The organism is Streptomyces sp. NPDC005492 (assembly GCF_040605995.1).
Lineage (GTDB): Bacteria > Actinomycetota > Actinomycetes > Streptomycetales > Streptomycetaceae > Streptomyces.
Map to the genome: position 1 here is coordinate 226,200 of NZ_JBEXDX010000006.1, position 54,885 is coordinate 281,084.

The 54,885-nt window shown below is 71.1% G+C and carries 53 protein-coding genes (2 of these 53 running past the window's edge); 28 read left to right on the plus strand and 25 right to left on the minus strand.

Features of this window, described 5'->3' with window-relative positions; genetic code table 11:
* On the minus strand, nucleotides 1-329 hold the 5' portion of the coding sequence (locus ABZT04_RS11550; RefSeq protein ID WP_356055549.1) for an NUDIX domain-containing protein. The gene continues 151 nt to the left of window position 1, outside the view; only the first 329 of its 480 coding nucleotides appear in the window; its start codon is at nucleotides 327-329; its stop codon lies off the left edge, out of view.
* Between the two features lie 77 nt (nucleotides 330-406).
* A complete protein-coding gene (lnt, locus tag ABZT04_RS11555) occupies nucleotides 407-2,017 on the minus strand; it encodes an apolipoprotein N-acyltransferase (RefSeq protein WP_356055551.1) in 1,611 nt (536 codons plus the stop codon).
* Nucleotides 2,018-2,251: 234 nt separating this feature from the next.
* Here lnt and ABZT04_RS11560 point away from each other — a divergent pair, with 234 nt between their 5' ends.
* Nucleotides 2,252-3,301: an O-antigen ligase family protein gene (locus ABZT04_RS11560; protein ID WP_356055713.1), complete on the plus strand. Its 1,050-nt coding sequence runs from the start codon at nucleotides 2,252-2,254 to the stop codon at nucleotides 3,299-3,301.
* Between the two features lie 16 nt (nucleotides 3,302-3,317).
* On the opposite strand, the gene ABZT04_RS11565 is transcribed toward ABZT04_RS11560, so the two are convergent.
* Together ABZT04_RS11565 and ABZT04_RS11570 are read right to left on the minus strand one after the other, a co-directional pair.
* Entirely contained in the window at nucleotides 3,318-3,863 is a 546-nt protein-coding gene (locus tag ABZT04_RS11565; RefSeq protein ID WP_356055553.1) for a hypothetical protein, read from the minus strand.
* Nucleotides 3,864-3,969: 106 nt separating this feature from the next.
* On the minus strand, nucleotides 3,970-4,755 hold the full coding sequence (locus ABZT04_RS11570; protein WP_356055562.1) for an aspartate/glutamate racemase family protein: 786 nt from the start codon (nucleotides 4,753-4,755) through the stop codon (nucleotides 3,970-3,972).
* A gap of 57 nt (nucleotides 4,756-4,812) precedes the next feature.
* Between ABZT04_RS11570 and ABZT04_RS11575 the strand changes: the two genes are divergently transcribed.
* Nucleotides 4,813-5,991, plus strand: a complete 1,179-nt coding sequence (locus ABZT04_RS11575; protein ID WP_356055567.1) for a glycosyltransferase — start codon at nucleotides 4,813-4,815, stop codon at nucleotides 5,989-5,991.
* A gap of 3 nt (nucleotides 5,992-5,994) precedes the next feature.
* Here the strand turns inward: ABZT04_RS11575 and ABZT04_RS11580 are convergent, their stop codons facing one another.
* Complete coding sequence (locus tag ABZT04_RS11580) at nucleotides 5,995-7,290, minus strand: TerD family protein (protein ID WP_356055715.1); 1,296 nt, start codon at nucleotides 7,288-7,290, stop codon at nucleotides 5,995-5,997.
* Nucleotides 7,291-7,587: 297 nt separating this feature from the next.
* Here ABZT04_RS11580 and ABZT04_RS11585 point away from each other — a divergent pair, with 297 nt between their 5' ends.
* From ABZT04_RS11585 to ABZT04_RS11595, 3 genes are all read left to right on the plus strand, one after another.
* Complete coding sequence (locus ABZT04_RS11585; RefSeq protein WP_356055569.1) at nucleotides 7,588-8,022, plus strand: DUF6643 family protein; 435 nt, start codon at nucleotides 7,588-7,590, stop codon at nucleotides 8,020-8,022.
* A 586-nt stretch (nucleotides 8,023-8,608) separates the two neighbouring features.
* Entirely contained in the window at nucleotides 8,609-9,214 is a 606-nt protein-coding gene (locus tag ABZT04_RS11590) for a hypothetical protein (protein WP_356055571.1), read from the plus strand.
* Between the two features lie 106 nt (nucleotides 9,215-9,320).
* Nucleotides 9,321-11,759, plus strand: coding sequence for a right-handed parallel beta-helix repeat-containing protein (locus ABZT04_RS11595; protein WP_356055573.1), 2,439 nt, complete (start codon nucleotides 9,321-9,323; stop codon nucleotides 11,757-11,759).
* Here the strand turns inward: ABZT04_RS11595 and ABZT04_RS11600 are convergent.
* Nucleotides 11,729-14,068 (minus strand): hypothetical protein, encoded by a 2,340-nt coding sequence (locus ABZT04_RS11600; protein ID WP_356055575.1) that lies wholly within the window; start codon nucleotides 14,066-14,068, stop codon nucleotides 11,729-11,731. The two genes, ABZT04_RS11595 and ABZT04_RS11600, sit on opposite strands and share 31 nt — an antisense overlap.
* Nucleotides 14,069-14,357: 289 nt before the next feature.
* Here ABZT04_RS11600 and ABZT04_RS11605 point away from each other — a divergent pair, with 289 nt between their 5' ends.
* Together ABZT04_RS11605 and ABZT04_RS11610 are read left to right on the plus strand one after the other, a co-directional pair.
* On the plus strand, nucleotides 14,358-15,185 hold the full coding sequence (locus ABZT04_RS11605) for a DeoR/GlpR family DNA-binding transcription regulator (RefSeq protein ID WP_355924423.1): 828 nt from the start codon (nucleotides 14,358-14,360) through the stop codon (nucleotides 15,183-15,185).
* 70 nt (nucleotides 15,186-15,255) lie between these two features.
* Nucleotides 15,256-15,726: an SRPBCC family protein gene (locus tag ABZT04_RS11610; RefSeq protein ID WP_356055577.1), complete on the plus strand. Its 471-nt coding sequence runs from the start codon at nucleotides 15,256-15,258 to the stop codon at nucleotides 15,724-15,726.
* Between the two features lie 71 nt (nucleotides 15,727-15,797).
* Here the strand turns inward: ABZT04_RS11610 and ABZT04_RS11615 are convergent, their stop codons facing one another.
* The gene (locus ABZT04_RS11615; RefSeq protein WP_356055579.1) at nucleotides 15,798-16,922 is read right to left on the minus strand and encodes a PLP-dependent cysteine synthase family protein; all 1,125 of its coding nucleotides are present in this window, start codon (nucleotides 16,920-16,922) and stop codon (nucleotides 15,798-15,800) included.
* 323 nt (nucleotides 16,923-17,245) lie between these two features.
* On the opposite strand from ABZT04_RS11615, the gene ABZT04_RS11620 reads away from it, so the two are divergent.
* Together ABZT04_RS11620 and ABZT04_RS11625 are read left to right on the plus strand one after the other, a co-directional pair.
* A complete protein-coding gene (locus ABZT04_RS11620) occupies nucleotides 17,246-17,569 on the plus strand; it encodes a hypothetical protein (protein WP_019058105.1) in 324 nt (107 codons plus the stop codon).
* A gap of 205 nt (nucleotides 17,570-17,774) precedes the next feature.
* On the plus strand, nucleotides 17,775-18,383 hold the full coding sequence (locus ABZT04_RS11625) for an ATP-binding protein (RefSeq protein ID WP_356055581.1): 609 nt from the start codon (nucleotides 17,775-17,777) through the stop codon (nucleotides 18,381-18,383).
* A gap of 214 nt (nucleotides 18,384-18,597) precedes the next feature.
* Here ABZT04_RS11625 and ABZT04_RS11630 read toward each other — a convergent pair whose 3' ends face one another.
* The 3 genes from ABZT04_RS11630 to ABZT04_RS11640 are packed head-to-tail and all read right to left on the minus strand — an operon-like array spanning nucleotide 18,598 to nucleotide 22,198.
* Complete coding sequence (locus ABZT04_RS11630) at nucleotides 18,598-21,159, minus strand: FtsX-like permease family protein (protein ID WP_356055584.1); 2,562 nt, start codon at nucleotides 21,157-21,159, stop codon at nucleotides 18,598-18,600.
* On the minus strand, nucleotides 21,156-21,905 hold the full coding sequence (locus tag ABZT04_RS11635) for an ABC transporter ATP-binding protein (RefSeq protein ID WP_356055586.1): 750 nt from the start codon (nucleotides 21,903-21,905) through the stop codon (nucleotides 21,156-21,158). Before ABZT04_RS11635 ends, ABZT04_RS11630 begins: the two co-directional genes overlap by 4 nt.
* Nucleotides 21,902-22,198, minus strand: a complete 297-nt coding sequence (locus ABZT04_RS11640; RefSeq protein WP_356055587.1) for an SHOCT domain-containing protein — start codon at nucleotides 22,196-22,198, stop codon at nucleotides 21,902-21,904. Before ABZT04_RS11640 ends, ABZT04_RS11635 begins: the two co-directional genes overlap by 4 nt.
* Before the next feature lie 217 nt (nucleotides 22,199-22,415).
* Between ABZT04_RS11640 and ABZT04_RS11645 the strand changes: the two genes are divergently transcribed.
* Genes ABZT04_RS11645 through ABZT04_RS11675 form a run of 7 tightly spaced genes read left to right on the plus strand, consistent with a single transcriptional unit; the run spans nucleotide 22,416 to nucleotide 27,136 of the window.
* Nucleotides 22,416-23,006 (plus strand): TetR/AcrR family transcriptional regulator, encoded by a 591-nt coding sequence (locus tag ABZT04_RS11645; RefSeq protein WP_356055589.1) that lies wholly within the window; start codon nucleotides 22,416-22,418, stop codon nucleotides 23,004-23,006.
* 12 nt (nucleotides 23,007-23,018) lie between these two features.
* On the plus strand, nucleotides 23,019-23,414 hold the full coding sequence (locus tag ABZT04_RS11650; protein ID WP_356055591.1) for a cupin domain-containing protein: 396 nt from the start codon (nucleotides 23,019-23,021) through the stop codon (nucleotides 23,412-23,414).
* Nucleotides 23,415-23,425: 11 nt separating this feature from the next.
* Nucleotides 23,426-24,010, plus strand: coding sequence for a DUF4865 family protein (locus tag ABZT04_RS11655; protein ID WP_356055593.1), 585 nt, complete (start codon nucleotides 23,426-23,428; stop codon nucleotides 24,008-24,010).
* Nucleotides 24,004-24,924 carry a phosphotriesterase gene (locus ABZT04_RS11660; RefSeq protein ID WP_356055595.1) on the plus strand — a complete coding sequence of 307 codons (921 nt, stop codon included), beginning with the start codon at nucleotides 24,004-24,006 and terminating at the stop codon, nucleotides 24,922-24,924. The genes ABZT04_RS11655 and ABZT04_RS11660 overlap by 7 nt, the downstream gene beginning before the upstream one ends.
* 21 nt (nucleotides 24,925-24,945) lie before the next feature.
* Nucleotides 24,946-25,353 carry a tautomerase family protein gene (locus ABZT04_RS11665; protein ID WP_356055597.1) on the plus strand — a complete coding sequence of 136 codons (408 nt, stop codon included), beginning with the start codon at nucleotides 24,946-24,948 and terminating at the stop codon, nucleotides 25,351-25,353.
* Nucleotides 25,354-25,400: 47 nt separating this feature from the next.
* Nucleotides 25,401-26,411: a permease gene (locus ABZT04_RS11670; RefSeq protein WP_356055599.1), complete on the plus strand. Its 1,011-nt coding sequence runs from the start codon at nucleotides 25,401-25,403 to the stop codon at nucleotides 26,409-26,411.
* The gene (locus ABZT04_RS11675; protein WP_356055601.1) at nucleotides 26,408-27,136 is read left to right on the plus strand and encodes a TIGR03943 family protein; all 729 of its coding nucleotides are present in this window, start codon (nucleotides 26,408-26,410) and stop codon (nucleotides 27,134-27,136) included. Before ABZT04_RS11670 ends, ABZT04_RS11675 begins: the two co-directional genes overlap by 4 nt.
* Nucleotides 27,137-27,151: 15 nt before the next feature.
* Here ABZT04_RS11675 and ABZT04_RS11680 read toward each other — a convergent pair whose 3' ends face one another.
* Complete coding sequence (locus ABZT04_RS11680; RefSeq protein WP_356055603.1) at nucleotides 27,152-28,621, minus strand: ketol-acid reductoisomerase; 1,470 nt, start codon at nucleotides 28,619-28,621, stop codon at nucleotides 27,152-27,154.
* An 88-nt stretch (nucleotides 28,622-28,709) separates the two neighbouring features.
* Here ABZT04_RS11680 and ilvY point away from each other — a divergent pair, with 88 nt between their 5' ends.
* Nucleotides 28,710-29,561, plus strand: a complete 852-nt coding sequence (gene ilvY / locus ABZT04_RS11685) for an HTH-type transcriptional activator IlvY (protein WP_356055605.1) — start codon at nucleotides 28,710-28,712, stop codon at nucleotides 29,559-29,561.
* Between the two features lie 741 nt (nucleotides 29,562-30,302).
* Here ilvY and ABZT04_RS11690 read toward each other — a convergent pair.
* The 4 genes from ABZT04_RS11690 to ABZT04_RS11705 all read right to left on the minus strand — a co-directional run bounded on the left by ABZT04_RS11690 (nucleotide 30,303) and on the right by ABZT04_RS11705 (nucleotide 33,783).
* On the minus strand, nucleotides 30,303-31,484 hold the full coding sequence (locus tag ABZT04_RS11690) for an SPFH domain-containing protein (RefSeq protein WP_356055607.1): 1,182 nt from the start codon (nucleotides 31,482-31,484) through the stop codon (nucleotides 30,303-30,305).
* Between the two features lie 11 nt (nucleotides 31,485-31,495).
* Entirely contained in the window at nucleotides 31,496-31,747 is a 252-nt protein-coding gene (locus ABZT04_RS11695) for a hypothetical protein (RefSeq protein WP_356055609.1), read from the minus strand.
* A gap of 107 nt (nucleotides 31,748-31,854) precedes the next feature.
* A complete protein-coding gene (locus ABZT04_RS11700; RefSeq protein WP_356055611.1) occupies nucleotides 31,855-33,093 on the minus strand; it encodes an ROK family protein in 1,239 nt (412 codons plus the stop codon).
* A gap of 48 nt (nucleotides 33,094-33,141) precedes the next feature.
* Complete coding sequence (locus tag ABZT04_RS11705; RefSeq protein WP_356055613.1) at nucleotides 33,142-33,783, minus strand: alpha-ketoglutarate-dependent dioxygenase AlkB; 642 nt, start codon at nucleotides 33,781-33,783, stop codon at nucleotides 33,142-33,144.
* Nucleotides 33,784-33,860: 77 nt separating this feature from the next.
* Between ABZT04_RS11705 and ABZT04_RS11710 the strand changes: the two genes are divergently transcribed.
* On the plus strand, nucleotides 33,861-34,994 hold the full coding sequence (locus ABZT04_RS11710; protein ID WP_356055717.1) for a methyltransferase: 1,134 nt from the start codon (nucleotides 33,861-33,863) through the stop codon (nucleotides 34,992-34,994).
* Here the strand turns inward: ABZT04_RS11710 and ABZT04_RS11715 are convergent.
* Nucleotides 34,984-35,853 carry a class II fructose-bisphosphate aldolase gene (locus tag ABZT04_RS11715; protein WP_356055615.1) on the minus strand — a complete coding sequence of 290 codons (870 nt, stop codon included), beginning with the start codon at nucleotides 35,851-35,853 and terminating at the stop codon, nucleotides 34,984-34,986. The two genes, ABZT04_RS11710 and ABZT04_RS11715, sit on opposite strands and share 11 nt — an antisense overlap.
* 35 nt (nucleotides 35,854-35,888) lie before the next feature.
* Entirely contained in the window at nucleotides 35,889-36,770 is an 882-nt protein-coding gene (locus ABZT04_RS11720; RefSeq protein WP_356055617.1) for an SIS domain-containing protein, read from the minus strand.
* A gap of 124 nt (nucleotides 36,771-36,894) precedes the next feature.
* On the opposite strand from ABZT04_RS11720, the gene ABZT04_RS11725 reads away from it, so the two are divergent.
* Nucleotides 36,895-37,674 (plus strand): DeoR/GlpR family DNA-binding transcription regulator, encoded by a 780-nt coding sequence (locus tag ABZT04_RS11725; protein ID WP_356055619.1) that lies wholly within the window; start codon nucleotides 36,895-36,897, stop codon nucleotides 37,672-37,674.
* Between the two features lie 75 nt (nucleotides 37,675-37,749).
* On the opposite strand, the gene ABZT04_RS11730 is transcribed toward ABZT04_RS11725, so the two are convergent.
* The 3 genes from ABZT04_RS11730 to ABZT04_RS11740 all read right to left on the minus strand — a co-directional run bounded on the left by ABZT04_RS11730 (nucleotide 37,750) and on the right by ABZT04_RS11740 (nucleotide 40,203).
* Nucleotides 37,750-38,202 carry a phospholipase gene (locus ABZT04_RS11730; protein ID WP_356055621.1) on the minus strand — a complete coding sequence of 151 codons (453 nt, stop codon included), beginning with the start codon at nucleotides 38,200-38,202 and terminating at the stop codon, nucleotides 37,750-37,752.
* Nucleotides 38,203-38,416: 214 nt separating this feature from the next.
* Nucleotides 38,417-39,157, minus strand: a complete 741-nt coding sequence (locus tag ABZT04_RS11735; RefSeq protein ID WP_356055623.1) for a TIGR03943 family protein — start codon at nucleotides 39,155-39,157, stop codon at nucleotides 38,417-38,419.
* Nucleotides 39,154-40,203: a permease gene (locus tag ABZT04_RS11740; protein ID WP_356055625.1), complete on the minus strand. Its 1,050-nt coding sequence runs from the start codon at nucleotides 40,201-40,203 to the stop codon at nucleotides 39,154-39,156. The genes ABZT04_RS11735 and ABZT04_RS11740 overlap by 4 nt, the downstream gene beginning before the upstream one ends.
* Nucleotides 40,204-40,252: 49 nt before the next feature.
* Between ABZT04_RS11740 and ABZT04_RS11745 the strand changes: the two genes are divergently transcribed.
* The 3 genes from ABZT04_RS11745 to ABZT04_RS11755 all read left to right on the plus strand — a co-directional run bounded on the left by ABZT04_RS11745 (nucleotide 40,253) and on the right by ABZT04_RS11755 (nucleotide 42,687).
* Nucleotides 40,253-41,104, plus strand: a complete 852-nt coding sequence (locus ABZT04_RS11745) for a PhzF family phenazine biosynthesis protein (RefSeq protein ID WP_356055627.1) — start codon at nucleotides 40,253-40,255, stop codon at nucleotides 41,102-41,104.
* 176 nt (nucleotides 41,105-41,280) lie between these two features.
* Nucleotides 41,281-42,177 (plus strand): proline iminopeptidase-family hydrolase, encoded by an 897-nt coding sequence (locus ABZT04_RS11750; protein WP_356055629.1) that lies wholly within the window; start codon nucleotides 41,281-41,283, stop codon nucleotides 42,175-42,177.
* A gap of 30 nt (nucleotides 42,178-42,207) precedes the next feature.
* Nucleotides 42,208-42,687, plus strand: a complete 480-nt coding sequence (locus tag ABZT04_RS11755) for a DUF5990 family protein (protein WP_356055631.1) — start codon at nucleotides 42,208-42,210, stop codon at nucleotides 42,685-42,687.
* A 7-nt stretch (nucleotides 42,688-42,694) separates the two neighbouring features.
* Here ABZT04_RS11755 and ABZT04_RS11760 read toward each other — a convergent pair whose 3' ends face one another.
* Both ABZT04_RS11760 and ABZT04_RS11765 read right to left on the minus strand, forming a co-directional pair.
* Nucleotides 42,695-44,428, minus strand: coding sequence for an LCP family protein (locus ABZT04_RS11760; RefSeq protein ID WP_356055633.1), 1,734 nt, complete (start codon nucleotides 44,426-44,428; stop codon nucleotides 42,695-42,697).
* Nucleotides 44,429-44,615: 187 nt separating this feature from the next.
* Nucleotides 44,616-46,370: a hypothetical protein gene (locus ABZT04_RS11765; protein WP_356055635.1), complete on the minus strand. Its 1,755-nt coding sequence runs from the start codon at nucleotides 46,368-46,370 to the stop codon at nucleotides 44,616-44,618.
* Between the two features lie 710 nt (nucleotides 46,371-47,080).
* Between ABZT04_RS11765 and ABZT04_RS11770 the strand changes: the two genes are divergently transcribed.
* From ABZT04_RS11770 to ABZT04_RS11790, 5 genes are read left to right on the plus strand one after another with little or no spacing between them, the layout of a single operon-like run.
* On the plus strand, nucleotides 47,081-48,607 hold the full coding sequence (locus ABZT04_RS11770) for an ATP-binding protein (RefSeq protein WP_356055637.1): 1,527 nt from the start codon (nucleotides 47,081-47,083) through the stop codon (nucleotides 48,605-48,607).
* A 39-nt stretch (nucleotides 48,608-48,646) separates the two neighbouring features.
* On the plus strand, nucleotides 48,647-49,084 hold the full coding sequence (locus ABZT04_RS11775; protein WP_043677397.1) for a roadblock/LC7 domain-containing protein: 438 nt from the start codon (nucleotides 48,647-48,649) through the stop codon (nucleotides 49,082-49,084).
* 2 nt (nucleotides 49,085-49,086) lie between these two features.
* Entirely contained in the window at nucleotides 49,087-49,464 is a 378-nt protein-coding gene (locus tag ABZT04_RS11780; protein ID WP_356055639.1) for a DUF742 domain-containing protein, read from the plus strand.
* Nucleotides 49,442-50,044, plus strand: coding sequence for an ATP/GTP-binding protein (locus ABZT04_RS11785; RefSeq protein WP_356055641.1), 603 nt, complete (start codon nucleotides 49,442-49,444; stop codon nucleotides 50,042-50,044). The genes ABZT04_RS11780 and ABZT04_RS11785 overlap by 23 nt, the downstream gene beginning before the upstream one ends.
* Before the next feature lie 31 nt (nucleotides 50,045-50,075).
* The gene (locus ABZT04_RS11790) at nucleotides 50,076-50,672 is read left to right on the plus strand and encodes a GAF domain-containing protein (protein ID WP_356055643.1); all 597 of its coding nucleotides are present in this window, start codon (nucleotides 50,076-50,078) and stop codon (nucleotides 50,670-50,672) included.
* Nucleotides 50,673-50,757: 85 nt separating this feature from the next.
* Here the strand turns inward: ABZT04_RS11790 and ABZT04_RS11795 are convergent, their stop codons facing one another.
* Both ABZT04_RS11795 and ABZT04_RS11800 read right to left on the minus strand, forming a co-directional pair.
* The gene (locus ABZT04_RS11795; protein WP_356055645.1) at nucleotides 50,758-51,993 is read right to left on the minus strand and encodes an acyl-CoA dehydrogenase family protein; all 1,236 of its coding nucleotides are present in this window, start codon (nucleotides 51,991-51,993) and stop codon (nucleotides 50,758-50,760) included.
* A 427-nt stretch (nucleotides 51,994-52,420) separates the two neighbouring features.
* Complete coding sequence (locus ABZT04_RS11800) at nucleotides 52,421-53,290, minus strand: helix-turn-helix transcriptional regulator (protein ID WP_356055647.1); 870 nt, start codon at nucleotides 53,288-53,290, stop codon at nucleotides 52,421-52,423.
* A gap of 165 nt (nucleotides 53,291-53,455) precedes the next feature.
* On the opposite strand from ABZT04_RS11800, the gene ABZT04_RS11805 reads away from it, so the two are divergent.
* The gene (locus tag ABZT04_RS11805) at nucleotides 53,456-54,325 is read left to right on the plus strand and encodes an SDR family NAD(P)-dependent oxidoreductase (RefSeq protein WP_356055649.1); all 870 of its coding nucleotides are present in this window, start codon (nucleotides 53,456-53,458) and stop codon (nucleotides 54,323-54,325) included.
* 31 nt (nucleotides 54,326-54,356) lie between these two features.
* Here the strand turns inward: ABZT04_RS11805 and ABZT04_RS11810 are convergent, their stop codons facing one another.
* On the minus strand, nucleotides 54,357-54,885 hold the 3' portion of the coding sequence (locus ABZT04_RS11810; RefSeq protein ID WP_356055651.1) for a DUF1963 domain-containing protein. Its footprint extends 83 nt past the window's final position; the window shows 529 of its 612 coding nt (coding positions 84-612); its start codon lies off the right edge, out of view — the gene reads right to left on this strand; it ends in the stop codon at nucleotides 54,357-54,359.

Genomic DNA, 54,885 nt, shown 5'->3' on the forward strand with positions numbered 1-54,885 from the left:
CCGACGGCCCGGCATTGCAGGGTGATGTCCATGAACTGGCAGGCGTCACCGTTGGGATAGCTGATCGGCCCCCCGGCCTTGACCAGGACGACCCGCTCCGCCACGCACTCGACGGCCGTCTCCTCGAACACCTCGCGCACCGCGCAGGCCGCGGGCTGCTCCCCCGGCTCGGGAATGCCGGAGGGCAACGCCCACTCGTGGTTGTCCGACCGCTTGCCCAGCAGGACCCGACCCGCGTCGTCGAAGACCACGGCGCTCACCCCGGGAAGCCACAGCAGTTGGTGACCCGCGGAAGCCCGGATCGTACGGATGAAATCAGGAGTAGCCATGGTCCGACCCTAACGGGACGATCCATGGCCACTCCATGAACTGCAGTGCGCACATCGGGCGTACAGCAGGCGTACGGTTACGCGTCACCCGCGCGCCGTCGGCGCACACCCGCGCCGATCGCCCAGCCGAGGCCGCCCGCGGCGAGAAGCACCAGGGCCATCTCGGGCAGGGTGCCGAGCTTCGTCGCCGGTGTCTCCGAGGACCGCAGCGGCACCCTCTGGACCAGGGAGTCGGCCACGAACATGCCGGTCTTCTGCGTGATCTTCCCGTCCGGCATGATGATCGCGCTGACTCCGCTGGTCACCGGGACCGTGACGGTCCGGCTGTGCTCGACGGCGCGCACCCGGGACATGGCGAGCTGCTGGTAGGTCATCTCGCTGCGGTCGAAGGTCGCGTTGTTGCTCGGCACGGAGATCAGTTGGGCGCCGTCGGTGACCTCGGACCGCACGGCCCAGTCGAAGGCGGCCTCGTAGCAGGTGACCAGGCCGATCTTGGCACCGTTCATGGTGAACACGCCCGGCTTGGTGCCCCGGCTGAAGTCCTGACGGACCATGCTGGTCCAGTTCTTGTTGATGGCTCCGAGGAGCGAGCGCATCGGGAGGTACTCGCCGAACGGCTGGATCTGCCGCTTGTCGTAGGTGGAGGTCGGGCCCTTCACCGGGTCCCAGAGGATTTGCTCGTTGTAGAGCTTGCCGTCCCGTTCGACGACACCGCCGACCGAGATGGGCGCGCCGATCGCCTTGGCCGCGTCGTCGATGTCGCTGTATGCCTGGGCGTCGGCGAAGGGATCGACGTCGGAGGAGTTCTCCGGCCACAGCACCACGTCGGGCTTGGCGACCTTGCCCGCCTTGACCTCGGCGGCCAGCCGCAGGGTCTCCTTGACGTGGTAGTCGAGGACCGCGCGCCGCTGGGCGTTGAATTCCAGTCCCGCGCGCGGGACGTTGCCCTGGATGACGGCGACGGTCGTGGTGCCGTCCTCCGCCTTGTCGCTCACCAGGGACCGCGCCGCCACCGCGCCCACCACGGGCACGGCCACGCTCAGCAGGGCCACGGTCGCGGCGGACCGCCGTACGACACGTGTGCGCCGGCCCTCCAGGACGAGGCGCACGATCTCGTAGAGGGCGAAGCCGCACAGGACGACCGCGAAGCCGAGGACCGGGGTGCCGCCGACTGCGGCGAGCGGCAGGAAGACGCCGTCGGCCTGACCGAACGCGATCTTGCCCCAGGGGAAGCCGTGGAAGGGGGCACGCGCGCGTACCGCCTCGCCGGCGATCCACAGCGCCGCCGCCCACAGGGGCCAGGCGGGCAGTTTCGACACCGCGGTGATGCCCGCGCCGACCAGGGCGACGAAGATCGCCTCGACCGCGACCAGGGCGAGCCAGGGCCCGGGGCCGACCTCCACGCCGGTCCACACCAGCAGCGGCAGCAGGAATCCGAGGCCGAAGAGGTAGCCGAGTCCGAGTCCCGCCTTCCAGCTACGGCCGCGCAGCACCCACCCGAAACAGGCGAAGGCGGGCAGCGCCAGCCACCACAGGGTGCGGGGCGGGAAACTGACGTAGAGCAGCACTCCGGAGAGCGCGGCTACGGCGGCCGGGACCAGGCGGACGAGGCGGGCCGGGCGCGATGCGGGCGCGGCCGGTGGCTCCAGTTGGTCCGACTCGTCCACGGAAGTTGCGGTGACGGTCACTCCGGGAGTGTACGGCGGTCGACCTTGGCGCCGACAGCGCGGTCCGGACGGCGGACCGGGCACTGAACTGGGCCGCAGCCGTATCGTTCCTGCGCAACTCGTGCGCAAATCGGTCATCAGCCGTTACGGTGTGCCGGAGCCTCTGTCGTCCGGTCTGTCCAGGCCAGGACGGCCGGGGCCGTCACTGGTCGGGGGCGGCCGGGTTCAGGGGGCGGCGGGGTGGGATCCACGGGGATGGCGTCGGCGACCGGTCCGGACGCCGACAGTGAGAGACGAAACGTTTCGGACGCGGCGGGCATCGTCGTGCTCGGCGCGTGTGCCGCGTGGTCGCTGATCACCGCCGCCATGCACGACGGCCGGCCCGAGGGCGTCCTGCTCGCGGTCCTCGCGGTGGCCGCCGGTTACTCGTCGGGGCGGATCTCCGGGGCGCTCGTGCCGGTCGCGGCGCCCTGTGCCGGAGCGTTGGCCGGACTCGGCCTGGCGCTGGCCGAACCGCGTCTCGCCCCGGGCCCCCAGTTCGCCGTCCCGCTCGGCCACGCCGGAGCCACCGCGGCCCTGCTGACCCTGGCCGTCGGTTCCGCGTGCTGCGCCGCCTGGGCCGCCTCGGCTCCGGCACCGCGGCTCGCACTGGGACTGCTGGCCGCCGGGATCACGGTGACCGCGGCCCTCCTGGGGTCGATCACCGGATTCGTCATGTGTACGGCGGTGCTGCTCTGCTCGCTCGCCGCCGGCCGGATGGAACACCGGGGTCTCGGTGTCGCGGGTCTGGGCCTGGCCACCGCGCTGGTGACGGGAGCGGCTTGGGCCGTCGCCGGAAACCTACTGCCGGACGGGCTCACCGAGTCCCTGGAGGGCCAGCTGACCCCGCACCGGGTGCAGCTCTGGCAGGACGCCCTGCACATGGCGCATCAGGATTCCGCCCTGGGGGTGGGTCCGGGGCGCTTCGGAGAGCTGAGCGGCGCGGCGGCCGAGGCCCTGCTGCCGGACGGCAAGCCGCATTCCGCGCCGCTTCAGATGGCGGCCGAGCAGGGAGTCGTCGGCGTGCTGCTGCTGGCGGCGGCCTTCTGCTGGGTGCTCCACGCGCTGTGGCGCACTCCGCGCTCCACCCCGATCGCGCTCACCGCGGGGGCCGCGCTGACGGGGCTCGCGCTCGTCGCCTCGGTCGGCAACGCGCTGAGCTTCACCTCGGTGTCGGTCGGCGCAGGTTTCCTGGCAGGGCTGGCCACGGCCCACCCGATCGCCGACGAGGGCCCGCGCACGCGTGGCGACCGATCGGCGCCCTGAAGGACGCGGGAAGAGGTCAGTGCACCGCGCCGGGCATCGGCGGCACCAGTCGGTCCGTGATGATCCGTACGGCCGTCTCCGCGTTGTCCACGGTGATCGTGAACGTGTGTCCGTCCCACAGCCGCAGCACGATGCCCTCGCCACGCCGTACGACGACGGCGGTGCCCTTCTCGGGCCGCCAGCGGTAGCCCCAGCCGCCCCACTGGCGCGGGGTGACGTGCGGGGCGAACTCGGCGCCCGCGACGCTCGCGAGGGGGATACGGCGGCGCGGTACGCCGATGTGGCCGCAGCGCACTTCGAGGGAGTCGGTGTCGACCTTCAGGGCGACGTGCACGAAGGCGAGTGTGCCGAACAGCATGAGCAGTCCGGCCGCGATGCACCCGACGACGGACATCACGAGCGGGGCGATGCCGGACGTCCAGGTGGAGTCCACGGCCAGTTCGATGCCGAGCGCCATGCAGGCGGCACCGGCGAGCGCCAGCAGCCACTGGAACCGGTTGGTCGCGCGCCCGGTCCAGACCTCGGTCCGCGGGGCGGTTTCGTCGCGGGGGTGGTCCCTCATGCCTACGAGACTACTCAGGTTTCGCTGCGCGGGTACCGCGTCGCGGAGGGTGACCGTTTTGTGTGACACCTCGGTGGACGCACGGCCTCCGCTTCGTCGCCGGTGGTCAGTGGGCCGGTGCGGTGGCCCGCAGCAGCCGCCCCTCGGCGTAGGTCGACGCGGCAGCGGGCAGGGCGCCCTCCCGTCCGTTCAGGAGGACCGTCAGGGTGCCCTCGGCCGGTGCCTGGGGAGCGGGCTGTGCACCGATCCGGCGCAGCGCCTGGGCGGCCACCGCGTCCGCCGAACCATGCAGGACGAGCGGCGGGCGGTCGGGGCGCTGCACGGCGGCCCGGATGCGTTCGGCGACCAGTTCGTAATGGGTGCAGCCCAGGACGACGGTCGTTACATCGTCGGGCGTGAGCTCGGCGGCCGCGGCGACGGCCACGTCGATGGCCGCCTCGTCCCCGTGCTCCACCGCTTCGGCCAGTCCCCAGCAGGGGACCTCGGCCACCGGAACGCCGTCGGCGAAGTCCGCGATGAGGCCGCGCTGGTAAGGGCTGCCGGTGGTGGCGGGCGTCGCCCAGATCGCGAACGGCGTGCCGCCGGCCGCGGCCGGCTTGATCGCCGGGACGGTGCCGATGACCGGGATGCCGGGCTCCAGGCGCTCGCGCAGGGCCGTCAGGGCGTGCACGGTCGCGGTGTTGCACCCGATGATCAGGGCGTCGGGTGCGTACGCGGCGGCGGCCTCGGCGACGGCCAGCGCGCGCCCGGTGACGTCCTCCGGTGTCCGCGGTCCCCAGGGCATCCCTTCGGGGTCCAGCGAGAGCACGAGATCCGCGTCGGGGCGCACCCGCCGTACCGCCGCGGTGGCCGCGAGAAGGCCGATTCCGGAGTCCATCAGCGCGATCTTCACCCGGTCACGATAGACGATGGCCCCTGTAGGCCGGCCCCCGTGGGGCAGACTGCGGCCGTGAGCACCGTCGTGTGGATCGCCGCCGTATCACTCGCCGCCTGGCTGTGGCTGCTGCTCTGCCAGGGCTTCTTCTGGCGCACGGACATCAGACTGCCGGCCCGCAGCGACCCGGACGACTGGCCGTCGGTCGGTGTGGTCGTCCCGGCCCGCGACGAGGCCGCCGTACTGCCCGAGAGCCTGCCGTCGCTCCTCGCCCAGGACTATCCCGGGCGGGCGGAGATCTTCCTTGTCGACGACGGCAGTTCGGACGGCACCGGGGAGCTGGCCCGCGAACTGGCGGCCCGGTACGGCGGGCTGCCGCTGACCGTGGACTCCCCCGGTGAACCGCCCGCGGGCTGGACGGGGAAGCTGTGGGCCGTGCGGCACGGCATCGGTCTGGCACGCGCGCGTGGCCCCGAGTACCTGCTGCTGACGGACGCGGACATCGCGCACGCCCCGGACAGCCTGCGGGAGTTGGTGGCGGCGGCCCGCGCCGGCGGTTTCGACGCCGTGTCGCTGATGGCCCGGCTGCGCGTGGAGAGCCTGTGGGAGCGCCTGGTGGTGCCGGCGTTCGTCTACTTCTTCGCGCAGCTCTATCCGTTCCGCCGGATCGGCCGGAAGGGGACCCGGACGGCGGCCGCGGCGGGCGGCTGCGTGCTGCTGCGCGCCGAGACGGCCGAGCGGGCGCGGATCCCGGACGCCATCCGGCACGCGGTGATCGACGACGTGGCGCTCGCGCGTGCGGTCAAGGGCGGCGGGGGCCACATCTGGCTGGGGCTCGCCGAACGGGTGGACAGCGTGCGCCCCTATCCGCGGCTGCACGACCTGTGGCGGATGGTCTCGCGCAGCGCGTACGCGCAACTGCGGCACAACCCGCTGCTGCTCCTGGGCACCGTCCTCGGCCTGGCGCTGGTGTATCTCGTGCCGCCGGTGACCCTGTTCACCGGCCTGGCCGTGGGGAGCCCGGCGGCAGCGGTCCTCGGCGGGCTCGCGTGGCTGGTGATGACGGGGACGTACGTCCCGATGCTCCGCTACTACGGGCAGCCGCTGTGGCTCGCTCCCCTGTTGCCGTTCACCGCGTTCCTGTACCTCCTGATGACCGTCGATTCCGCGGTGCAGCACTACAGGGGACGCGGTGCGGCCTGGAAGGGCCGCACCTACGCGCGTCCTGACGCCGTCGTCGGTGACGAGGGCTGAGGCTCACTTGCGGCCCGGGGTCCAGTTCATGCCCCACCCGTAGACGCGGTCCACGGTCCGCTGCGGGCTCACCCCTCGGTCCGGGACGAGGTAGCGGGCCTCGCGCTGGACGACGAGGTCGCCGCCGGTGTTGGTGATCAGGGCGAGCGCGCACACCGTGGAGGGGACCGTGCACTCGTCGAGCGAGAAGTCGATCGCGGCGCCGTGCTGCGGCTGGAGGGTGACGGTGGCGTGCAGGTCGGCGAAGGAGCGCGCGCCTTCGTAGATGGTCACGAAGACGAGGATGCGCCGGAAGTCCCCGATGTGGTCCAGGTTGACGGTGAGGTTCTCGCCGCTCGCCGACGCGCCGGTGCGGTCGTCGCCGTCGAGGTGGATGTACGGCGGCCGTTGAAGGGATCCGTACGCGTTGCCGAGGGCTTGGACGACTCCCTTGCGGCCGTCGGCGAGTTCGTACAGGGCGCACAGGTCGAGGTCGAGGTCCGCGTGCATCGCGACCGCGCGGCCGCGTTTGCTGCCCCAGCCCGAGAACTGCTTGCGCACCTCCCAGTTGAGGTTCACGCGCAGGGCGCCCGATGTGCCGCCCTGCTTGGTCAGGGAGACCGAGGGGGCCGCCTTGGTGAGCGTCACCTTGGTCAGCCGGACGGGGGCCGAGGGAGGGGGCGGGCTCACCGGGGGCGCGGGCGGAGGTGACGCGGTCACGGGAGGCATGACGGGCGGCGGGGGCAGGTTCACGGGTGGTCCGGACGGCGGTGGCATGGTGGCGGCCGGTGCCGTCTGCTGCGGTTCGTCGACGGTGATCCCGAAGTCGGTCGCGAGACCCGCGAGTCCGCTGTCGTAGCCCTGACCGACGGCCCGGAATTTCCAGGCGCCCTGGCGGCGGTAGAACTCGCCGAGCACGAAGGCGGTTTCGGCCGTCGCGCCCGCGCTGTCGAAGCGGGCGATCGCGGTGTTCTGCCCGGCGTCCCGGACCTCGATGTACAGATCGGGGACCTGGCCGAACGTTCCGCCGTCCGCCGATGCGGCGAGGACGACGCGGTCGACGGCGGGCTCCACGCGCGCGAGGTCGACGAGCAGGGTGTCGGTCACCCGGCCACCGGCGTTCCCCTTGCCTTCGTGGCGGACCGCGCCGGAGGAGTGGGCCGGCTGGTTGTAGAAGACGAAGTCGCCGTCGGAGCGGACCTTTCCGTCCACCAGCAGCAGCGCCGAGGCGTCCGCGTCGGGGACGCCGGGCCCTGGCCGCCAGCCCAACTCGACGCGCAGTGCCGTCGTCGGCACCGGCACATTCGACCCTTTCGGCATTGACATGTCTGCCCCCATCACGTGTCACCGTGCCAGGACACGCCCCGGCAGCCCATCGGGTGTCTACCCGCACAACCTATTCTGCGGGGCGTCGAACGCCCATGTGGGGCGCGGCTACTCCGGCGACCAACCGCTGGTAACCCGCCGGGAACTCGGCCTTTACACGATCAGAACACCGATCGATGCCCTTTTTTGCCAAGTTCGCTCGCATTGGGGATCCCGTGCCACCCCCGACACGGAAAACAACCCTCTAATCGGTCTCCCCAACCACCACATCGTGGGCTTAACTTATGTGCCATGACCTCCCCCCGCTCCACTTATGGCGGCGGCTACTACTCCGCCTCCTTCCCGGACACTCCGATCTACGACTCCCTCGTGGCCGAGCGGGGTACCCCGCAGATCGCTCCGATCCGGGTCCCCGCCGCTTACGACATGCCGGGGAGCAACCTGCCCGCGCTGCCGTCGGCACTGCCCGCCCTCCCGGCGGGTCCCTCGCAGGCTTCCTACGGCTACCCGCAGGCGCAGCAGCCCTCTCCGCTGCAGCAGGCGCCCGCCGCCTACATCCCGCAGCAGACCCCGCCGCGCGGCTACCCCATGCAGCAGCAACAGCAGCCGCGTCCGATGGCGGCTCCGGCCGGCTACGAGGCGATGCGTCCGGCGGCCCCCCGGCCCGCTCCGGCTCCGTACCAGCAGGACCCGTACAACAACCAGCAGCAGTACCGCGGTTACTGATCCGCACCCCACTCCAGGGCTTCTCGTCCCGGGAGGCTCTCGTGGAGCCTTGGGGGTCGGGCGCTGATCGACGACGGGGGAAAGGTCGTCACACACCGCGAGCAGCCGCGTCCCGCACCGGCCGCCGCCAGGCTTCTGCCCGGCGGCGGCGTTCGTCTGTCCGCGCACATCCGGTGCGGCGGGCTCACCCGGAAGCGCGTAGTCCGAGTCGACGGGCTGCGGGCCGATTCCCGTGAACCGCCCCCGGCCCGATGCGGTCTGTGGCAGGCACCGCCGTGCGCGGCAAGTAACTGCCGCACGCCGGCCGGGCGCAGGCGCACCGGCGGCAAGCCGATCTTCGGGCAAAACCTGGTGCCCCATCCCCCGGCACGATCCGTGTCGGCGCCCCGGTCCGGCTTCTCGCGTGGGCGGAGTTGTGCCGATGTGGGCCCCGGACGGGAACCCTCTTCGTGGGCCCGGTCGTTGAGATCCCGTGAGGAGTTCATGAGAGGGCCGACGAGAGGTGATTTCGCTCTCTCTTTGCCGGGGCTCTCGGATGAACGGCTGCGCCTGGGGTTATCACGGAGCGGGAAGGGGGTGCGGGACGGTGGGAGCAATCAGGGGTCTGTGGCGCTGGCGGCGCAATCCGCTGCGTCGCGCGACCGATCTGGTCGAGGCCTGGATGGCCCTCGTGGTCCTGCTGGTGGTCGTGGTCGCCGCACCCGTGATCGGCTCGCTCGTCGGCACCGTCGCACAGGACGCCCTGCAGCGGTCGGTGCGGGAGCAGCGCGCGGACCGGCATGTCGTGACGGCCACGGTGGTCAGGAAGCTGAAGGGGGCCGCGCTGGACCCCGACCCCGACTCGGCCACCGCGCGGGACATCCGCAGCCAGGTCCTCGCCCAGTGGACCGCCCCGGACGGCACCGCTCGGCACGGCGCGGTGATGGCGAGCCTCAACACCCCGCGCACGGGCGACCACTTCGCGCTCTGGACGGACCGGCACGGCCGCATAGTGGCCCGCCCGCTGGACTCGGCCACGGCGACGACGCACGCCGTGCTCGCCGGATTCGGTGCGGCGCTGCTGACCGCAGGGCTCGTCGACAGCGGCCGGCGGTTCGTCCTGTGGCGCATGATCCGTCGCAGGTACGCCCGTTGGGACCAGGCGTGGGAGCGGGCGGGCCCGGACTGGGGCCGGACCGGCACCGGTAGCTGACAGCCTTCCGGCTCTGGTCAACCCACCGTCCGCCCGCACGCTACGGTGGACCGGCGAAGGCTTCGGCATCAACCCGCGTACCACGAGGTGGGGGCACAGCAACGCCATGGCACAGGGCACGGTCCAGGTGACGCACACCGGCACATCGCGGTGGCGGCGCCGCACAGGTGAGTACGCGTCGCTCGCCGCCGCCCTGGAGGCCGCGGCCGAGGGAGACGTCCTCACCGTCGCTCCCGGCACCTACCGGGAGAACCTCGTCGTGCAGCGGTCGGTGACCCTGCGCGGCCCCGAGGGTTCGCCCGGTTCGGTGCGCATCGCGCCCCTGGACGGCGTGCCGTTGACCGTCCGTGCCTCGGCGGTGGTCCAGGACCTGCACGTCGAGGGCCAGGACTCCGCCGCGCCCGCTCTGCTGGTCGAGGAGGGCGCACCGGAGTTGACGGATCTGCGGATCGTCACGCGCTCCGCGTCCGGCATCGAGGTGCGCGGCGGCGCCCGCCCCACGGTGCGGCGCTGCACGGTCGACAACCCGGCCGGCATCGGGATCGCCGTACTCGACGGCGGGGGCGGGGTGTTCGAGGAGTGCGAGGTCGTCTCGGCCGGCCAGGCGGGCGTCGCGGTGCGCGGCGGCGGCCACCCGCGCCTGGAGCGCTGCCGGATCCACCACGCCTCGGGGGTGGGCCTGTCCGCGACGGGTGAGAACTCCTCGCTGGAGGCGGTGGGTTGTGAGGTCTACGAGACGCGGGGCAGCGGCGTCCAGATCACCGGCCGGGCCACCGCGCACCTCACCGACTGCGATGTGCACCGTACGACCGCCGACGGCGTCACCCTCGACACCGACGCGGTGCTGACGCTCGCCGACTGCCGCATCCACGACATCCCGGAGAACGCGGTCGACCTGCGCTCCCGCTCGGTGCTGACGCTGACCCGGACGACGGTGCGGCAGTTCGGGCGCAACGGCCTGTCGGTGTGGGACCCGGGCACGCGCGTGGACGCCAACCAGTGCGAGATCTTCGACAGCACGGGCGACTATCCGGCGGTGTGGGTCAGCGACGGCGCCACCGCGGTCCTCGACTCCTGCCGGGTGCACGACGTACCGGACGCGCTGTTCGTGCTGGACCGCGGCTCCCGCGCGGACGTCGTCGACAGCGACATCTCCCAAGTGCGCAACACGGCCGTGTCGGTGAGCGACGGCGCTACCGCGCAGCTCGACGACTGCCGGATCCGGGACGCGGCCACGGGAGCGTGGTTCCGCGACCACGGCAGCGGCGGCACCCTCAGCAACTGCACGGTGGACGCCACCCAGACCGGAGTGATCGTCACCAAGGGCGCCGACCCCACCATCGAGCGCTGCACCGTCGACTCCCCCGCCGAGGCCGGTTTCTACGTCTCCGCGGGCGGCCGTGGCACCTTCCTCGGCTGCCGCGTGACGGGCAGCGGGGGGTACGGCTTCCACGTCATAGACGGTTGTCGTACGACATTGAAGAAGTGCCGTACGGAGCGGTGCGCGCGCGGCGGTTACGAGTTCGCGGACGCAGGACCGGACGCGGGGCCCGGCACCGGACCCGTCGTCGAGGACTGCACCAGCGACGAGAGCGGCAGTCTCAGGCCGCCCACCGTCCATGAGACGGCCGTGGAGACCGCGAGCCAGTCGGCGGGTCTGCTGGGCGCGGTCCCCGGTCAGCGCATCGCCGAGCAGGTACCCCTGGTCACCGCTCCGGAGCCGGACAGGGAGTCCCGCACCTCGAAGGCCGTCCTCGGTGAACTCGACGCTCTGGTCGGCCTGGACAGCGTCAAGCGCGAGGTGCGGGCCCTCACCGACATGATCGAGGTGGGCCGCCGCCGCCAGCAGGCCGGCCTCAAGGCGGCCTCCGTCAAACGGCACCTGGTCTTCACCGGCTCCCCCGGCACCGGCAAGACCACGGTCGCCCGGCTCTACGGCGAGATCCTCGCCTCCCTCGGTGTCCTGGAGAAGGGGCATCTCGTAGAGGTGTCCCGGGTCGACCTGGTCGGCGAGCACATCGGCTCCACCGCGATCCGCACCCAGGAGGCCTTCGACCGCGCGCGCGGCGGAGTGCTGTTCATCGACGAGGCGTACGCGCTCTCCCCCGAGGACTCCGGTCGTGACTTCGGCAAGGAGGCCATCGACACGCTGGTGAAGCTCATGGAGGACCACCGGGACGCGGTGGTCGTGATCGTCGCGGGCTACACGGCCGAGATGGAGCGGTTCCTTTCCGTCAACCCCGGTGTGGCGTCCCGTTTCTCACGGACCATCACCTTCAGCGACTACAACCCCGAGGAACTGCTGAGGATCGTCGAGCAGCAGGCCGAGGAGCACGAGTACCGGCTCGCGGAGGGCGCCTCCGAGGGACTGACGAAGTACTTCACGGCGATCCCGAAGGGCGCCGCGTTCGGCAACGGCCGTACGGCGCGCCAGACCTTCGAGGCGATGGTGGAGCGGCATGCGAGCCGGGTCGCCCAGGTCGAGGAGCCGAGCACGGACGACCTGACCCTGCTCTACGCGGAGGACCTGCCCGAGTTGCCCTGAGGCGGCACCTCGGGCCGCAGCCGGGCCAGCAGCCGCTCGCGTTCCTCGGCGAACGCCGGGTCGGCCTGGTAGTCGGAGTGGCCGAGGATCGGCGCGGGCAGCGGATGCCGGGCCGTACGGCCGTACTCCAGTGGGTCCTTGAGGGGTTCGTGGTCCACCTCGGGGCCGCAGTCGCCGGACACGCGCACCGGGCCGCCGATGGGGTCGGTGAGCCGGTACAGATTGCGCCAGCAGTCGACCTCGCAGTGCAGCCGGTCGAGCGCGGCCGGTCCGAAGTGGGCGGGGAACCAGCGGCCGTAGAGGCGCTCCAGGGGTGAGCCGTAGGTCAGCAGGGCGACTCGTTTGCGCTGGGCCGGCTTGAGTTGCCAGGCCGCGGCGGCGGCGAGGACGCTGCCCTGGGAGTGGCCCGAGATGACGAGACGGCCGCCGGTGGCGTGCGTCCAGGTGGCCATCCGCCAGGTCAGGTCGGGCACCGCGCGCTCGGCGTAGCAGGGCGGGGCGAAGGGGTGCGCGGCGCGCGGCCAGAAGGTGCCGACGTCCCAGAGGATGCCGATGGTGCGCCGCGCGGAGGCGTCCTTGTAGGCGCGCCTGCCCCAGGTCACGAAGAGGATGAAGCCGAGCCCGATCATCCAGGAGCCGAGCCCCTGCGAGGTCTGCGCGGTGCCGTGCACGAAGGCGTATGTCTCCTCCCCCGCCTGCTCGGGTGTCCTGTCGGTGGTGAAGGCGCCGACGAGTGCTCCGGCGCCCAGGAGGAGGGTCGCTGTGGAGATCACGGCGACGAGGAGGGGGCCGCGGTCGGTGAGCGTGGCCATCGCGCGTGTGCTCGCGATCCGGGCGGTGCGCACGTGGTCCTTCCGGCCTCCCGGATAGTCGCGTGCCACGGCGGCCAGTTCGGTACGGCGCAGCCGCCAGGTGCGGCGGCCGAGTCCGGCGCACAGGACGAGGACGACGACGAGCAGCGGCGGGATCACCGAGGCCTGCCAGGTGAGCAGCACGGGCGGGCCCGCGATGGAGGTTCCGGTGCCGTCCAGCCAGTCGGAGACCCGCTGGGACACTCCGCCGGACATCACCCCGCCCAGAGCGCAGGCCAGCATCGTGACGGCCGGTCCGCCGAGGCCGCGCATCGCGGCGCGCGGGTCCGGGCCGGTGCGGTACAGCAGGTGGGCGACCACGGCGAGGGCGATCACCAACAGCCCCTGAGCCAGGGCGATTCCACCGAAGGCGGCGTCACCCGGCAGCCGCCCGGACGACTCCCACCCCGGACGCGACCAGCCGGCGTACAGCAGGGCGAGGAGCAGGAGCAGGAGCGCGCCGAGCGGCAGGCGCCGTACGAGACGGCGGTCGAGCGCCTGGTCGAGGCGGTTCTCACTGCGGCCCCGGCGGCACACCACATAGACCACGCCGAAGGCGACTCCGGCGAGCGCGGTCTCCAGGAGCGCGCCGAGGGTGGCCAGGGTCCGTGTCCCCTCGGGCCCGCGGTCGAAGCGGGACGCCGTGACGGTGACGGCCGCGGCGACCGTCAGGAGGCCGGCCGCGGTGTGGGCGGCGCGCAGCCGGGCCACCAGGCGGCGGCCGTACCAGAAGCCGGGACGGCCCAGCGAGGTGCGGCCGGTCTGGTCGTCGGGTTCGGGTCTGCGGGACATCGGCTGCTGGGACTCGTACGCGCTCCAGGTGCGGCGGGAGAGATACCAGAGCAGGACGGTGAGCGCGGTCGGCACCAGGGCGGCGAGCGCGAGACGTCGGCCGGGCCGGCTCCACCAACTGTCGTGGGACACGGTGGGCGACAGGAAGCCCAGCCAGGTGTGCCGATCGGCGCACGCGCGCGTGCCGGCGCACTGCCAGGCGGCGAGGTCGAGGGCGACCTCGCAGGCCGCCGCGACCAGCAGCACGGTCAGGGTCAGTCCCGCGAGGCGCACCAGCAGCCCGTAGAAGCGCACCGTCCGTTTCCGGCCGCGCGCGGTGGGGCGCATCCAGTGCGCGAGGTTGACGACCATGAACGGCAGCAGCAACAGCCACAGGGCGCGCGTGCCGTTGCCGGAGGTCAGATTGCACCAGACGTAGGCCTCGCGGATCGGTCCGGTGGGCCGGTCGGCCGGGCGGGACTCGGCGTCGACGTCGGTGGCCCGCCGGAAGACGGCTGCCGTGTCGTCGCCGGTGATCCGCACCGTGCGCGGATCACCGAGCATCTCCTCGGGTGTGGCTCCGCCGACTCCGTGGACCAGGAGTTCCAGGGCGGGTTCGGTCTTGTCGGGCCGTACGGCGAGGTCGTCGGCCTCGCTCGCGACGGCGTGTTCCTGCACACGCTCCACTGTTCGCACATCCCCCGTGACGCACCGTCTGCCTGTGTTCGTGTGCTCACCAGGATCGCCCCATCCGGCGCGTCGTACCCGCCCGGTCACCGAATCTCCCCGATCCGTGTGACACGCGAGGGACCGAAGATGTCCGAATGACATGTGCGCGTCGGTACAGGCGGTGGCGCAGGGGTTGCGGTGGCGTGCGAGGATGGGACGTCCGCGCACCGCAGCCGGGGCGAACGTCCTGGTCGGAGCAGGTGCGCCGGACAGTCGGACGGGTCGCGGCGAAAGGACCGGAGCGTACGTGAGTGAGAATCAGAACCTCCTCGCGGAGCAGCGGCGCGCCCTGATCCTCGACGAGGTCCGGCGCCGGGGCGGTGTCCGCGTCAACGAACTGACCCGGAAGCTCGGCGTGTCGGACATGACCGTGCGCCGCGATCTTGACGCGCTGGCCCGCCAGGGCGTCCTGGAGAAGGTGCACGGCGGAGCGGTCCCGGTCGTCGAGGCGAGCACGCACGAGCCGGGCTTCGAGGCGAAGTCGGGCCTGGAGCTGACCGCCAAGGAGGACATCGCGCGGGCCGCGGCCGAACTGGTCGCACCGGGCACGGCGATCGCACTCTCCGGCGGTACGACGACCTACGCGCTCGCGCACCATCTGCTGGAGGTCCCCGACCTCACCGTGGTCACCAACTCGGTGCGGGTGGCCGACGTCTTCCACGCGGCGCAGCGCAGCTCGGGGCAGCGGCAGGGAGCGGCCACGGTCGTCCTGACCGGCGGAGTGCGCACCCCCTCCGACTCGCTGGTGGGTCCGGTGGCCGACCAGGCAATCGCGGCGCTCCACTTCGACATGCTGTTCCTCGGCGTCCACGGCATATCGATCGAGGCCGGACTGTCGACACCCAACCTCGCGGAGGCCGAGACCAACCGCAGGCTCGTGCAGTCCGCGCGCCGCGTCGTGGTCGTCGCCGACCACACCAAGTGGGGGACGGTGGGCCTGAGTTCGTTCGCGGCGCTGGAACAGGTCGACACGCTGGTGACGGACGCGGGGCTGCCGGCCGAGGCGCGTACCGACATCTCGGAGCACCTGCGGCTCGTGGTCGCGGGCGAACCCGGTGACGGGGCAGACATCTGACGGTTCGCCAGCTATCGTGACGTCGCCCGTCCCGGTCAACTTCCCTTATCGGTCAAGGGGGTTCGCGTCCATGGTCAACCGTCTCCGCCCCGTCGGGCTCGACTTCATCGACTCCGCTCCGGTCCGCCTGGTCTTCGTGGCGGAGATGTCGGCCGCGCCGGACGCCGTCTTCCACGCCCTCAACGACGATGTACCCGGGTGGGCAGAGTGGTTCGCTTCCGTGACCCAGGCACGGTCACTCGACGACGGCGCCGGACGCGACATCCGACTCAAGGGCGGCGGGCACTTCAGGGAGACGGTGATCGCGGCCAAGGAGCCGGAGGTGTACGCCTACCGGGTCGACGAGACCAACGCGCCCGGCGCACGCGCGCTCGCCGAGGAGTGGCGACTGGTCCCGGTCGGGGGCGGGACGCGGATCCAGTGGACGTTCGCCACGGACGGGACGGCGGTGTTTCGCGGGGTGGTGCGGATGGCCGGTCCTGGGTTGGGGCGGGCGTTCAAGGGGGCGGTGGCGGCGTTGGATCAGCGGTTGGCTCGTTAGGGGTCGTTCGTCGCCCGCGGATACGTCGTGGCTGGTCGCGCGGTTCCCCGCGCCTGAAGGGGCACTACGGCTCAGCTCGGCCACACGCCCGTCGCCAGCAGTGATTCGATCGCCTCGCTGTACGGTCCGATGTCCAGGCCCTGTTCCGCGAGCCACGCGTCCGAGTAGTACTTGTCGAGGTAGCGGTCGCCCGGGTCGCACAGCAGGGTGACGACGCTGCCGTGCCGCCCCGCCGCCACCATCTCGGCGACGATCTTCAGGGCGCTCCAGAGTCCGGTGCCCGTGGAGCCGCCCGCCCTGCGGCCGATGGCTTGTTCCAGTGCCCGCACTGCGGCGACGCTGGCCGCGTCCGGGACCTTCATCATCCGGTCGATGGCACCGGGCACGAAGCTCGGTTCCATACGGGGGCGGCCGATGCCCTCGATACGGGAGCCGCAGTCGCAGGTGACGTCCGGATCGCCGGTGGTCCAGCCCTCGAAGAAGCAGGAGTTCTCCGGGTCGGCGACACAGACGCGGGTGTCGTGCTGCATGTAGTGGACATAGCGCGCGAGGGTGGCCGAGGTGCCACCGGTGCCGGCCGTGGCGACGATCCACGCGGGCTCCGGGAAACGCTCCAACTCCAGTTGCCGGAAGATGGATTCGGCGATGTTGTTGTTCCCGCGCCAGTCCGTGGCCCGCTCCGCGTAGGTGAACTGGTCCATGTAGTGGCCGCCGGTCTCCACCGCGAGGGCGGCCGACTCCTCGTACATCTTGCGCGAGTCGTCCACGAAGTGGCACTGGCCGCCGTGGAATTCGATCAGGCGGATCTTCTCGGCGCTGGTCGTGCGCGGCATGACCGCGATGAAGGGGACCCCGATCAGCTTGGCGAAGTACGCCTCGGAGACGGCCGTCGAACCGCTGGACGCCTCGATCACCGGGCGGGCGGGCCGGATCCAGCCGTTGCAGAGGCCGTAGAGGAAGAGGGAGCGGGCCAACCGGTGTTTGAGGCTGCCCGTGGGGTGGGTGGACTCGTCCTTCAGGTACAGGTCGATGCCCCAGTGCTCGGGGAGCGGGAACCGCAGCAGGTGCGTGTCGGCCGAGCGGTTGGCGTCCGCCTGGACCTTGCGGACGGCTTCTTTCAGCCAGCTCCGGTAGGCGGCGTCACTGCGGTCGACATCGAGGGTGGCACCGGTCAGGGCCTGTGGGATGGTGCTCACGGCGGGGCTCCTTACGCTTCACGCCGACGGCGCCTCACGCGGCCGACACCTCGATCATAAGCACCTTCCGCACGCTTCTCACCTGCATAAACACTTCTTTGAGAGGGTCAAAGGCACCCTGCGGGGCGATCTCGCCGGATCCGAGGGGGCGCATTTATGCGAGTGCTTCGGGTACTCACCGTGACCGCTCGGTACGTACTGGTGCTCGACGCCCGCGGCGGGCAGACTGCACCGGAGCGGGACGGACGTCCTGAACGGGGGCGCACACTGGATCACGATCACGATGACGATCGACATGTCCTGGAGCAAGGGGGCGGGGAAGCATGGCGGAGCCGGAGTTCACGGCCACGGGCGTGCGGATCGGGAAGCGGCTGCGCTCGCTCACCCGGGCCGGACAGGTCCGGATCAATGACGGCAGGCTGGAGTTGCTCACCAGTTACGGCAGCGAGATCGACAGCGCGCCAGTGCAGGCGGTACGGGCGTCGAAGCCCTGGTTCGCCCCGGAGGATCGGGCACTGGCCGACCTCAACGGCAACCGCTACCTGCTGACCCTCGGCGAACACGACCCCGCACCGGGTCAGCCGGGTCCTCCGGCGGCACGCCGGTTCATCGAGGCCGTACGCAAGGCCGCGGGGCGCGGGGGCTGATTGGCGCCTTGTGGGTTCAGCGGTCGGCCGCGAGTTGCGGGACCGCGCACCCTGCGCCACTCTGGTCTCACGTCACTCTGGGTTTACCGGCGATAACGCTGCGAACCAGCCCGCCGGGCACAACAGCAGGCGGCCGTATCCATTGACCATCCTGCTGGATCCGAAACTCCGTGTTCTTCCGGACCTCAGTCGGGGAGTCGCAGCCGTGACCAGTCACCCAAGCAGACACTGCACGGTGGAGCTCCAAGCCCTGCCGTCGCGGATCGGCCAGGTCCGCAGAATCGTATCTGCGCAGTTGCGCTACTGGCATCTGGACTCTCTGATAGACCGGGCCGCGCTCGGTGTGACAGAGCTCCTCAGCAACGTCCACCGACACGCCCAGCCCGACAAGACGTGCACCGTCGAGATCGAGCTGCTGCTCGACCAGCTCATGGTCTCGGTGCACGACCACGACCCCCGGCTTCCGGTGGTCGGCGACATCGACGAGGTCTCGCCCACGGCGACCTGCGGGCGCGGGCTCGCGATGGTTGCCGCGGTGAGCGAGAGCTGGGGTGTGCGGCCGGACGGGGAGTCCGGCAAGGTCGTGTGGTTCACGCTCAGCGCGGTTGAGCCTGCGGTGGATACGTCGGCTACGGCGGGGCGGCCGCCTCGGCGTGGGGTGGGAGCTGGGGTTGCGGCTGCGGCGGTTGCCGCGGGCGTGGGGGCGGGCGTAAGCGTGGAGAAGTCGGCGCGCCGGTTCGTCACCGAGGTTGAGCAACCTGTCGACGGTCGTCGGCCTCAACACGCTCCCGCCCGGTCGGCCGTTGCCGGTTGATCGGGCGGTGACTGGCTCTTTTGGGGAGTGTGGGCGTCAGGGGCTTGAGGCCTCGTTGCCTTGAGCTTCCTGGGCCCGCGTTCACAACTCCCGTCGCGCGCACCTCCTTTGGTTCGAAGTCGCCTTCGGGGCGCTGGAAGCCGGCGCGCGCCCCTACGGCTCCCTCACGGCCGGCGCGTGGGGACAGTCGGACTTGGTGGGCCCGCAACCCTCGTTACTCCGTGGCGATGGCCCCGAGGATGTCCAGGTGTGCTGCCCTTCGTGCTGGGCGGAGTGCGGCCAGGGCTCCTGCGGACAGGCCGACTATGGCCACTATCAGGAGTTGCAGGGGTGGGATCGCGAAGGCGAAGGTGCTGTCGCTCGCGTTGTCCGAGGCCTTTACCAGGACCCAGCCGAGGAAGGCGCCCAGGGTGAGTCCGCCGAGGGTGCCGAAGGCGGCTACCAGGACCGACTCCCAGCGGACCATGGCCCTCAATTGGGAACGGGTCTGGCCCACTGCCCTCAACAGGCCCAGTTCCCGGGTGCGTTCGTGGATCGCCAGGGTGAGGGCGTTGGCGATGCCCAGCAGGGCGATGAGGACCGCCAAGGCGAGTAGGGCGTAGACGAGGGTCAGCATCATGTCGATGCCGCCGGCCGAGGACTGGGCGTATTCGTGGCGGGTCTGGACTTGGGGGTTGCCGTACTGGGCTGCGATCTCTTGGACCGCGGCCTTGCCCTTGGCCGTGTTCACGCCGTCCCTGAAGGAGACGGCTATGAGGGTGTCTGCATCCTGGGTGCGGTGCGGGGCCCAGGCCGCGCGGGTGATGACGTAGTCGCCGGCGAGTTCGGAGCGGCCGTAGACCGCGCGGACCGTGAAGGTCTTCTTCCTGCCGTCGGTGAAGGTGAGTTGGGCCTTGCTGCCGGTGGTGAGGTGTTGTCGGTCGGCTTCTGCCCTGGTGATGGCTATGCCGGTGGTTCCGAGGGTGGCGAGGGAGCCGTCGACCCTGCCCAGGTCGAAGGTGCGGGCCAGGGCGGTGGGGTCGGTGACTGTCAACGCCCTTCCCTTGCCGTCCACTTCAGCTACGCCTCGGCCAAGTCCTACGGCGGTTCCCACTTCGGGCAACCGGCCGATGGCCCCGGCGAGTCGAGGACTGAGGCCGCTGCCGCCCGCGCCGAAGGAGGGGGTGCTGACTGCCACGTCACCGGCGAAGGAGCGGGCGACGGTCTGATCCATCGTGGCTTTCAACGAGGCGCCGAAGACTGTGAACAGCGACACCACGGCCACGCCGATCATCAGCGCGCTAGCGGTGGCGGCCGTGCGTCGGGGGCTGCGTAGGGCGTTGCGGCGGGCTAGTCCGCCGGTGACGCCGCGGAGTCTGTCGAGGGGGCCGCCCAGGACACGTACCGCCGTCGAGGAGGCGACCGGGCCCAGGACGACGAAGGCCGACAGTGCCAGTACGGCGCCAAGTCCCGCCAGGGGCAAGGACGGTGAGACCAGTACGCCGGTGAGGGTGACACTGATCGCGAGGGCTGCCAGGGCCAGGCCGGTCACCGCGCGGGCGCGGGACGCGCCGGACTGGTCGACGGCCGTCTCGCGCAGTGCGGCCAGGGGTGCGGTGCGGCCGGCGCGTACGGCGGGCATGAGGGCGGAGCCCAGGCAGACGACCGTGCCGACGGCGAGCGGCAGGGTCATCGACAGTGTCTTGATGACCAAGTCGCCGTCAGGGAAGGGGAATCCGATGGCCGGGAAGAGTGCCTGGAGGCCTGCGGCGATACCGATGCCGCCCGCGAGTCCGGCGGCGGACGCGGTCACCGCGACGACGCTCGCCTCGGTGATCGTGGCCGCGGTGACCTGGCGGCGGGAGGCGCCGAGGGCTCGCAACAGGGCGTTCTCGCGGGTGCGTTGGGCGATGACGATCGCGAAGGTGTTGTGGATGGAGAACGTTGCCACGAGGAGGGCTATGCCGGAGAACACCAGGAGGAAGGTGGTGAAGATGCTCAGGAACTGAGAGGAGATCATGTCTGTGTTCTCCTGCGCCGACTCCTGACCGGTGATCGCCTCAACTCCCTTGGGGAGGTGGGGAGTCAGGCGGTCCACCAGTTGTCGCTGGGTGATGCCCGGGCCCGCGCGGACGCTGATGCTCGATGCCTCGCCGGGCCTGGCGGTGAGGTACTTCTCGGCGTCGGCCTGGGTCATACCGGTGAACGTCACCTGTGCCATGCCGTCCTCGCCGCCGAAGGTCGCGAGGCCCACGATCGTCACCTTGACGGGGTCGGGTGTGCGCAGGGTCGTCGTGTCACCGATGTGCAGGTGCGCCTTGTCGGCGGCGCCTCGGTTGATGACGACCTCCCCGGGGCGGGTTGGAGTGCGGCCTTCGGCCAGCCGGTACGGGTTGAGTTTCGGGTCGGTGATCCAGTTGCCGGCGAGGGTAGGTGGGCCCTGGCCGCCGACTGGTGTGCCGTCGGCGCCGACCAGTTGGCCCGCACCCTGGATGCTGGGGGCGGCTGCCGCGACGCCGGGGACCCGGTCGAGGGTCCTGGCCAGGGACGTGCTCACCGGTTGCCGTACGCCCTGGCTCTCGCCGGGTGTCGTGATGGCGTCGGCGCTGCGGACCACGGCGTCCGTGCCGCTGGTCGCGTCGCCGAACATGGTGTCGAAGTTGGCGCGGAGGGTGTCGCCCATGACGAGGGTCCCGGCGAGGAAGGCGACCCCGAGGAACACGGCGAGGAACGTACCGGCGAAGCGCCTTTTGTGGGCCCTCAGGGAGGACATGCTCAGGTGTACGGACGCGTTCATGACCTCACCTCGAAGGCCTTGAGGCGGTCCAGCACCTTGTCGGCCGTCGGGGACTCCATCCGGTCCACCAGACGTCCGTCGGCGAGGAAGACGACCTCGTCCGCGTGGGCGGCGGCCACCGGGTCGTGGGTCACCATGACGACCGTGCGGTCCGTCTGCCGTACGGCTCGGCGGAGGAGTCCGAGAACCTCGCCGCCGGAGCGGGAGTCGAGGTTGCCGGTCGGCTCGTCGGCGAAGACGACCTCGGGCCGGCCGGCGAACGCCCTGGCCACGGCGACGCGTTGCTGCTGCCCGCCGGAGAGTTCGGAGGGGCGGTGGTGGAGGCGGTCGCGCAGGCCGACGACGTCGACGAGCGCGTCGATCCACTCCCGGTCGCCCCTGGCTCCGGAGAGGTCCAGGGGCAGGGTGATGTTCTCCGCGACGGTCAGCGTCGGGATCAGGTTGAACGCCTGGAAGACGAAGCCGACGCGGTCGCGGCGCAGGAGGGTGAGGCGCCGGTCGTCGAGGGAACCGAGTTCGGTGTCGCCGATGTAGGCGGCGCCGGAGCTGAGCGTGTCGAGGCCGGCCGCGCAGTGCATCAGGGTGGACTTGCCGGAGCCCGAAGGGCCCATGATCGCGGTGAAGCGGCCGGCCGGGAAGTCGACGCTCACCCCGTCCAGGGCGCGGACGGTGGTGTCGCCGACGCCGTACACCTTGACGGCGTCGACGACCCGCGCGGCCGTGCGGGTGGTGGTCGCGGTGGTCATGCCGGCCCGCCTCCCTTGCCGATGCGGCCGAACTGCTCGTCCAGGACGGACAGTCGGCGCCAGTACTCGTGCTCGTCGATCTCGCCGGAGGCGAAGCGGCGGCCGAGCACGGCGAGCGGGGAGTCGCCTGTGGGGCGGGGGTCGGTCGGCGCGCGCCACGGGCCGCCGCGACCGTGCCGGCCGGCGCGGCGCAGGACGGTCACCACGCCGACCACCACGGCCGCCCAGATCAGCGGGAAGAGCAGGATCCACGGGCCGGGGCCGCCACCGTTCCAGTTCGCCAGGGTCTGCATGTCGATTCATCTCCTAGGAGCCTGAAGCCCTGCAGGGCCTTCGTGTGAGGTTGTTCGTGATGTATCGAGACTGGCTCCGGGGAGGGGGTCGGGGCGTCGTACGGGCAGCGGCAGTGCGGGTACCTCCTGGGGAGTACGCGGGTTCGTTCCGGCTGCTCCTCAAGGTCTCGACGTCAGGGTCTCGACTTCTGTACCTACTGGTATGTACAGTCGGCGCATGAGCACCCCGGAGCGACTGATCGAGTCCACCCGCGAGCTGCTGTGGGAGCGCGGTTATGTGGGCACCAGCCCCAAGGCGATCCTGGAGCGCGCGGGCGCCGGGCAGGGCAGTATGTACCACCACTTCAAGGGCAAACCGGATCTGGCGCTGGCGGCGATCCGAAGGACGGCCGAGGAGTTGCGGGCCACCGCCGAGGGAGTACTCGACGGACCCGGCTCGCCGTACGAGCGGATCGAGGCGTATCTGCGGCGCGAGCGGGATGTGTTGCGCGGGTGTCCGGTCGGGCGGCTGACGATGGATCCGGATGTCGTCGCCAGCGCCGAGCTGCGTGAGCCGGTGGACGAGGCTCTCGACGCGATCCGTGAGCGGCTCGCCGGAATCGTCGAAGAGGGCAAGGAACAGGGGCAGTTCGGGCCCGAACTGGACGGTGAGGAGATCGCGGCGACGATCCTCGCGACCGTGCAGGGTGGTTATGTGCTGGCCCGCGCGTCCGGCTCGGCGGCCGCGTTCGACGCGGGTATCCGGGGGCTGCTCGCCCTTCTCTCCCCCATGTCTTCGCCATCCACCTCCTCCATGTCATCCCGATAGGAGTCCACGGACGTGCAGATCACCAGGAAGCACCGCGACACACGGCAGGGCCCGGCGGAGAACTTCACCGGCACGGTGTGGCTCGACGAGGTCGCGGCGCCCGGGCCGCCGTCCCGGATCCGGATGTTCAGCGTGCACTTCGCGCCCGGCGCGCACACCGCGTGGCACACCCACCCGCACGGCCAGGTTCTGCACGTCCTTGAGGGCGAGGGGCTGGTGCAGCGCAAGGGCGGTGCCGTCGAGCCGATCCGCGCGGGCGACACCGTGTGGATCGAACCGGGCGAGTGGCACTGGCACGGCGCCGCACCGCGCACGTTCATGACGCATCTCGCGGTCGTCGAGGCGGCCGAGGACGGCACGACCGCCGAATGGCACGAGCACGTCGACCCTGCGGACTACCCCGCCTGAGGAGGCACTTGATGTTTGCCATGCAGTACGAACTCACCCTGCCCGCCGACTACGACACGGGAATCATCCGGGGCCGGGTCGCGCGGATCGGTCATCTGCTCGACGACTGGGACGGCCTCGGCTTCAAGTCGTTTCTGCTGCGCGAGCGCGGAGTGCATGGCTCGCCGGTCAACCAGTACGCCCCCTTCTACCTGTGGAACACGGTGGAGGGCATGAACCGCTTCCTCTGGGGAAGCGCCTTCCAGGGGCTCGCCGACGACTTCGGGCGCCCCCAGGTGCTGCGGTGGACGGGCCTGGCCTACGAGGAGGGCGGCGCCGCGGGCTCCCCCGCCGCCGTCGCGGTGCGCAACCGGCGGCGGATACCGGAGGGGGTGGAGCTGGCCGCGGTGATGGCGGACGCGGTGAACGAGACCCGGCGGCTGGCCGGGGAGGACGGCGCGGTGCTCACAGCGGCGGCCGTCGACCCGCACGGCTGGGAGCTGGTCCATTTCTCGCTCTGGGAGCACGAGGCGCCGAAGGCGGAGGGGGACGTGTTCCAGGTGCTGCACCTCTCGCAGCCGGGTCGGGGCGCGTTGCCGCGCGGTCAGCAGTGGTGAGTGAAGTCGCCGCCGTCCGTACGGTGTTGGGGGATGTGGACCCGGGGACGCTGGGTGTGTGCGACGCGCACGATCATCTCTTCCTCCGCAGTCCTCGGCTTCCCGGCCAGGAGTTGGGCGACGCCTCCGCCGCGCGGGCCGAGTTGGCCGCGTTCCGTTCCGTCGGCGGGGACAGTGTCGTGCAGTGGACGCCGTACGGGATGGGGCGCCGGGTGGCCGATCTGCCCGTGCTGTCGCGGGCGACGGGGGTGCGGGTGGTCTGCGCGACCGGGTTGCACCAAGCGGCCCACTACAGCCCCGAGTTGCTCGAAGGTCTGCGCGGCAGGCTGGCCGAGGTGTTCGTCGCCGAGCTGACGGAGGGCATCGGGCCGTCGGGTGTCCGCGCCGGGTTCATCAAGGTCGCGGGCGGCTTCCACGGCCTTGACGCGCACGCCCGTTGGACGATGACCGCGGCGGCCGCGGCCCACCGTGCGACGGGCGCTCCCATCGCCGTCCATCTGGAGCTGGGCACGGGCGCGCTCGACGTACTCGACCTGCTGTGCGGGGAGTTGGGGGTCGAGCCGCGGCGGATCATTCTCGGTCACCTCAACCGCTCCCCCGACCTCGTGGTGCAGCGCCAGGCCGCCGAGACGGGCGCCTACCTGGCCTTCGACGGTCCGTCCCGTGCCCACCACGCCACGGACTGGCGGATGCCGGACGGCGTCCGGGCCCTCGCCGAGTCCGGCTCCGCCGACCGCCTCCTGCTGGGCGGCGACACGGTGGTCGCCGACGCCCGCTCGGTGGACGGCGGCCCGGGCATGCCGTATCTGCTGCGCCGGGTCGGGCCAAGGCTCGCGCTGGAGCTGGGTGAGGAACTGGTGAGGCGCATCTTCACGGAGAACCCCGCGCGGGCGTTCGCCGTCAACTGGCCCTGAGAACACGGGAGAAGAACCGGCATGCCCTTCGTACGCATAGACGCGCTGCGCGCCGACCCCGCACGGCTCGACGCGCTCGGCCGTGCCGTGCACGACGCCCTGGTGGAGACGATCGGGATTCCGGACGACGACCGGTTCCAGGTCCTGGTCGGTCACGACGGCACCCACAGCACCCTCCGGTACGGCGACTACCTCGGTGTGCGCCGTGACGAGGGCATCGTGTTCGTCGCGATCACCATGCGCGCCGGGCGCGGCCCCGACCGTAAGCGGGCGCTGTACCGGCGGATCGCGGAACTCGCGCACGCGTACGCGGGGACCGAGCCGCGGAACGTGTTCGTCACCGTGACCGAGAACGCGTCGGTCGACTGGTCGCTCGGCGACGGTGTCGCGCAGTACGCCCCCACGGCGGAGCCGGTCGTCGACGGCTGACGGGCGCCCGCTATGTTCGACGCGAACATCGAACATGTGGAGCTGGTGTGCAGACGACGGTGGAGCCGCCCAGAGAGGCGGAGGCGGAGGTCGCGGCGGCGGGGTGGCCCCGGTCCTGGCCGCTTCTGTTGTTGGCGGCCGCTGTCGTTCCCGGTCTGGTGCTCTTCTCGGTCGGGCGGTGGCTGGACGCGCCGGCCGTGCAGGCGTGGCGGACCGTGTGTCTGGCCATCACCACGCAGGCGCTGCCCTTCTTGTTGTTGGGTACGGCGCTGTCGGGGGCGATCAACGCGTTCGTTCCGGCGCGGGTGTTCACGAAGATGCTGCCCAGGCGGGCCGCGTTCGCCGTCCCGGTCGCCGGGGTCGCGGGAGTGGTGCTGCCGGGCTGTGAGTGCGCGTCGGTGCCGGTGGCGAACAGTCTGATCGGGCGCGGGGTCACGCCGGCCGCCGCGTTCGCGTTCCTGCTCTCGGCGCCCGCGATCAACCCGGTCGTCCTCACGGCCACCGCGATCGCGTTCCCCGCCAGCCCGGTCATGGTGCTGGCCCGGCTGCTCGCCTCGCTGGCCACGGCCGTGGTGATGGGCTGGCTGTGGCTCTGGCTGGGGCGTGAGGAGTGGCTGCGGCCGGCCGTACGGCATGCCGGGCATCGGCCGGGGCACAGTCGCTGGACGGAGTTCCGGACCGGCTTCCAGCACGACTTCCTGCACGCGGGCGGGTTCCTGGTCATCGGTGCGATGGCGGCGGCGACCTTCAATGTCGCGGTGCCGCGCTCCGTGCTCGACACGTTCGCCGGTTCGCCCTGGCTGTCCGTGCTCTTCCTGGCCGCGCTCGCGATCATCCTCGCGGTCTGCTCGGAGGCCGACGCGTTCGTGGCGTCCTCACTCACAGGCTTCTCCCCCACTGCCAGGCTGGCTTTCATGGTGGTGGGCCCCATGGTGGACCTGAAGCTGATCGCCCTCCAGGCGGGCACGTTCGGCCGGGCCTTCGCGGCCCGCTTCTCCGCCGCCACGACGGTCGTCGCGGTCCTGTCCAGCGCGCTGATCGGAGCCGTACTGCTGTGAGACGCCCCCTCCAGGTGACCCTGCTCGTCCTCAGCGGCCTGGGCCTGCTGCACGCCTCGCTCTTCACCGACCTGTGCCTGCGCTACGTGAAGCCGAGCATGCGCCCGATGCTCGTCGCCTCGGGGTTCCTGCTGATCCTGCTCGGCATCGCCGAGGCGTGGTCACGGCGGAAGCCGGTCGCAAACGAGGAGCACGCCGGCCACAACCACTCCAGGGTGCCCCGCGTCGCCTGGCTGCTCTTCTTCCCCGCGCTCAGCCTCCTCTTCTACGCCCCACCCGCCCTCGGCGCCTACACCGCTTCCCGCGCCGCGCCCAAGGCCGTCGCCCAGCAGGACTCCTTCGATCCGCTGCCCGCGACCTCGCCGCTGCCGATGACCCTCACCGACTTCACCACCCGGGTGCAGCAGGACCGCAAGGGGTCCATCAAGGGCCGCACCCTCCAGATGACCGGCTTTGTCACGCCCGACAAGGCGAGCACCTACTGGGACCTGACGCGGATCATGATCTCGTGCTGCGCGGCGGACGCCCAGTCCATCAAGGTGCGGGTCTACGGCATCCCGGCCCTGGCCGCCAACACCTGGGTGACGATCACCGGGACCTGGCACGCGGGCGGAACCCTGGGCACCAAGTCCGCCCCGGCCGCGCTCGACGGCGTCACCGTCGAGAAGGTCGCCAAGCCGGTGAACGCCTACCAGGACGCGCTGCCGTTCCCGGCCTCGCGCTGACCTGACCGGCCGGGGCTAGGCCACCGAGATGTCCACGGACGGCCGTAGTTTCGCCGCGGCGGCCAGTGCCTCGTGCATGGGGTGGCTGTCGAAGGCCGTCAACAGGGCTTCGTCGGCGGGCAGTTCGGCGGCCGGGTAGGCGATCTGCTCGTAGGCCGCCTGGAAGCGGGGTCCCCACCGGCGGGCGCCAAGGCGGGCCGTGCGGGAGCAGTTGTCGACCATGTACGCCACATCGCGGGCGTGCATGTAGGGCAGCAGGGAGTCGACCGCCTCGATGACGGACTCGTTGACGATCTCCGACCAGGGGTGGCCCCGTTCGGCGAACTCGTCGACCTGCGCGGTCATCGTCGCCACGAACACGCCCGCCGTGAACGGCTCGACGGGCAGGGCCCGTTCGGCCCGGCGCACTCGCACCTCCGCTCCCGCGGCCCACATCGGTGAACCCCCGATCCGGCTCATCTCCCGTGCCCCGAGCCGCTGTTCGGCCAGGACGACGCTGCGCAGTTCGGTGCCGTCGGCGACCTCGTCGTAGATCTCGGCGACGATCTCGCGGGCGGGATCGTAGGTCGCCGAGTACGCGCGGTCGAAGATCTCCCGGCCCGCCGGGTCCAAGTCCTCGCGGACGGCGCGGAGTCCGACGCGGGAGATGGTGCGGGCGACGGGTCCGGTGACGTTCTCGCAGGAGCGCTCGTACGCGGTCACCGGGTCGTCGCCGCTCAGGCGGTAGCGCGTGTAGAGGCTCTCGACGATGCCGTGCACGGCACCGAGCAGGATGGCGCGTTCGCCCACGATGTCGGAGCGGTACTCGCTCTCCAGGGTGGTGCGGAAGGTGTACGGCGAGCCGAGCGCCACCGACCAGCCGAGCGCACGGTCCGTGGCCCGGCCGTCGGGGTCGGCGTGGACGGCGTAACTGCTGTTGATACCGGCGCCGTTGATCTCCGCGCCCTGTTCGTAGAGGCGGCGCACCGAGTCGCCCATGCCCTTGGGACAGACGGCGATGACGGCGTGTCCGGGCGGGAACTCGCCCCCGTTCTCCCGGAGATGACCGAGGAGGAAGCCGTGGGAGAGGCCGATGGTGGCGCCGGGCTTGAGTGCGGCGAAGATCTGCTCGTGGTGGGCGGCGAGGGCGGCGTCCGCGATGAGCAGGATCACGAGGTCGCTGTCGGCGGTGACGGCGAGCCAGTCGCCGAGGGTGCCGTCCGCCTCGGTGAAGCCGTGGGCGCGGGCGTCGGCGGCGGAGGACGAGCCGGGGCGCAGGCCGACGCTCACCCGGATGTCCGTACCGGCGAGGGAGTCACGCAGGTTGCGGGCCTGGGCGCGGCCCTGTGGGCCCCAGCCGATGACGCCGATGCGGCGGACGCCGGCGAAGGCCTGCGGGAGCAGCGGGAAGAGGTGGCGGCCGCCGCGCAGGATGGTCTCCGTGCCGCCGGGCACGTCCATCGTTTCGAGGGGGAAGACGGCGGAGGTGTGCGTGGTCGAGGTCATGGTCGAGTTGTAGGCTCCGGGCGAGTGTTGCGGCAAGCGCAACATATGCAGCGGGCTGTTGCGTGAAGCGAAAGGGCCAGGTCACGGTATGCGGGACGATCACCGGGAGTTGCGGCTCTTCCTGCATCTGGCGCAGACGCTGAACTTCGGGCGGACGAGCCTCGACTGCCATGTCAGTCCGGCGACGCTCACGCGGACCGTGCAGCGGTTGGAGGCCGACCTCGGACACCGGCTGTTCGACCGTGGCGCGCGCGGGGTGTCCCTGACGGCGGAGGGGCATCGCTTCCGTGCATACGCCGTCCAGGCACTGGAGTTGTGGCGCGCCTACCGCGAGGAGCATCCCGACCCCGCCGAACTCACCGGCCGCCTCGCCCTGTTCGCCACGGTGACCGCCTGCCAGGCCTTGCTGCCCGACCTGTTGGCGCCCTTCCGGGCCGCCCATCCCCAGGTGCGGCTCGATCTGCGCACCGGCGACGCGGCGGCGGCGTTGGCCCGGCTCGACGAGGGCGAGGTGGACGTCGCGGTCGCGGGGATCCCGGCGCGACTGCCGGAGCCGCTGGTGAGCCGGACGGTCGCGGTGACCGACCTGGTCCTCGTCACCGCGCGCGACCGCCCCGACCCCGCTCTCGACGGCCCGTTCGTCCTCCCGCACCGGGGCCTGGTCCGGGAGGCGGCCGACCGCTGGTTCCGAACCCGGGGCACGACCCCGGACGTAGCCGCTGAACCGGACGGCCACGAAAGCCTGTTGACCCTCGTCGCGCTGGGCTGCGGCACGGGGGTGGTGCCCCGCCTGGTGCTGGAGTGCAGCGCCGTACGGGAACGCCTGACGGTGCTCCCGGCGGACCCGCCCCCGGACCCATTCCCGATCGGGCTGTGCGTACGGCGGACAGATCTGCGCCGCCCGCTGGTGGCGGCACTGTGGAGCCTGACGGCGCGGTAGGACCGCCGGATGGCCGGTGGTCGGTCGCGGACGGGCTGGTGGCCGGTCGAAGGCTGGCCGGTGGTCAGTCGAGGACCGCCCGGTGGTCAGTCAGAGGCTGGCCGGTGGCCGGTCAAGGTCAGGCCTGCGGCCGGCTGAGACCGGGCCGGCCGACGATCGAGACCTGGCCAGCGGCTGGACGAAACCGCCCGCCAAGCGATCAAGTCCCAGCCCAACGGCTGGTCGAAGCCGGGCCGGCGGCTGGCTGAACCCGGGTCCGCCATTGACCGAGACCAAGCCGACGCCCCTACGAGACCTGGCCAGAGCCGAACAAAAAACCGCCAGGCGATCAAGCCCCACCCCGACGACCGGCCGTAGCCAGGCCAGCGGCCGACCGAGCCTGGGTCGGCCATCAACCGAGGCCAGACCCACGCCCCGACGAAAGCCGGCCACAGCCGAACAAAAAGCGCCAGGCGATCAAGTCCCAGCCCAACGGGCGGTCGAAGCCGGGCCGATGGTCGGCCGACGCCGGGCCGGCAGCCGCTGAACCCGTGGCAGCGGCCCGATCAAGACCAGACCGGCTGTCGGACCAGACCTGGCCGACGACCAGCCGAAAGCAGCCCGACAGCCACCCGAGATCAACCCGGCGATCGACCGAAGCGAGTCGGCAGCCGACCGAAACCAGCCCACGAGTCGGCCAAGAATGACCCCGCAGTCAACCGGAGCCGAGCCGACCGCCGGACCGCCCGTCAAGGCCCCTGATCAGTCGAGGTTCACCGGACCGTCGTCCTTCTTCTCGTCCTTCTTCGCCTGGAGTTGGAGCAGGTTCTTGACGTCCTCGCCGGGGCGGCGGCCGTCGGTGTCCGTGTTGCCCAGGTTGCCGCGGACCGAGTCGAGGATCGTCAGGCCCTGGGAGACCAGGCCGGCGGCGATCTCGCCGAGGCCGTCCGCGCCGTTGAGGACGTTGACGTTGGCTCCGGCGAGGCCGCCCGCCGCTTCCTTGACGATCTGCGGGAGCTGGTCGATCAGCATGCGGTCGAGCGCGACCCGGTCGTAGGAGGCCGCCGCCTCGGCCTGGATCTTCATGCGGTCGGCCTCGGCGATGGCGAGCAGCTTGATCCGCTGGGCCTCGGCCTCGGCGGGCTTGACGATCTCGGCGACGAGCTGCTGCTGGCGCAACTCGGCCTGGCGCTGGGCCAGTTCGGTCTGCGCGGCCAGCACCTCCTGCTGGGCGTGGGCCTGCGCCAGCGGTCCGGCCTGCGCGGCCTGCGCCTGGGCGCGGTCCACCTCGGCGGAGTACTCCGCCTTGACGACGGCGGTCTGCCGGGCGTATTCGGCCTGGTTGCGGGCCGCCACCTGTTCCGCCTCGGCCGAGGCCTGGGTGGCCTGCGCCTGGGCGATCTGGGCCTGCCGCTGGATGGCCGCCTTGTGCGGGGCGGACATCGCGTCGATGTAGCCGGTGGCACCGTCGTCGATCGACTGGATCTGCAGCGAGTCGACGATGAGGCCGATCTTCGCCATCTCGATCTTCGAGGTGTCCAGGACCTCGGCGGCCAGCTTCTGCCGCTCGGTGACGATCTCCTCGACGGTCATCGAGCCGATGATGGCGCGCAGGTGACCGGCGAAGATACGGCCGGTCAGCACCGACATCTGGTCCTGGTCGGACAGGAAGCGCTGGCCCGCGTTGATGATGCTCTCGGTGTCGTTGCCGACCTTGAAGGCGATCACGGCGCGGACGTTCAGTGCGATGCCCTGCCGGGTCACGCAGGTCTCGGTGACCTCTGCCTCGCACATCGCCAGGGTGAGGAAACGGGTCTTGCGGAAAACCGGGAGCACGAACTTTCCGTGCCCCGTCACCACGCGGAACGGCGCGCCCCCCAGTCCCCGCCTGCCACCCGAGATCAGCATCGCCTCATCGGGAGCGGGAACGCGGTAACCGAACATGCTGGTACTCCTCACTCTGCGCCGGCGGGGTCCCCGCCCAGCGCGTCCAATGGATCCACCCATTCGATGACGTGGACCTCACGACCCCCACGCGACTCGATCACGAGCACGGTCACCCCCGTGGGCAGGGGATCGTCCGACCAGGCGAGGAAGGTCTCGGAGCCACCCCGGACGCGCACCAGGACCTCGCCGGGGCCCGCGCTTCCGCGGGTTCCGATGATCACCTGCCCCGTGCATCCGATCACGGGCTCATCCTGCGGCATCACCGGCCGCCCTCCATCCTCTGGCCTTAGGTTTCCGACGATAGACCTACTCTGCCCCGGCTCCCAACGGGCTCGTCGATTCCTTCTGTCACGGGCTGCCCGCGAGATCAGGACAGGGCCGCGAGCGGATCGTCGAGGACCGGCTGCCACGCCAACTCGGCTGCGCCGACCAGGCTGTTGTGGTCGAGGGTGCAGGCGAGGATCGGCACGCCCCCGCTCTGGCCCCACAGGCTCCGGTCGGCGACGACCGCGCGCAACCGCTCGGGGGCGGCGTCGAGGAGGGTGCGGTGGAGTCCGCCGAGGATGATGCGGTCGGGGTTGAGGATGTTCACCAGCCCGGCGAGACCCAGCCCGAGCCGGTCGACCAGGGCTTCTACGGCCTCGCGGACGGACGGGTCGTCGTAGTGGTGGCGGATCAGGTCGTTGGACTGCTGGAGCAGGGACACCTCGGGGCCGGGCTCGCGGCCGGCGGCGACGAGGAAGGCGAGGGGGTCGGCCTCGACGTCCAGGCAGCCTCGACTGCCGCAGTAGCAGGGGCGGCCCTCGGGGTTGACGGTGAGGTGTCCGACTTCGAGCGCCAGGCCCGAACTCCCCGTGTGCAGACGCCCGTCGAGGACGAGCGCGCCGCCCACACCCCGGTGTCCGGTCGCCACGCACAGCAGGTCGCGGGCGCCGCGCCCGGCACCGTGCCGGTGTTCGGCGAGGGCGGCGAGGTTGACGTCGTTGCCCGCGAACGCCGGACCGGTGATGCCGGCCGCCCGCACGCACTCGGCGAAGATCCGGCGCACGGGCGCGCCCGCGGGCCAGGCCAGGTGCAGGGGGTTCAGTGCAAGGCCGTCGGGTTCGGCGACGGCGGAGGGCACGGCGAGCCCGGCGCCGACACATCGCCGGCCCGTGTCCCGCAGCAGTTCCGTGCCGGCCTCGACGACCGAGCCCAGCACCTTGGCCGGGTCGGCGTCGACGGTCTCGCAGCCGGGCGCGGTCGCCACGAGCTGCCCGCCGAGCCCGACCAGCGCGGCCCGGAAGCCGTCGGCGTGCACCTGCGCGGCGAGGACCACGGGTCCGTCCTCGGCGAGCGCGAGCCGGTGCGAGGGCCGCCCCTGCGAACCGGCCGCGGCGCCGGGCCGGGCATCGACCCGGATCAGCCCCAGTGCCTCCAGCTCGGCGGCGACCGCGCCGGCCGTGGCCCGGGTCACCCCCAGCTCGGCGGTCAGGACGGCCCGGGTAGGCGCCCGCCCGGTGTGCACGAGCTCCAGCGCGGGCCCGAGCGCACCGCGCCCCCGGTCCAGCCGCGCCCTTGAGGTGGTCTCTTCCCCCGCCGGCCGGGGGTCCGCCTTGCCGCTCATGAGGGCGAGTCTCCCATGATCCGCAGGCGGGGCCACCAGGGGCGCGGGCTACAACCCACTCACCCTGAGCGTGACGTTCAACCGCCCCGTCAGCCCCAACTCCACCGGCGCCGTGCCCTCGTGGACCCTCGGCACCCCGTGGTACGCCAGCCGCGAAGGGCCGCCGAACACGAACAGGTCGCCGCTTCTCAACTCGACGTCCGTGTACGGCTTGGTGCGGGTCTCGGTGTTGCCGAAGCGGAAGACGCAGGTGTCGCCGAGGCTGAGCGAGACGACCGGCGCAGCGGACTTCTCGTCGCTGTCGCGGTGCATGCCCATGCGGGCGTCGCCGTCGTAGAAATTGATCAGTGCGATGTCGTACGACGCCGTCGGCGTCCCCAGTGTGTCGGTGACCGCCCGCTGCCCCAGTTCGTCCAGCCAGGCCGGGAACGGCTTCACCGGGGTGCCGTCGCCGTCGGTGACCGTGCGGGAGTAGGCGTACGGGTACCAGTGCCAGCCCAGGCAGACCTGCCGGGCGGTCATCGTGCCGCCGCCGGGTGTGCGGACCGTGCGCAGTCCGGCGGGCGGTCGGGCCCACTCCCGGCAGGCCGTCAGCAGCTCGCGCTGGTGGTCCGGGTCCAGCCAGTCCGGCAGGTGCACCGCGCCCGGCGCGATCTCCGCACGGGCCCTCGGAAACAGCTCGGCTTCCATATCCCCATCCTGCCTCGACGGGCCATGAGCTGGGACTCGGTTAGCCTTGGCGCACGATGGACGACCGTACCGACCGAATGACGACACCGTGGGGCGAGCGCGCCCTGGCCCGCTTTCCCGAGGACCCGCGCGACCGGCTGCGCGCCTGGGACGCCTCCGACGAATACCTTCTGCGGCACCTCGCGGAGCAGGACACCCCGCTGTCCGGCACGGTCGTGATCGTGGGCGACCGCTGGGGCGCCCTGGCCACGGCGCTCGCGGAGCACGGCCCGGTGCAGATCACGGACTCGTTCCTCACCCAGGAGGCGACGCGGGCGAACCTCGCGCGGAACGGGGTCGCCGCGGACTCCGTACGGCTGCTCACCACCCAGGATCCGCCGCCCGAGCGCGTGGACGTCCTGCTGGTGCGGGTGCCCAAGAGCCTCGCGCTCCTGGAGGACCAGCTGCTGCGGCTGGCGCCCGCGGTGCACGCCGGCACGGTCGTCGTCGGCACCGGCATGGTGAAGGAGATCCACACCTCGACGCTGAAGCTGTTCGAGCGGATCCTCGGCCCGACCCGGACCTCGCTGGCCGAGAAGAAGGCCCGGCTGATCCACTGCGCGCCCCGGTCGTCGGCGGCCCGCGCCGCCAACCCGTGGCCGCACAGCTACGCCCTGCCCGAGGGCATCGGCGTGGTCTCGGGGCGGACCGTGGTCAACCACGCGGGGGTGTTCTGTGCCGAGCGCCTCGACATCGGCACCCGTTTCTTCCTCCAGCACCTGCCCGACAGCCGTGGCCTCGGCCGGGTCGTCGACCTCGGGTGCGGCAACGGAGTCGTCGGTACGGCGGTGTCGCTGGCCGATCCGGAGGCCGAAGTCCTGTTCGTGGACGAGTCGTTCCAGGCCGTCGCCTCCGCCGAGGCGACGTACAAGGCGAACGGCGTTCCGGGGCATGCCGAGTTCAGGGTCGGGGACGGGCTGGCCGGGGTGCCGGCCGACAGCGTCGACCTCGTGCTGAACAATCCGCCGTTCCACTCCCACCAGGCGACGACCGACGCGACGGCCTGGCGGATGTTCACCGACGCGCGGCGCGCACTGCGGCAGGGCGGCGAGCTGTATGTGGTCGGCAACCGGCATCTCGCCTACCACGTGAAGCTGAAGCGGCTGTTCGGCAACAGCCGACTGGTCGCCAGCGACGCCAAGTTCGTGGTGCTGAGGGCCGTCAAGCGCTAGCCCGGCCGGGTCCGGCGAGCACGCCGATGATCCTGGCCACCGCTCCGGCCATCGCCTCCCGGCCCACGCTCAGGTACGTGCGGGAGTCGACCGCCTCGGGATGCTCGGCGAGGAAGGCGCGGATCGCGCCGGTCATCGCGAGGTTGAGGGCGGTGCCCACGTTGACCTTGGTGATGCCGTCGGCGACGGCCGCGGTCAGTTCGTCGTCGGGGACTCCTGAGGAGCCGTGCAGGACGAGGGGGACGTCCAGTGTGGCGGTGAGCCGCTTGAGGAGCTCGTGGTCGAGGGTGGCGGTACGGGTCGTCATGGCGTGGGAGCTGCCGATGGCGACGGCGAGGGCGTCGATGCCGGAGTCGGCGACGAAGGCGCGGGCCCGGGCGGGGTCGGTGCGGGCGCCGGGTGCGTGGGCGTCCAGCGGCGGCTCGCCGTTCTTGCCGCCGACCTCCCCCAACTCGGCCTCGATCCACAGCCCTTGGGCGTGCGCCCAGTCGGCGGCGGTGCGCGTCGCGGCGAGGTTCTCGGCGTAAGGCAGGCGGGCCGCGTCGTACATGACGGAGCTGAAGCCGGCGCCGGATGCCTGCCGGAGCAGGTCGTCGCTCTGGACGTGGTCGAGGTGCAACGCGACGGGTACGACGGCCCGTTCGGCGGCGGCGACGGCCGCGCGGGCGAGCGGGAGGAGTCGGCCGTAGCGGAACTTGACGGCGTTCTCGCTGACTTGGAGGACGACGGGTGCTTCGGCGGACTCGGCGCCGGCGATGACGGCCTCGATGTGTTCCAGCGTGATGATGTTGAAGGCGGCGACGGCGGAGCGGGCGGTGGCGGCGCGGGTGACGAGTTCGCCGGTGGTGACGAGGGGCACGGCCGGTCCTTTCCTGTCGTTCCGGGTACCGGAGTTCAGGGGGCGAGGATCACCGAGCGGGTGAGGTGGCGCGGGCGGTCGGGGTCGAGGTCGCGGTGGGCGGCGACGGCGACCGCGAGGCGCTGGGCGCGGACGAGTTCGGCGAGCGGGTCGAGACCCCCGTCGATCCACAACCCGCCGGTGTCACGCACCTGTTGGGCGAGTCCCTCGGGTGCCTCGCCGAGCATCCAGGTGGCGGTGCCGTGGGTGGTGATGCTGATCGGACCGTGTCGGTACTCCATCGCCGGGTAGGCCTCGGTCCAGGACAGTGAGGCCTCGCGCATCTTGAGCCCGGCCTCGTTGGCGAGACCGACGGTCCAGCCGCGGCCGAGGAAGGTGAACTGGGTGCAGGCGACGAGCTGCCCGGGCAGTTCGTCGGTGAGCGCGGCGCGGGCGTCGGCGACGACGGCGTCGGTGTGCAGGCCGAGGTGGGCGCGGAGCAGGGTGACCGCGGTGGTCGCGAACCGGGTCTGCACGACGGATCGTTCGTCGGCGAAGTCGAGCACGACGATCTCGTCGGCGGCCGCCATGACGGGCGTGTGCGGGTCGGCGGTGATCGCGGTGGTGCGGCTGCGGCCTTTCAACTCCCCCAGGAGTTGGAGCACTTCGGTGGTGGTGCCGGACCGGGTGAGGGCGAGGACGCGGTCGTACGAGCGGCCGTGCGGGAACTCGGAGGCGGCGAAGGCGTCGGTCTCGCCCTGGCCTGCGCCCTCGCGCAGTGCGGCGATCGCCTGGGCCATGAAGTACGAGGTGCCGCAGCCGACGATCGCGACCCGCTCCCCCGCCGTCGGCAGCACCCGCGCGTATCCGGCCGCCTCCGTCGCGGCGCGTGTCCAGCACTCGGGCTGGCTGTTCAGCTCGTCCTCGACATAGGTCATGCCGTACCCCTCCCCACCGATGCTTGTTCCTGCAAGATATAGCGAGCTTTCGAGCACAATCAAGCAATTCGCCGAGGGTGGTGTGCGCTAGGGTCGCCGGAGAATCGAGGAACGGAGAGTGCGGATGTCGCGCGACGCCCGCTGGAAGGCGCTGCTGGACCTGCTCGTCGAGCGCGGTCGGCTGGACGTCGAGGAGGCGGCGGCGGACCTGGCCGTGTCGGCGGCGACGATCCGCCGTGACTTCGATCAACTGGCCGAGCAGCAGATGCTGGTGCGCACCCGGGGCGGCGCGGTGGTGCACGGGGTGTCGTACGAACTTCCTCTGCGCTACAAGACCGCCCGGCACGCCTCCGAGAAGCAGCGCATCGCCAAGGCGGTCGCCGAACTCGTCGCGCCGGGCGAGGCGGTGGGTCTGACGGGCGGTACGACGACCACGGAGGTGGCCCGCGCCCTGGCGGTCCGCAGCGACCTCACCTCCGGGTCCCCGGCGTTGACCATCGTGACGAACGCGCTCAACATCGCCAACGAGCTTGCCGTACGGCCCCAGTTCAAGATCGTGCTGACCGGTGGGGTCGCGCGCCCGCAGTCGTACGAACTCGTCGGGCCGCTCGCGGACGGGGTGCTCTCGCAGATCACCGTGGATGTGGCGGTGCTCGGCGTGGTCGCCTTCGACGTGACGCACGGCGCGGCGGCCCACGACGAGGCGGAGGCCGCCGTCAACCGGCTGCTGTGCGAGCGCGCCGAGCGGGTGGTCGTCGCGGCCGACTCCAGCAAGCTCGGCCAGCGGGCATTCGCCCGGATCTGCGCGGCCGAGTCGGTGAACACGCTGGTGACGGACACGGCGGTGGGGCCGGATGTGGTGCGGCGGTTCGAGGAGGCGGGGGTGCGGGTCGTCGCGGTGTGAACCGGGCTTCCCGAAGCGGGGGTTGCGGGACGCCGAGGGTCGACGTCCCGCGCTGTCCGAGCGGTTGACGGTATGTCAGCCGAAGACCTTCACGGCTTGGTAGTACGTCCACGCCGTGCTGTTGCAGGCGGTCGCGGTGGCGCCGGAGTAGGTGGCGCAGACGCGCTTGAGGTCCTCGTAGAAGGCGCTGTCGAGGCGCGACTTGTTGGCGCCGAAGGCACCGGCGGCCTTGTAGTTGCGGTAGCCGAAGTCGTGGCGCGCGCAGGATGTGGCGAAGGGGAAGCCGAAGGGGTTGTCGGGCGAGTCGGAGCAGTAGTCGGTGGACCAGTCGAACTCGTAGGCGGACCAGGCGGATTGGTTGGCGCGGGCGGCGGCCCACTGGTTGTAGCTGGACGCGCTGGTCTGGGTCCAGTCCGACAGGACCTGGGGCTTGTCGGCGGGGACGGCGGTGGCGGCGGTCGCGGTGGCGACGACGGCGACCAGGGCCAGAGTCGAGGCGGAGACAGCGGTGGCGAGTCTGCGGTGCATCCAACACCTCCATGAGACCGCGATCCGTCCATCGGATCGCAGGTTCATGACAAGATGATTTACGCATCGACCGTGCTTTCACACCGCATGTGACCCAATGACCCGTTAACTCTGGGGCATGCCAGGCGATCGGGATATGAACCCGGCGGGACAACCGGCAGCGGGGACGCGCGATGCTCCGCTCAACTCCCCTGCTGCCGACCGGAGTTCACCTTCACGACGGAGTGAGCGGCAGATCGTCCGTGAAGGCGTTGACGGGTTGGGCGATGCGCCGGGTGCCGTGGACGTCGAGGGCCGCCGCCGCGGTCCTGGTGCCGAGCGTGCCCTGGGTGTGCCAGGTTCCGGTGACGGCCAGCCAGGTGTTGGCGGGTGGGGCCGGGGTGCCGTACATCCGGACCTTGACCGTCTGGGCGTCGGCCGCGCAGCAGGTGAAGATGATGCGGGTCAGGTCCCAGCCGCCGCCGGGCCGGCCCGGTGTCGCGAAGCCGGTCATCTGGATCGTGCGGCCCTTGATGGCCAGTTCCCTGTCCTGCTGGACCCGGGTGGTGAAGTCCGTGAGGGTCATCGGCAGGGGTGAGGTGGCCGGCAGTGCGGCGAACCGTTTCTGCTGCTTCACGGTCTGGCTGCCGGCGTGCGCGGCCGTGTAGGCGCCGAGGGCGGGTGGGGCGTAGAGAAGAAGGCTGAGCGCGGGGAGGAAGAGCAGCCAGGCGATGCGGGGTGCGGAGGAATGGTCGTGGCCGTGGTCATGGCCGTGGTCGTGTTCCGTCTCCTCGGCCGAGCCGCGGTCGAGTGCCGCGTGGGCCACGCCCAGCAGCAGGAGGAGGACGCCGGAGACGATCAGCAGCGGGCGCAGGCCCTCCTTGACGTAGCGGAGATAGAGGTCGGTGAAGAGGGCGGTATGCAGGAGGCCGAGGCCGGTCAGGACCAGGAGCAGTACTTGTGCGGTGCGCTTCACAGCAGGGCGCCTCCGATCAGGACACTGGCGGCCACGGCCACGACGGTGGTCGCGGTGGAGAAACGCACCGCGAACGCCCGGCCGAAGGTGCCCGCCTGAAGGGCGATCAGTTTGAGGTCCACCATGGGGCCGACCACCATGAAGGCCAGCCGGGCTGTGGGCGAGAAGCCGGTGAGCGATGCGGCCACGAACGCGTCGGCCTCCGAGCAGACCGCGAGGACGACGGCGAGCGCGGCCAGGAACAGCACGGACAGCCACGGCGATCCGGAGAAGGTGTCGAGGACGGAGCGTGGGACGGTCACGTTGAAGGTGGCCGCGGCCATCGCGCCGAGTACGAGGAAGCCGCCGGCGTGCAGGAAGTCGTGCTGGAAGCCGAGCCGGAACTCCGTGAAGCGACTGTGTCCCGACCGGTGTCCGGTGTGCCGGACGACCGGGCGCAGCCACTCCTCGCGGCCGAGCCAGAGCCAGAGCCAGCCCATGGCGGCCGCGGTGGCGAGCGAGGCGAGGAGCCGGGCCAGCACCATGGCGGGGCTGCCCGGGAAGGCGACGGCGGTGGCGGTCAGCACGATCGGGTTGATCGCGGGCGCCGAGAGCAGGAACGCGAAGGCGGCGGCCGGGGTGACGCCCCGGCGGATCAGGCTGTTCGCGACCGGCACGGACGCGCATTCGCAGCCGGGCAGGACGGCTCCCGCGACGCCCGCGACCGGCACGGCGAGCGCGGGGTGCTTGGGCAGCACCTTGGTGAACAGGTCGGCGGGCACGAAGGCGTTGATGGCCCCGGACAGGGCGGTGCCCAGGAGGAGGAAGGGCAGCGCCTGCACGGTGATGGCCAGGCAGACGGTGCGCCAGGCCGCCACGGCGGGGCCGTTCAGCCAGGGCGTGCCCGAGAGCAGGAGAACGGCCGCCGCCAGACCGAGCGCGAGGGCGAGCGCGGGCGCGGGCGCGGGCGGGAGTCCGCGAAGGGCGCGGCGCCGTGGCTCGGGTGGGTGGACGGTGGTCTGGGCCGCCCTCTCCGTCACATCAAGCAGCTCATCCGTTTTTTGCATTTTTGCTCCGAATGTCTGATGGTGCGACAGAACATAGTACGGTTCTCGTGTGATCAGCCGACTGTCCGTCACGATCGTCCGCGCGTGTCTGCGGGAGGGCTCCGGCGGGAGCCCCACCACGGTGCTGGACGAGTTGCCGTTGGGCGACGACGAGCGATGCCGGGTGCCGGTCCTCGCGGGGACCTCGCACGCCGTGTTCGTCGCCGTGCGCGGGTCCGAGGTCTCGCTCCGCTTCTTCACCGCCGAGGGCGAACTGCCCGCGTGCGGCCACGGTACGGTCGCCGCCCTGGCCTTCCTCGCGGCGCGCGCCGGAGGCTCGGAGTACCGGGGGACCCTGCGGGCCGGGGGACGTCCGTTCGCCGGCCGGGCCGTACGGGAGGGGACGCGGTTCCGTGCCGACTTCGAGCCGGGTCCCGTCGAGTCGCGGGAGCCGGGCGCGGACGAGATCGCCCTCGTCCTGCCCCCGTTGGGCATCACCCCGGACACACTCGCCCCCGGTGCTCGCGTGGCCTCGATCGGACGGGCACGCCTGCTCGTCCCGGTCGTGTCGCGCGCGGCGCTCGCCGCGCTCGCCCCGGACTTCGACGGACTCCGCGCGGCCTGTGACCGGCTCGGACTCCTCGGCTGCTACGTCTACTCGGTGCCGACGCGCTCCGGTGGGATCGCGGCGCGGATGTTCGCGCCGTCGATCGGTGTCCCGGAGGACATCGCGAACGCCAACAGCACCGCGTGTCTCGCCGCCGACCTGGCCGCCCGGGGTGTCACCGAGATCGCCGTCGACATGGGCGACTCCCTGGGCAGCCCGGCCACGATCACCGCGAGCGCGCGGCCCGTGCCGCGGCTGGGCGGTGTGGCGGAAGTCGACGGGGCCGTGCGGGAGTTCGCCGTCGAGGTGCGTTGATTCCGGTTCTGTGAACGCGGGCGGGCCACGTGAACTCGCCGTTACGTCTTGCCCCGGCCCCGCCAAAAGGTCTTGTGCGGCGGCCTTTTGCTCGATCACCATCACAGCGATCCGTCGCACCCTTTTCCGCTCCAACCCCCGGCCGGCTCGCGTCCGGTCCGTCTGGGAGGCCTCGCGTGGCGATTCCCGAGCCGCATCGCACCGGCACGGTCGACTTCAACGGCTGGTCCACCTGGTACAGGATCACCGGTGAGGCCGGCCGGACGCCGCTCGTCGTGCTGCACGGCGGGCCCGGGGCCGGTCACAACTACACCCTCAGCATCGCGGGCATCGCCGAGCAGGGACGGCCCGTGGTGCACTACGACCAGCTCGGCACCGGGCTGTCCACTCATCTGCCGGACCAGGGCGCCGACTTCTGGACCGTCCAGCTCTTCCTCGACGAACTCGACCAGCTCCTCAAGGAGTTGGGCATCACCGACGCCTACCACCTCCTCGGCCAGTCCTGGGGCGGCATGCTCGCCGCCGAGCACGCCGTGCGCCGGCCGACCGGCCTGCGCGGTCTGGTCATTGCCAACTCCCCCGCGTCCATGGAGCTGTGGCTGGCGGGCGCGGCCGAACTGCGCGGCCAGCTCCCGCCGGAGGTCCAGCGCACCCTGCTCGCCCACGAGGCGGCCGGAACCACCGACCATCCCGACTACCTCGCCGCCGAGCAGGTCTTCAACGAACGCCATGTGTGCCGTCTGGTCCCCAACCCGCCCGAGGTGCAGGCGACTTGGGACAACATCGCGGCCGACCCGACCGTGTACCACACGATGAACGGACCGAACGAGTTCCATGTCGTCGGCACACTCAAGGACTGGTCCGTGATCGACCGGCTGCGTCTGATCGAGGCACCGACCCTGCTGGTGTCCGGACGGTACGACGAGGCGACCCCCGAGACGCTGCGCCCGTTCGCCGACCACATCCCCGATGTGCGCTGGCACATGTTCGAGTACTCGAGCCACATGCCGCACGTCGAGGAGGAGGAGCTCTTCCTCCGGGTCGTGGGCAGCTTCCTCGACTCCACCGACTGATCCCCGGGCGGGCCCGGCATGATGGCCCCCATGCACCTCCGTATCGACGCCGTCGACCTGCCCGGCCGTACCTGCCCCGCCCCCGCCGACAAGCCCGTCCCGACGTACGACAACATCCATGTCGCCGTGCAGCGCAAGGACCGGCCGGCCGAACTCCTCGAACCGCAGCCGGGGGACGGCGGGTCCGCGACCTGGACGCTGGAGTGCACGGCGGAGGCCACGCCGGACGGCATCGTGGTCAAGGGCCCTTACGTGCAGCACCGGATGGGCCTGCGGTTCGTCTATCTGTCGTGGGGCACGGTCGACGAGGCCGGTGTCTTCACGATGTTCCGGCGCGCCAAGCTCATGCTCGACTCGGTGCCGGCCGACGTCCTGGCCGCCGCCGCGCGCGACGGACTGCTGGTCGGCCGGCTCGGGCTGACCGACGCGCACGGCGGCCCTCTGTGCGCGCGGGTGGATCCCCCGCACATCACCTGGACCGCCGAGAGCGTCGTACAGCCGCAGCCGTAGCCGTCCGTCAGGAGGCCGAGTCCTTCTTGTTGGTCGCCGCGCGGTACGCCTGGGTCGGGGTCATCGCGACGCCGTTGAGGCTGACCGTCTTGTAGGGGCTGACCTTGGCGCAGGACTTCGACTGATCGGCGGTCGAGGCCTGCGCGTTGGACGTGGCCGCCTTGGTGTCGGCGGGGGCCGGGGACGAACTGGCGCCCGGGTATGTCGTGCCGCTGGGCCAGTCCGTGCCGATCACCAGGGTCAGGCCGGTGCCGCTGCCCTGCTTGAGGTGCGAGGAGGCGAGGCCGATCACCTTGGCCACGGTCTGGGCCTCGGCCTTCTGACCGGTGCCGTAGGTGAGCGTGGTCGTCGTCGCGCTGACGGAGGCGTTCCCCGTGGTGGTGTCGGAGCTGAAACCGCCGTCTATCAGGGAGGTGGCGACGGTGGAGGCGCGGCCGCTGATGCTGGTGCCGTTCTCCACCGTGACGGCGATCTGCGCGGCGGGCACAGCGGCGGCCGTGGCGGTCGCGGTGGCCGCCGCGGACTTCTTGCCCGACGAGCTGGTCAGCGACTGGTCGTTGGCGATGGTCGCGAACAGGCTCTTCGCCGCGGCGGCGGGCACGACCCGGTTGGCGTTCGTCGGGTCGGCACCGGTCTGCATCGTGGTGAACGTCATGCGCTTCGTCGGGACCTTGTCGAGGTCGGCAGCGAGCCCGATCAGCTTCTTGACGGTTCCGAGGCCGGTGTCCACGGTGAGCGCCTTGGTGGCGGCGTCGGCCAGGTTGTAGACGGCCGTGGGGTCGGTGAGGGTGCCGGCGCTCTTGAACTTGCGGATCATCGCGCTGAGGAAGAGGTGCTGGGAGACGGTACGGCCGAGGTCGCTGCCGTCGCCGAACCCGTGCCGGGAGCGGACGAACTCGAGCGCCGCGTCGCCCTTGAGGGTGTGGGTGCCCTTGGCGAGCTTCAGGTGCGAGTAGGTGTCGTAGACGTCGGCGTCGACGCACACCGAGACACCGCCGACCGCGTCGGACATCTTCACCACGCCGGAGAAGTCCATCTGCACGAAGTGGTCGATGGTGATGCCGGTCAGCGCGTGGACGGTCTTGACCTGGCACTCCTGCCCGTACTGGAGCGCGCTGTTGATCTGGCCGTAGTAGCCGGGCGTCGACTCCTTGCTCTTTGGGTCCGAGCACGCGGGGACCTGGGTCATGGTGTCGCGGGGGATGCTCATCACGGTGGCGTTGGAACGGTCCGCCGAGATGTGCACCACCATCTCCACGTCCGCGTTGCCGTTCCCGGTCTGCACACCGGTGGTCGAGCAGCCGCCGCCGAGCTTGCAGTCGGTCGCGCTGGTGCGGGCGTCGCTGCCCATCACGAGGAGGTTGATCGGCGTACGGCCGAAGGCGTCGGCCTTCTCCTTGCCGCCCGCTCCGTCGTCGATCGCGATGCTGTTGATGTTGCCGTTCAGGTGCTCGTAGAACCACCAGCCGGCGCCCGCGGTCACCAGGATCAGCCCCGACAGGGATATCGCGGTGATCTTCAACACCCGCTTGCCGCGCGGGGCCTGCTTGGCCCGGCGGCGGGACGCGGCGCGTCCGGCCGCGCGGGTTCCGCCGCGCGGCGCGTGGCGCGCGGCGGCGCGTGCGGCGGCCCGGCCGCCGGTGGGCAGCGGTTCCTCGGCGTCACCTGTACGCGGCCTGGGCACCCCTCGTGTGCGACTGCGCGTGGCATGTCCCACGGGGCCGTCCCCGAGGTCGGTCATCTGGCACTCCCACAAAACGGTCGGGCCGTTCAGGCCGTCGGTGCTGCGGCCTGGGGCGCGCGGCCGTGTCGGGTCGGGCGAGGCGGGGTTCCCGTCTCGCTTGCGTGGTTGCGCAATATAACAATCTCAGATGAGGACACTGTAAGGACTTTCTCATTTACGGGATTTCATTTTGCGTCAAGGTCGGTCAACTGGTCGGGATGCGGGCGGTGGTGATGGTCATCGGCGTCCCGGTGACGGCGATGAGGTAGAAGCGCGGATGCGAGCCGCCCGGCACCCGCCGGACACCGCCGGGCGGCTTCACGACGTACGTCGCTGAGGCGTGCGGGGCCAAGGACGCCGGGCCGCCGGAGGCGGTCCACCAGTCGGAGGCGCCCTGCCCGAGGCGGCTGGCGAAGTGGGGGGTGAGCCGGGTGGCGGTCAGGTTGACGACCCGGGCGACGAGGTGGGTGATGTCACGGTGCCCTGAGCGCTCCACGATGCTCGCCGTGACGTTCATGCGCAGCGGTGGCGGACTGGCCGCGGCGATGGTCGCGCACACGACGGCGGGAGCGAGGAGCCCCGCGGCGAGGACGGCCTTGGCCGGGCGTGCGGTCAGCCGCGGGATGCGAGGCTGCCAGGCCCGGGCGAGCACGGCGGCGGGGACGGTGGCGGCCGCCGCGAGCCACAGCGGGGTCATCATCAGGAAGTAGCCGTCCTGGGACCGGGTGGCGAGGTAGAAGCTCAGCCAGGGCAGCACCGTGATCGCCGGGCCGAGCCGTCGTACGAAGAGCAGCGTGGCGGCGAGCAGGCCGATCAGGAGCAGGAGGCTGCCGTATGAGTAGTAGTCGAGGTGCCTGCTGCCCGCGGTGAAGTAGTACGAGATCCCCATGAGGCCCTGGCCGTGCAGGATCGCCTTCTGGGTGAGTGGGAGCAGCAGTCCGTGCAGCCAGGTGGGGAAGTCCTGGACGGCGAAGTAGGCGTTGATCGCGGCCCAGGTCAGTGCGGCGGTGCCGGTGTAGCGGGCGAGTACGCCGAGGGCGGGCCGGGGTCCGAGGTCGCCGCGTCGGACGGCGTAGAGGCCGATGAGGAGGAACGGGGTGAGGAACCAGGCGAGTTGCTGGGAGGCACAGGCCGCGCCCAGGCAGAGGGCCTGGAGCACTCCGGGCCCGCCGAGCCGTCCACTGGCTCCGGTGTCGGGCCACCGGACCACGACCGGGACGAGGAGGACGAGGGCGAGGACGGCGGGGTAGCCGGAGTAGGCGTAGCCGGGCAGGAACCCGAAGCCGAGGCAGACGGCGGTGGCGCCCGGCCGCCAGGGGGCCGGGAGCAGCAGCCACAGCAGGACGGCGCCCGCGAGGAGCGCGCCGGTGGTCACGAGAGTGGCGGCGGCCGCCGAGTGGACGACGGCGTGGACGGGGGCGGCGAGCAGCGCGGTCAGGGGCGGATAGCCGTAGGTGTAGTCGGCGCCGCCCGACATGGTCTTGGTGATGCCGACGGACGGAGTGTCGAACAGCCACGGCCAGGGCTGGCCGTAGATGGGTCGGCCGTGCAGGATCTCGTGGGCGGCCTGCGCGGTGAGCACGCCCTCGTCGGTGCCGGCGTGGTTCAGCCAGTAGCCGCAGAGGACCAGGACGACGGCGAGCAGCAGGACGCCCGCGTCCACCCGGGTCAGGGCGCGCCGGGTGCGCACGGTGAGGGCCAGGACGCCCGCGACCAGGATTCCGGCGTAGCAGACCGAGATGATCCCGGCGGCGGGCGGGTGGGAGGTGATCGCTCTCGTCCAGGCGCCGCGGGTGCCGATGAACAGGCTGATCGAGGCGATCAGGGTCATCCCCCGGTGCAGTTGCTGCGGCGCCGGGAACCCGGTGGTGAGCGGCCGGGTCCCGAGCGGTCCCGCCGTGGAGGGCGCGGGGCGTGGCCTCAGCCGGAGACCACCGTCGACACGGGAACCGTCGTCCATGGCGTACTCCTCCTCGTTCCACCCCGGTCGGTCGGCAGTTCACGTCGGGGTCACCCCTACTCCATGTCGTAGAGGTGAAAGGAGCCCCTGGGGTTCACCAGGGGAAGGGAAGAGCTCGGAAAGAAGATGCGACGCAGGCCGCGGTGGCGAGAGGGTGGTGATTCCAGCCACCGTGGACACACCAGAACTCCTCGACCCCTTCACACAGTTGGGGACCGAGCATCGCCGGGACAGCCGTCCGCAGCGGCCTTCCAGGGCAAACTTTCCGGCTCCCGCAGACAACGGTTGAGCCAACTCTGCATTTCCAGCATGTTGCGGGACACGGCAAATGGGCCCTTTGTCGCGTAAGCGGTGCCCGTTCTCTTCATAGGAACCACCAGAGAACCGTTTCAGCAGGCCACGTCGGGCGCCTAGCCTGACGTGATTACGTCGCATTAAGGATGGTGGCGTAGGGTGGCTGACCGTTAACTGTCCCATTCCTTACCGGACTTGACGGTTAATGTGCGCTGCGCGCGGTGTGTCCCACCTGGTTGATCGAGAGGACTCCGATGCCCGAAATCCCCTCCTATGCTGTGCCCTCGGAGCCCGATCGAACGGCTGGATCGGGCTCCGCGCGGAACAGACATGCCCGGTCCTCCGTCCAGGACGGACCATCGGATTCGGCCACTCGGTCACGTTCGGTCCGGCTCGCCGTTCTGCCCGCCGCCGCCATGGCGATCCTCGCCACTGCCGTCGTCCTGATCGTCCTGCGCACGCAGAGCGGATCCGCCGACGGGACCACCTGGACGGTGCTCGCCGTCGCCGCCGTCCTCGGCTGCGGAATCCTGGTCGGTGGCGTACGGCTCGGGCGTGCCGAGGCCACGGGGATATCGCAGCAGTACGCGTCGCTGCGCCACACGGTCGCCACGGGTCAGTCGGAATTGCAGGAGGTGCTCCAGCGGCTGGAGCGCGGTGAGCCGGTGGCGCAGGTGCCGTTCACCCACCAGCCGCCGTCGGGGAACGACCCGCTCGGCCGCCTCACGTACGAGATAGGCGTGGGCCTGTGGCAGGCCCGTACCGTCGTCGCCCAGACCGCGCAGCTCGCCCGGGCCTCCGCGCCGGACAGCGAGGAGCGCGTCGAGGTCTTCGTCAACCTCGCCCGGCGCCTGCAGTCCCTGGTGCACCGCGCGATCAACATGCTCGACCAGCTGGAGAACGAGGTCGAGGACCCGGAGCTCCTCAAGGGCCTCTTCCACGTCGACCACCTCGCCACCCGTATCCGCCGCCACGCGGAGAACGTGGCCGTGCTCGGCGGCTCGGTCTCACGCCGGCAGTGGACCCGCCCGGTGACGCTGACCGAGGTGCTGCGTTCGTCGATCGCCGAGGTCGAGCACTACTCCCGGGTCAAGCTGGTCCCCCCGATCGAGGGCACGCTGCGCGGCCACGCCGTCGCCGACGTCATCCACCTGCTGGCCGAACTCGTCGAGAACGCCACGACGTTCTCCGAGCCCCAGACCCAGGTCCTGATGCGCGCCCAGCGGGTGACCGCCGGTCTCGCCGTCGAGGTCGAGGACCGCGGCCTCGGCATGCCCGCGCAGGAGCAGGACCGTATCAACGCGCTGCTCGCCGAACCGGACCGCATCGACATCAGCAAGCTTCTCGCCGACGGCCGGATCGGTCTGTACGTGGTCTCCGCGCTGGCCCGCCGGCACGGCATCGCGGTCCGGCTGCAGAGCAACATCTACGGCGGCATCCAGGCCATCCTGGTCATCCCGCGCGGACTGATGGGCGAGGAGCCCGGCGAGGTGTCCGGCCAGGGGCACCACCCCCAGGCGGTCGCCGAGATGTCCCGGCCGGCCCAGGTCGCCCCGGCCCACCACACCGCCGTACAGGGGGCGCACGGTCAGCCCGCCGCTCCGCCGCCCACGTTCCGGCAGCCGCTGCCCCCGGCCCGCTCCGCCGACGCGCCGATGCCCGCGGCGCAGCAGCACCAGCAGCGCCCGATGACCATGGAACCGGCCGCGCCGCGTGAGCGCGGGTCCGTGCCGTACGGCAGGGATTCCCGGGACGAGCGGCCGCGGCTGCCCCAGCGGCACGCCCAGGAGCACCTCGTACCGGAGCTGCGTGACGGTCCGGCACCGCGCAGGACCGAGGAACAAGAGGTCGAGCACGATCCGGGACTGATGGCCATGTTCCGGCGCGGAGTCAGCCTCGCCGACAACGAACCCGACGAGCCTCCCACCGACAGCGCTCGCTGACCCGCAGGCTCCGTTACTCGCATCAAGGAGAAGAACGCCATCGTGAGCGACATGCACGCCGGCCAGCAGAACCTCGACTGGCTCCTGGCGGGACTCGTCCAGAGGGTCCCCTACACCCGCAGCGCAGTGCTGCTGAGCACGGACGGCCTGGCGAAGGCGGCCGACGGCCTGGAGACGGCGGCCGAGGCCGAGCATCTGGCCGCCCTCGCCTCCGGTCTGCACTCGCTGGCCCGCAGCGCGGGCGCGCAGTTCGCCCAGGGCGCCGATGTGCGGCAGGTGGTCGTGGAACTGGACAGCGCCCTGCTGTTCGTGTGCGCGGCCGGCTCCGGCGCCTGTCTTGCCGTACTGGCCGACCGGGAGGCCGACGCGGCCGTCCTCGGTTATGAGATGGCCATGCTGGTCAAGAGCGTCCGCCCGTATCTCGCCACGCCGGTCCGACAGCAGGGGGCCGGTTCGTCGATGGATCCGAGGCGCTGACCATGTCCGACGCGGAGGACGGGTCGTGGCTCGACGACGAGGCAGGGCGGTTAGTACGGCCGTACACCGTGAGCAACGGTCGTACCCGTCCCTCGGCGCACCTCGACCTGCTCACCCTGGTGATGGCCACCGGTACCAGGCCGCAGAGCTATCTGGGGCCCGACTACGACCAGGTCCTGACCCTGTGCGACGCACCCATCTCGGTCGCCGAGGTGGCCGCGCATCTGCGGCTGCCCGCTGTGATCACCAAAGTTCTGCTCTCCGACCTCGTGACGCACCAGGCGCTCGCCCTGCGCTCGCCGCGTGCCGTCGAGGCGGCCTCCCCGACCGACCGAAACCTCCTGGAGGCGGTGCTGCATGGGCTACGCAAGCGGCTCTGACCCCTTCCCCACCGCCCTGAAGATCCTCATAGCCGGGGGCTTCGGGGTCGGCAAGACCACGTTCGTCGGCGCGGTCAGCGAGATCGAGCCGCTGAGCACCGAAGAACTGCTGACCTCGGTCAGCGCCCGCACCGACAGCCTGGTGGGCGTCGAGGACAAGTCGACCACCACGGTGGCGATGGACTTCGGCCGGATGACCCTGGACTCGGACCACGTCCTGTATCTGTTCGGTACGCCCGGGCAGGAGCGCTTCTGGTTCATGTGGGACGAGTTGTCGAACGGCGCGCTGGGCGCCGTGGTGCTCGCCGACACCCGCCGGCTGGACCACTGCTTCGCCGCCGTCGACTTCTTCGAACGGCGTGGCATCGGCTTCATCGTCGCCGTCAACGAGTTCGACGGCTCCTACCACTACGAGTCCGACGAGATCCGCGCGGCTCTCGACCTCAAGCCCGACGTACCCGTCGTCATGTGCGACGCCCGGCAGTGCAACTCCGGGACCCGCGTGTTGATCGCACTCGTACAGCATCTGCTCGCCACGACTCCCGGCACCCCGCCCGCGGAGCTTTACCCGTCGCGTTGAGCCACGCTCGGCGCGACCGAATGGAGCCTGCATGTCAGCCCCGGTTCCCTACAACACCCAGACCTCGTACGACCCGACCAGCCATCTGCTGCTCACCCCCGAGGACCGGGAAGCGGCCGCCCGGGTGGCGCGGCTGCGTGAACTCGGCCTCGGCGAGGCGCCGATCGCGGAGTTCGACGAGTTCGCGCGCAACCTCGCGCATGTCACCGGCGCGCCCTTCTCGATGGTCAACTTCATCGACGAGAACCGTCAGTACTTCGCGGGCCTGTACGCCGGTGGCCGTCCGGGGGTGCAGTTGGAGCCGGACCAGCAGGCCGAGGTCGGCCGGACGATGACACGGGACCAGGGGTACTGCCCGCACGTCGTCGTCCGGAAGAAGGCGCTGGTCCTGGAGGACGTCTGCGACTACCCGCGGTTCGCGGGCAACCGGGTCGTGGACGAGATAGGCATCCGCTCGTACATGGGCGCGCCGCTGATCGACTGGAAGACGGGGATGGCCCTGGGCACGATCTGCGTGGTCGACACGGACACCCATCCCTGGGGCCGGGAGGGCCTGGCGACGATCAAGTCGCTGGCGCAGCAACTGGTCGACCGGCTCCACCAGATGGAGACCCGGGGCGGGATCTGAGCCCGCGGCCGACGCGGACGCCGGGGCTGGGGGAATTCAGGACGGGAGCCGCGGGCACGACGCTGTGTCCGTGGCTCCCCGGTGTTCAGCCCGCGTGCCCGGCCGTCTCCAACTGCCCCAGACGGCGCTGGGGTTGGACGGTCCGCACGAGGTCGGCCAGCCGCTCGGACCACTGGCCCTTGGCCGTACCGAGGGCCACCTCGCCCAGCCGGAGGAGCTGGATGTCGGAGGTGCCTGCGGGGGCGTAGATGTGATGGGCGTCGCGCAGATAGCGCTCCACCGGCCGGTCGGTGAACAGGCCGCTGGCGGCGTGGATCTCCATGCTGTCACGGGCCGAGTCGACGGCCGCCTCGACGTTGAGGAGCTTGGCGTTCATCAACTCCGCGTCGCAGGACAGCCCTTGGTCGAGGAGGTGGACGGCGTGATAGGCGGCCAGCCGGGCCGTCATCAGGCGGGACTTCATCCTGCCCAGTTTGAGTTTGATGTTGGTGAGGTCGCCCAGCGGTGCTCCGAAGCGCTCGCGTTCGATGCACAGCGCCGTCGTCTCCTCGAAGGCGGCCTGGTGGATGCCGAGGGACACGGCCGTGAGGTTGGGGCGGCCGTAGAGGATGCTGGAGGAGTAGGCGACGGCCAGGCCCTGGCCCTCCTCGCCGAGCCGATTCGCCGCCGGTACACGGCAGTTCTCGTAGATGATCTCGCCGAAGCTGAAGCCGTGCAGGCCCATGGCGGGCTGCTGTTCGCCGAGTGAGAAGCCGGGGCGGTCGGACTCGACGAGGAAGGCCGACAACCCCTTGGAACCCTCGCCGGTGCGCACGACCACGCCGTGCACGTCGCCGACGTGGCTGTTGCCGACGAAGACCTTGCGGCCGTTGAGGATGTAGTCGTCACCGTCCCGGACGGCGGTGCTGCCCATGCCCAACACATGGCCGCCCGACTCGGGTTCGGTGACGGCGATGGTCGGGAGGCAGTCGCCGGCGGCGATGCGCGGCAGCCACTTCCGCTTCTGCTCCGCGTTCCCGAAGTGGATGATTTTTGCCACACCGAGCTGGGAGGCCTGAACCATGGCTCCCATAGCACCGCATACCCGGGCGAGTTCTTCGATGGTGATGGTCTTCGCCAGGTGCCCGGCGCCCATTCCGCCGTACTCTTTCCCAATGGTCACGCCGATCCAGCCCTGCCGGGCGATGAGACTGGACAGCTCGTGCGCCACGGTGCGGGATGTCTCCATCTCCGCTATCCGCGGGCGCACCTCCCGTTCGGCGAACTCTCGCACTCGTTGGCGCAGGTCCTCGTGCCACCCGCTGGTGAAGTAGCGTTCCACAACCCCTCCTGCACGCTGCCTCCGTGTCGGGCTTGATCCGGAGGTCGTTCGTCGGGCAGTGGTTCGTCGCCCTTGGGCGCCTGCCCGAAATATTGTCTACTTGTCGACCCATCTCAGCCAAGATCACGTTACTAGGTTGACTGAAACCCGGCGTCTTGCCGGGACTCCCAACTGTGCGATATGCGCCACGAGATGGCCTCTTCCGGACATGTTACGAAGAGAAACCGACCAAGGCCGAACAAGCCGCACCCAATACGGACAGAGGCCTGCCCACCAGGCACGTGCCGAACGGGCAGGACGTAGGTCACATCGACAATCAGTCACGTTCTGTCTGACTGATAAGAGGGCCTGTGCGGGACCTGTGGCCACGATCGAACGGCGAACATCAGCCACCACCCGGGAGATTTGTCGACCACCTCTTCGGGCGTCACTCGGTGTCGACGGCGAACCGTTCGGTGCCCAGCACGGCGAGGAGGGCGAGTTTCTCGTGGCTCTCGGTGCCCGGGGTGGCGGTGAAGATGAGCAGCGACTGGCCCTGGTCGGGTTCCAGGAGGAGTTGGCAGTAGAGCTCCAGCCGTCCGACCTGGGGGTGGACGAACCGTTTGGTCTCGCTCCAGCGCAGGCCCACCTCGTGGCGCTCCCACAGCCGGGCGAACTCCTCGCTGTCGCGCAGCAGGACGTCCGCCAGGTTCGCCGCGGCGGAGCCGGGCCCGTCCCGGGTGACGGCCGCGCGCAACAACGCCGCGTTGGTACGGCTGTTGTCGTCGTGCTGCTCGGGGTCGTACCGCTCACGCTCGACCGGGTCGGTGAACCAACGGTAGGTCGCGCTGCGGGAGTTGCCGGTGTACTGGGTCTGCTCGCCGAGCAGGGCCACCGCGGACGGCGTCTGCAGCAAGGTCTCGCCCAATGGGCCCATCACCTGCGCGGTGGCGCCGGCCAAGCCGTCCATGACCCGCATCAGACCGGGGCTCACGTGCTGAAGTCGTAGGTCACGGCGGGCAGTTCGGTAGCCGGCGAGCAGGAACAGGTGATCGCGCTCGGCCGGGGTCAGCCGCAGTCCTCGGGCGATGGCCGCGACCATCTGCTCCGAGGGCTGCGGACCGTCGCCGCGCTCCAGCCGGGCGAAGTAGTCGGCGGACATGGCGCACAGCTCGGCCACCTCCTCGCGGCGCAGGCCCGGAGCACGCCTGCGCGGTCCGCGGCGCAGCCCGACGTCCTCGGGTTGCAGCGCCGTACGACGAGTGCGCAGGAAGGCGCCGAGGGACGAGCTGTCGAACGTGTGGTCCATGGTCCTCATCGTTGGCGATCCGGCGCGGCTTAGCCACGACCTCTCAGTCAGTGGTTGCGCATGTCCTTCCAGCGCCCGTGGTGCGGCGAGTTCACTGGCGATGCGATCACCGGTCACGGCAGAGCGACCACGGGGAACCCGCCACCGCGCACCACGGACAATGGAGCAAGTCCTATGACGAGTACGCCCAGTTGGACCGCGAACGACCTCCCGGACCTCACCGGCCGGACAGTGGTGATCACCGGTGCCGGGCGCGGCCTGGGTCTGATCACGGCACGCGAGCTGGCTCGTGCCGGTGCCCGCGTCGTGCTCGGCGTACGCGACCCCGGCAAGGCCCGACGCGCCGTCGCCGACCTGCCCGGCGCCTTCGACATCCGGGCGCTCGACGTCTCGGACCTGACCTCGGTGCGAGCCTTCGCCGACGCCTGGTCCGGCGACATCGACATCCTGATCAACAACGCCGGTGTGATGGACATCCCCGCCGCACGCACCGCCGACGGCCTCGACCTCCAGACCACCACCAACTACACGGGTCCCTTCCTCCTGACCACCCTGCTGCTCGACCACATCACCGACCGCGTGGTGCATGTCACCAGCGAACTGCACAAGCAGGGCAGGATCGACCTGGCCGACCTCGACTGGCGAACCCGCAGGCACAACGGGATGCAGGCCTACCAGGCGTCGAAGCTCGCCGTCGTCCTGTTCTCACTGGAGTTGCAGCGCCGCCTGACCGCCGCCGGCAGCCCGGTTCGCTCGGTGCTCGCCAGCCCGGGCATCGCCCGCACCTCGCTGGCGGCCCACTCCCGGTCGAACGTCATCAACCGGTTCACGTTCCTCACCAACGCGCCGGAGCGTGGGGCGCTGTCCCTGCTCTACGCCGCGACCCAGGACGTCCCCGGCAACTCCTACATCGGGCCGGACGGCCTCGGCGGCTTCCGAGGCGCCCCCGCCCTCCGCCGACCGGGCAAGGCCGGCCTGGACGAGACCCTGGCCGGCCGGTTGTGGGACGCGACCGCCGACCTCGTCGGGGCGGTGCCCCGGTGAGTTGCGTGGAGGCCGCCGACCAGGTCGCGGATCAGGTCTGCTGCTCGAACCGAAGGTCGGCGTACCGTCGCGCGGAGTCGAGGAGAGCTTCCTCGAAACTCTCCAGCGCCTCCCTCGCGTTGTCGCCGTCGCCGTCCACGAACGCGCAGGTCTCCGGACCCTCTTCCCCGTCCTGCTCGATGCTGAGCCCGGGCACGGGATAGAGGGTGCGTGGTGCGTAGACCTTCGTCTCCATGGTCTTGTCGCTGAGTTCGTAGGTCGCGGAGCGGTCCGAGGTGCGTGTCCCGGCGGGGACGTGGAGCACCGCGGAGCGCTCGGGCGGGTACGAGATCTCGGTGAAGAACAACAGGTGGCCGTCGGCGGGGAGTTCGATGTCCAGGACATCGCGGGGCAGGGCCGCGCAGCCGACGCTCAGCATGAGTGGCTCGCGTCCTTCGGGCCAGTCCACGCCGTCCGGCAGCGCGGGCAGCCCGCCCGTTCGTGCGGCGGGGTGGATGTGTTCCCGCAGGGACTCGGGCACCTCTGTGTCCCGCACCAAATAGAGGCACGGCCGGCACCGG

What these genes read in the sequence shown, in the direction of transcription:
- ABZT04_RS11765 (WP_356055635.1), bottom strand. Translation starts at nt 46,370, where the DNA reads ATGGACGACGGTTCCCGTGTCGACGGTGGTCTCCGGCTGAGGCCACGC.
- ABZT04_RS11700 (WP_356055611.1), bottom strand. Translation starts at nt 33,093, where the DNA reads ATGAGCGGCAAGGCGGACCCCCGGCCGGCGGGGGAAGAGACCACCTCA.
- ABZT04_RS11760 (WP_356055633.1), bottom strand. Translation starts at nt 44,428, where the DNA reads ATGACCGACCTCGGGGACGGCCCCGTGGGACATGCCACGCGCAGTCGC.
- ABZT04_RS11565 (WP_356055553.1), bottom strand. Translation starts at nt 3,863, where the DNA reads ATGAGGGACCACCCCCGCGACGAAACCGCCCCGCGGACCGAGGTCTGG.
- ABZT04_RS11720 (WP_356055617.1), bottom strand. Translation starts at nt 36,770, where the DNA reads ATGACCTATGTCGAGGACGAGCTGAACAGCCAGCCCGAGTGCTGGACA.
- ABZT04_RS11560 (WP_356055713.1), top strand. Translation starts at nt 2,252, where the DNA reads ATGGCGTCGGCGACCGGTCCGGACGCCGACAGTGAGAGACGAAACGTT.
- ABZT04_RS11645 (WP_356055589.1), top strand. Translation starts at nt 22,416, where the DNA reads ATGAGCACCCCGGAGCGACTGATCGAGTCCACCCGCGAGCTGCTGTGG.
- ABZT04_RS11710 (WP_356055717.1), top strand. Translation starts at nt 33,861, where the DNA reads ATGACGACACCGTGGGGCGAGCGCGCCCTGGCCCGCTTTCCCGAGGAC.
- ABZT04_RS11755 (WP_356055631.1), top strand. Translation starts at nt 42,208, where the DNA reads ATGCACCTCCGTATCGACGCCGTCGACCTGCCCGGCCGTACCTGCCCC.
- ABZT04_RS11770 (WP_356055637.1), top strand. Translation starts at nt 47,081, where the DNA reads ATGGCGATCCTCGCCACTGCCGTCGTCCTGATCGTCCTGCGCACGCAG.
- ABZT04_RS11680 (WP_356055603.1), bottom strand. Translation starts at nt 28,621, where the DNA reads ATGACCTCGACCACGCACACCTCCGCCGTCTTCCCCCTCGAAACGATG.
- ABZT04_RS11640 (WP_356055587.1), bottom strand. Translation starts at nt 22,198, where the DNA reads ATGCAGACCCTGGCGAACTGGAACGGTGGCGGCCCCGGCCCGTGGATC.
- ABZT04_RS11655 (WP_356055593.1), top strand. Translation starts at nt 23,426, where the DNA reads ATGTTTGCCATGCAGTACGAACTCACCCTGCCCGCCGACTACGACACG.
- ABZT04_RS11725 (WP_356055619.1), top strand. Translation starts at nt 36,895, where the DNA reads ATGTCGCGCGACGCCCGCTGGAAGGCGCTGCTGGACCTGCTCGTCGAG.
- ABZT04_RS11790 (WP_356055643.1), top strand. Translation starts at nt 50,076, where the DNA reads ATGTCAGCCCCGGTTCCCTACAACACCCAGACCTCGTACGACCCGACC.
- ABZT04_RS11595 (WP_356055573.1), top strand. Translation starts at nt 9,321, where the DNA reads ATGGCACAGGGCACGGTCCAGGTGACGCACACCGGCACATCGCGGTGG.
- ilvY (WP_356055605.1), top strand. Translation starts at nt 28,710, where the DNA reads ATGCGGGACGATCACCGGGAGTTGCGGCTCTTCCTGCATCTGGCGCAG.
- ABZT04_RS11780 (WP_356055639.1), top strand. Translation starts at nt 49,087, where the DNA reads ATGTCCGACGCGGAGGACGGGTCGTGGCTCGACGACGAGGCAGGGCGG.
- ABZT04_RS11690 (WP_356055607.1), bottom strand. Translation starts at nt 31,484, where the DNA reads ATGTTCGGTTACCGCGTTCCCGCTCCCGATGAGGCGATGCTGATCTCG.
- ABZT04_RS11695 (WP_356055609.1), bottom strand. Translation starts at nt 31,747, where the DNA reads ATGCCGCAGGATGAGCCCGTGATCGGATGCACGGGGCAGGTGATCATC.
- ABZT04_RS11730 (WP_356055621.1), bottom strand. Translation starts at nt 38,202, where the DNA reads ATGCACCGCAGACTCGCCACCGCTGTCTCCGCCTCGACTCTGGCCCTG.
- ABZT04_RS11620 (WP_019058105.1), top strand. Translation starts at nt 17,246, where the DNA reads ATGGCGGAGCCGGAGTTCACGGCCACGGGCGTGCGGATCGGGAAGCGG.
- ABZT04_RS11630 (WP_356055584.1), bottom strand. Translation starts at nt 21,159, where the DNA reads ATGAACGCGTCCGTACACCTGAGCATGTCCTCCCTGAGGGCCCACAAA.
- ABZT04_RS11705 (WP_356055613.1), bottom strand. Translation starts at nt 33,783, where the DNA reads ATGGAAGCCGAGCTGTTTCCGAGGGCCCGTGCGGAGATCGCGCCGGGC.
- ABZT04_RS11665 (WP_356055597.1), top strand. Translation starts at nt 24,946, where the DNA reads ATGCCCTTCGTACGCATAGACGCGCTGCGCGCCGACCCCGCACGGCTC.
- ABZT04_RS11740 (WP_356055625.1), bottom strand. Translation starts at nt 40,203, where the DNA reads ATGCAAAAAACGGATGAGCTGCTTGATGTGACGGAGAGGGCGGCCCAG.
- ABZT04_RS11800 (WP_356055647.1), bottom strand. Translation starts at nt 53,290, where the DNA reads ATGAGGACCATGGACCACACGTTCGACAGCTCGTCCCTCGGCGCCTTC.
- ABZT04_RS11585 (WP_356055569.1), top strand. Translation starts at nt 7,588, where the DNA reads ATGACCTCCCCCCGCTCCACTTATGGCGGCGGCTACTACTCCGCCTCC.
- ABZT04_RS11635 (WP_356055586.1), bottom strand. Translation starts at nt 21,905, where the DNA reads ATGACCACCGCGACCACCACCCGCACGGCCGCGCGGGTCGTCGACGCC.
- ABZT04_RS11805 (WP_356055649.1), top strand. Translation starts at nt 53,456, where the DNA reads ATGACGAGTACGCCCAGTTGGACCGCGAACGACCTCCCGGACCTCACC.
- ABZT04_RS11580 (WP_356055715.1), bottom strand. Translation starts at nt 7,290, where the DNA reads ATGCCGAAAGGGTCGAATGTGCCGGTGCCGACGACGGCACTGCGCGTC.
- ABZT04_RS11785 (WP_356055641.1), top strand. Translation starts at nt 49,442, where the DNA reads ATGGGCTACGCAAGCGGCTCTGACCCCTTCCCCACCGCCCTGAAGATC.
- ABZT04_RS11610 (WP_356055577.1), top strand. Translation starts at nt 15,256, where the DNA reads ATGGTCAACCGTCTCCGCCCCGTCGGGCTCGACTTCATCGACTCCGCT.